Below are 57671 nucleotides of genomic sequence, written 5' to 3' on the forward strand. Positions count from 1 at the left end.
CCCGTAGCGAAGTCATCGTAATATCCATGGTTTAAGTGAATTAAGTTGGCGTAAGCATGCTCTGTCTTCAATCGAAAACCCGCCTCTTCTATCTGCTTACAAAGCGTGATCAAGTCATGAGTGCGAGGTGGGTTTATTCCCGCGGCAGCTAGACAGGCTTTCATCGATAACTCAAGTGCTTGCCCCATGAGTTGGTACCAAGGCATTATTGTGCGGTGGTGTGCCGTCTCGCATTGATGGAGTATTTGCGCAGACTCAAGGTAATCGCCCGCATTCAGGTAGTAGAGTTCCGCCAGTTGACGTAGCGGAACATCAGCCGCCTCATGACGATAGGGGCGATATATCTTTTTGATCTGCGCTATAACTTCGTCTATGTCTTTCAACGACTGCTCCGCTTTCTGCGATGCTCGCCTCACCTAGAGCCCCGTGGGTTCCTTTGTGCGGACCAGCGGATGCGGCACCCAGTCGAAGATCCGCACAGCGAATCCTACGAAACTGTTCGTTTGTGCAAGACGATAGAGTGAATTTATCCTGCCAGCATTGCTGCCATGTTGCAAGCAAAAACCCCGGGAGACGCCTTCAACGCAAACCGGCCGCCGGGTTCCGGGGGGAACACGGCGGCCGGTAGGAGGAAGGAGGTGGAAGCCCTTGATGAACTTAAGGGCAACTCATGCTCAGGTCAGATCCGGCAGGGTGCCTTCGCCGCAGTAGTCGGGGTTGCCGAAGCGGTCGATGTGGTGGCCGAAGGCGTGGGCGAAGGACATGAGCAGGCGGTTGTGGTTGACGCGGTCGTAGTGGACGGCGCGGCCCATGCGGTAGTTGAGGCCGCCGCCGACGAGGACGAAGGGGATGTCGTTGCGGGTGTGGGAGTTGCCGGCGCCAAGCTCGTTGGTCCAGACGATGGTGGTGTTGTCGAGCATGGTCCCCTCGCCGCCGGGCTCGGGGGTCTCGTCGAGGCGCTTGGCGAGGTAGGCGATCTGCTCGGCGAACCAGTGGTTGATCTTGGTGAGCTTGTCCTGGGCCTCGTCGTTGCTGTTCGGCTCGTGGGAGAGCTCGTGGTGACCCTCCTCGACGCCGACCCAGCGCATCTTGGCCTGGCCGACCGAGTTGGTGTACTGCAAGGTGGCCACGCGGTTGAAGTCGGCGGCGAAGCTGTTGACCAAAAGGTCGATCTGGGCCTTCGAGATCTCGGGCATCTGGTCGTTCTCGGCCTCGTCGAGGCCGGGGTCGAGCTCGGGGACGGCGTGGCCGACGTCCTCGATGGGCTTGCTGGTGGAGAGTTGAAGCTCCATGGCGCGGACGAACTCGGCGTGCTCGTCGAGCAGGCGGCGGTCTTCCGCGCTGACGTGCGAGCGGACCTTCTTCAGGTCGTCTTGCAGGTCGTCGAGGATGCTCTTGAGGCTCTCCTGGTCCTTCAGGCGACCGTAGAGCTTGTTGAACATCTGGTAGGGGTCGTCGATCGGGGTGAGGGGCTTGTTCGGCCCGGCGTAGGACATGCGGGTCCAGGTGTCGGCCCGCTCGGGGACCATCACGCCGAACTCAAGCGAGCCGAAGCGGGTGCGGGTGGCCTCGTTCGCCTGCAGGAAGTTAGCGATCTCCTGGTCGATCGACACTCCGCTGGCCCAGCCGGCGGGGGTGTCGGAACCGCCCTGGATGTTGCCCGGGAACAGCTCGGCCCCGGTCAAGAGGCAGCCGATGCCGCGCATGTGGCCGTCGCCGTCTCCCTTGATCTTGTTGCAAACCCCCTTGAGCAGGAGGGTGCGATCGCGGAACGGTTCGAGCGGTTCGAGGCTCGGCTTGAAGGAGGTCAGCGGCCCTGGCTCGTCGGCCCAGAAGTTCTTCTGGACGACGCCGTTGGGGCTGAAGACGACGACCAGGCGTTGCTTCCGCCCCCCCTGGTTCGCGAAGCCGAGGCTCGGCAGGTTCAGGATGAACGGCAAGGCGGCGCCGCCGATGCCAAGCTTGCGGACAAAGTCGCGTCGGGTGGTGGTCCGGGCCATGTTGGCACGCTCCCTCTCTTCGGATTCGCCGGGCGGGGCGGCAGGGGAACCAAACGCCGGTCGCCGGGCTCGGTGATCGTGGTTCGGGAAGACGGTTTCGGGGCTCGTCGGTCGCCCCGGAACGCTGGGTCAATCGTCGCCCCGGCCGAACCCTTCTATTGGAACGGACCGGGGCAAGCAGGTCAAGAGGACGGTTAAACAAAACTCCAATCGAGCGGCCCGGCATGAAGGGGTCATTCAGGAAGAACATCCGAGGGTTTCGGGTGGCCGCGGTTGCTGTGCAACCGGGGCGGCGGAGCCGCAAGAGGACTGAGGGTCAGCCGAGCGTCTCGGTCGGGCCTCGTGTCGCTGCACGACCCCGGTTGGCGAGCAACCGGGGCCACCCGAAAACCTCACTCGAAACGCGGAGGTTGTTCCTGAATGCCTCCTCAGGCCGGAATCATTCACCTGTCGAGGCCAGTTCGGCGCTCTGGCGGGGGGTCAGGGCCGACTCGGCGACGATGTCGACGAGCAAGGTTTGGATGTTGTAGTCGTGCGTCACGAAGGCGTCTCGGAGATCCGGGAGCGTCTCGGGACCGAAGGCGCGGATCGGCTGCTTGATCTGGTGCTGAAAGAGGCGTTCGACGAAGGCATCGGCCACCTCGTCACTGGCGGCGAGGAATGCGGCCAGCTCGCGGACCCCCTCGAAGGTGGCAGTGTCGCCGGTGCGGGTCTGGTAGAGGCCGGTGGCATCGATCGGCTTGCCGTTGTCTTGTTCCCGGAATCGGCCGACGGCGTCGTAATGCTCCAGCGCGAAGCCGAGCGGGTTGATCAACGCGTGGCACGACATGCAAGATTCGGGGCTGGTTTGCAAGGCCGTCCGTTCGCGGGTCGTCAGGTCGGGGTGCAGGTCGGGGGCGAGGGGGGCGAACGCCTCCTGAGGCGGCCGGAGCCGGACCCCCAGGACGTTCCGCGCGAGGAAGACCCCGCGGAAGATCGGCGACGACTCGCTGGTGTAGGCGAAGTTGGCCATCAGGTAGGGATGCGAGAGCAGGCCGGCCCGCTGGCCGATCCCTTCGGCGACGGGAGCGAAGGGGGAGTCCTCGGGCAGATCGGCGCCGTAGAAGGCGGCGAGACGGCCGTTGAGCATCAGCGGCTCGTCGAGCAAGAGGCGGCGGAAGTCGGCCGCGTCGCTGTTCCAGATCACGTCTTCGAGGAACAGTTCGAGCGAGGTCCGCAGGTCGGAGATGACCTCGGGGGTGAATTCGGCGAACAGCTCCGGGTCCTTGGCCAGGTCGGGAATGTCGTCGATCTTCAGCCACTTGCGGAAGAAGTCGAGGACCTTGGCGCGGGCCCGGGGGTCGTCGAGCATGCGTCGGGCCTGCTCGGCGACCTGGTCTCGGGTTTCGAGGCGGCCCTCGGCGGCGGCCTTCATCAAGGCGTCGTCGGGGAGGCTATCCCAGAGGGCATAGGAGATGCGGGAGGCGACGGCGTAGGGGTCAAGCTCCGGGTCGATCTCGTGGTAGAGGAACCGGGGGGACTTCAGCGCCAGCAGAACGACGCGCTTGATGGCCGTTTCGGTGTTCGGCGAGGTGTCGAACTGGCGATCGACGTACAGGTCGCGCTGTTCGGGGTCGAGCGGGCGGCGGAAGGCGCGTTCGACGAAGCTCGCGGCGAAGTCGCGCAGTTTGATTTCGCGTTCCGGGTCGTCGTCCTTCACCTTGGCCAGATCGTTGAGATGCTCAACGACGTAGGCGGCCGTTTCGATGGCCGCGTCGGTCGAGGCCTGGGACCAGGCGGCGGAAATGGTCGTGCCGCGCTCGTAGCCGACGCTGCGGTCGTCGGGCGGAAACGGGGTGGTGACGACAAAGACCTGAGGGGCCCACTGGGGCGAGAGATACCGGCTCGGGATGACTTCCTCGGCCCGTCGAGGAGGAACCCACGACAGGCGGATCGTGGCCGGAATCTCCGGCTCGTCGTCGTCCTTGCGAACTCCCTGATACGCTTTCGAGAACTCCAGGCGAATCCGGTACGGTCGGCCGGCGAGTAGGGGGATCGACGCCCGGCGCTCGCGGTCGTCGCCCGACTGCACCCAGCCGTCGATCAACGGGGTCCGCTCGTCGTTGACAAAGAGCCGGACGGCGTGCTCGGTCCAGACGACGAACTCATACGTGCCCGACTCCGGAGGCATGAGCGACCCTTGCCAGCGGGCGGAGAACTGGTTGCGCTTGTCGAACTTCTCGGTGTCGCCGTCGGGCACGCCGATGCCGAAGTCGAAGTTCAGCTCGGGGTCGATCCGCTCAATCTGCTTGCGATCACGGCGGAACCCGCGGTCGCTGTAATACTCGCCTTGCAGGCCGCGCTCGTCGGGCCACTGGCCTCGGCCTCGAAAGCTGGCGATCAGGTCGGAGACCGTATTGCGGTACTGATCGACGGTCAGGCGGGCCAGCTCGATCCGGGCCGGGGCGTTGCGGGCCTGGGCGATCTCGGAGTAGAAGGCGTCGTAAACGTAGCGGGCGACGGCCTCGGCATCCTCTCCCGTCACCTCGTCCTCGAAGCCGGGGGGCATCTTCTCGTCGATGTAGGTCGTCAGACCTTCGAGCGTCTTATCGCCGTGCAAGGGGTGAGGGTAGTCCAGCTGAGAGCCTTCGCCGTTCTCGCCGTGGCACTCGGCGCACGACTGCTGATAGACCTTCAGGCCGAGGGCCTGGATCGGGTCATCCTTGTCCTGGGCCGCGGTGGCTGCTCCCATCGGCAATCCCAGCAGTCCAACCATCACCAGCATCCCAAGCGCGAGGGACCGGCGGCGCGGTCGGGTCTCAAACAGCATCTTCATCGGAACTCACCCTCCGGAGCAGGAGGCTTCGGTGTCGATCGCGGGGCGACACACACCAAGCGGAACGGCGGGAACGAACTCGGTCGGCAACCCCCATCGAAACAACGGCGTGGGGACCAACCCAATCGAAAAGAACCAAGGCGGAAGGAGACGAACGAGGTCGACAAGGAAGGAGATGCCTGCAACTCCCAGGAGGAATGATCGTGCCGTGGCACGCACAACGCCACAACATCGGCGGGAATTCGGCACCATGAATGTAATCGATCGGGGAGGCGGGGATCAAGAGTGCAAATTCCGGGCCGATCGAAAAAACAGCTATTTGGTGCCGAGTCCTCGGCAGGAAAACGGTGACCTTTGACTCCGGTATTGGGGTGATGGGAAGGGGGAAGGCCCTCGGGTTCGAGCGCTGGGAGTACCAGGGTCGAGGGTTGATCGACGCTCGCATCGTGTTAGGGTCGGTCCTCCGGGGCGAAGTCTCCAGGGGTTTCGCCGGGCGGATCTGCCGCGATCTCGAAGGTCTGTTCGACGGATCTGATGAGGTGTGATGATCTGTTGTGATGCATCAATCGAGTGAGGTTCGATGAACGATCGATTGCGAGAGACGCTGAACCGGTTGGGGCTCTTTCATTTGGCCTTGCCGCTCTGTATTGCCGTGTCGTTGATCGGCATCATCTGGCCCGAGACGTTTGCGGGCACAGTGTCTGACGTGACCCAGACCTTTTTTGAGAGTGTCGACTGGTTTTTCATGGGGTCGGTGACGGGGTTCCTGATTTTGGCCGCCTGGCTGGCCCTGGGGCGTTATGGGTCGATCAAGCTGGGAGGGCCGGACGACACACCGGAATTCTCGACCGGGTCGTGGCTGGCCATGCTGTTCGCGGCCGGGATGGGGGTCGGCTTGTTGTTCTGGGGGGTGGCTGAGCCGATGACGCACTTCGCCTCGCCCCCGATCGGCGAGGCGTATTCGGCCGAGTCGGCGCGGCAGGCGATAATCCTGACGATGCTGCACTGGGGGTTCCACGCCTGGGCCGTTTACAGTGTCGGGGCCTTGGTGCTGGCCTATTTCCACTACCGGCTCGGGACGAACTTTCTGGCCGGGGCACCGATCCGGGCGGCCTTTCAAGGGCGATGGGTCGAGCCGGTCGCCACGCTGGCCGATCTGTTCGCGGTGCTGGCCGTTGCGCTCGGGGTGGCCGGATCGCTGGCGATGGGGGTCTTTCAGCTTCAAACAGGGCTGAACCTTGTGCTGGGGACGCCGGCCGAGGCCCTCTGGTTCGCCATGCTCCTGCTTGGCTTGCTGTTCGCGGCCTTCATGACCTCGGCGGCGACCTCGCTCGACAAGGGAATCAAGATTCTCAGTAACACGAACATGTTGCTGGCGATTCTCCTGATGATCTTCGTCTTGCTGGCCGGGCCGACGCCGTTTCTCTTGCGGATCATGTTCACCGGCATGGGGGATTATCTGTCGGCCTTGCCCGCCATCTCCTTCCGGCTCTATCCGCACCAGAACCTGAGCGCCTGGGTCGGCTCGTGGACGTTGACGTACTTCATCTGGTGGATCGCCTGGGCGCCGTTCGTGGGAATCTTCATTGCGAGGATCAGCAAAGGGCGGACGATCCAGGAGTTCGTCGCCGGGGTCTTGCTCGCGCCGACGGCCTTTTCGCTCATCTGGTTCTCGGTCTTCGGCGGCATGGGGATGTTCGAGGAGCTGCAAGGGGCCGGCGGCATCGGGTCGATTGTCAAGGAAGACGTGACGACCGCCCTGTTTGCCCTGCTCGACCGCCTGCCGGTTTCGGGATTCCTGACGGCGGTCGCCTTGCTCCTGCTCTTTATCTTCATTGTGACTAGTGTGGACAGCGCAACGTATGTGCTGGGGATGCTCAGTAGCCAGGGGGCGATGGACCCTCCTCGGTTCCGGAAGTTTGCCTGGGGGATCACGCTGGCGGCGCTCGGGGCGGCACTGGTGATGACCCGGAACATCGAGGTCGTCCGGGCCGGGGCGATCAGCTTCGCCCTTCCCCTGACCCTGATCCTGCTGCTTCAGGCCGCCGCTCTGGTGCGGATGATGCGCTCGAACTCTTTGATGGCACCCGCCGTGGCCCCGCGACCGACGAAGGAGGTGAGCTGATGCGATGGCGCCGAACGCCCTTTGGAAGCCTCCTGGCGGTTGCGGCCGCGATCAGCGCCGGTTGCGGCAATTCTGACGACTCGGTGACGATCCTTTGCAAGGATTTCGCCGAGCAGGCGATTCTGGCCGAGATGGCCGCCGAACTGCTTCGAGAGGCAGAGGTACCCGTCTCTCAGGTGCAGGCTGTGCCCGACAGCTACCAGGCGCAGGCCTTTCTCCGCGAGGGAACGGTCGACCTGATGGTCGATTACTCCGGTACAGCCCTGAACTTTCTGGGAGAGCTGAACGTCTCGGGAGACTCGACGATCGCCCAGGCTCGCAAGCAATACGCGCCGATCGGCATTGACTGGCTCGATCCGCTCGGGTTCGACAACGGTTACGCCCTGCTGGTGCCCTCGGTCCGAGCCGCCGCGATGGGATTGCGGAGCATCGACGATCTGGCCGACCGCTCCCGGTTTCCGGAAGGTGTGCGCGTGACGTGCCCTCCGGAGTATCTTCGCCGGCCGGGGGACGGTCTCGGCGCGCTGAGCGAGGCTTATGGGTTTCAACTGGCCGCGCCTCCCCTGGTGCTCGACAACGTGCTCGATCGGATGCGGGCGCTGGAAACCCGGCAGGTCGATGTGGCGATCGGGTTCTCGACCGATGGCGTGATTCGATCGCTCGGCCTTCGGATGCTCGACGATTCTCGGAATTTCTTCCCGTCGTACGAGGCCGCGTTCGTCGCCCGTCACGAGACGATTGAGCGCCGGCCGGAGATCAAGGAGGCCCTCGGCCGCCTGTCGGGCCTGCTCGACGAGGCGACCATGCGACGCCTGAACGCCGAGGTCGAGATCAAAGGGCGCCGACCGGCCAGTGTCGCCCGAGAGTTCCTGCTCGAACAGCAACTGATCGCCGATTCGTCGCGGTTCGGGCAAATTCCGGCGCGGCCCCGATTGACGCTGGCGCTGGCCGATCGGGACGAGTTCTACGAGCTTCAGGCCCGCGCGATGGTCGCCATCCGAGAGACCTTCCCTGATCGCTCGGTGGGCGAGGATCGGGTCGAGGAACCGGTCGACGCCGTGGCCCGCGGTCAGGCCCGGCTGGCCTTGCTGGGGGCCGAGCGCTTCTTCACTTTGCCCGATGATGCCAACGGTGAGGATGCCCCGCCCGATCGGGAAACGCGGATCGAGGCCGCCGCCGTGGTCGGAACGCGCCTCGTCCACGTCGTCCGGCGGCGATCGGAGCAAGGGGACGCCCCGGCCGATCCCCTCTCGGGGCGCGTCGGGGTTCCTCCGATCGGCAGCGGCGCGGCCCTGGTGGCGCAAAGTCTGCTCGACGACGGCCAGGAGCCCGACGCTTCGGGCGATCCGGCCACCTTGCTCGACGCGGTGCGCAACGGTCAGCTCGACGTGGCGATCCTCGTGCTGCCGGTCGGCGACCTGGAACTGCCCGAGGGAGCCGGAGAGGAGCTGGAGCTGCAATCGCTCGCCAACTGGCTTTCGCCGTCGCGGGCCTTGCGGGCGCCGTTTTTGCGCCCGGCTCGGATCGCGGCCGGAAGTTACGAGGGACAGCCCGAGCCGGTCGAAACGCTGGGCGTGCAGGTCTTGCTGGCCGGACCCAGCCGCCGGGCCGTCGCCTTGACCGCCAACAGCGGGCCGGCCGCCGCGCTGACCGTGACCGGCTTGCCGCTCGAACCCGACCAGGTGCAAGCCCTGGCCACCGCAACCGGAGTGCCCGAGGCCCCCGACCCGACGCTCCCCTCAGCCTGGAGCCGTCAGCCCCCCGCTCCCGACCCGACCCTCTCGATCGCCTCGGCGATCCTGAGCACCGTGCTCAATATTCTGGCCATTGCGTTCCTGATCTGGGTCATCCGGATCGCCACCCAGGTCACGCCCTCGCCCTCGACGGTTCCGGTGCCCCCGCCAGCGTGATCCACCTCGTCTTGATCGGCACGCCGGCGTCTCATCGCTCCCCGAGCCGAACGACGCGACGCTCGCCCCAGGCGATCCGGGGGCGCCCTGATCAGAAGCGGAAGCCGAGCCCGACGTTGACGAAGTAGCCGGGGTTTTCCTGCAATTGCATGCCGATGATGGTGCCGATTTCCAGGTCCGGCGTGATCAGGTAATGGAGCCCCGTGTCGAGGAAGTTGCTCGAGATGTTCTGCTCCTTGTTGGCCGAGTAGAGGCCGAAGAATTCGAGGTGAGTGAAGAAGCGATTCTCGGCGAAGGGGAACTTGATTACGGCCGAGGGGATCCACATCTCGTAGCCGTCCCCATCCTCGCCGTCGGGGGCGAAGCGGACCGCCCAGTCGAAGGTCCAGTCGTTGGGAAGCTCCCACCCGGAGATCAGGCCGGCGCGGATCTGGGTCGCCGTCGTCGGTCCCCCGGTCGGCGTATGGCCCTGGAGCAAGAGGGCGCTCCTCGGCCGTAGGCCCTCCTGCGCCGTCAATTGGATCTTGGTACCGTAGTAAATCTGGGACTCGGCGTTCACCCCGAAGCGCGCGGCGATGTTCCCCTCCTCGAACTCCTCGGGACCGCCGGTTTCGTAGTTCCAGCCGACGCGCAGCTCGATCCGACGGGTGATCCCGAAGCGGAAGAGTGACTCGGGGAAGCTATGCTTGACCCCTTCATTGGGGAAATTCAAATAGGAGTACGCCAGCTCCATGATGCCGACGCCCCGACCGGTGACCAGGGGAGCCCCCGTCAGGGAGTTGCGGTCGGTTTCGATGAAATCAAGGTTCTCCTCCTCGATCGACTCGGGATCGCCCCCCTCGCCGGGCTCCGGGCCGAGGTCGAAGAAGCGGAACAGCGATTCGGGCCAGGAGGGTTCGATCCTGGGCGCGAACTCCTGGGCCAGCGACGGCCTCGCGAGGATCACGAGCAGGGCGGCGACGAGCGAGAGGCGGGCCGGCGGAATCATCCGGAAGCCCGCGGGCCGACGCTCGGTTCTGCTCCACCGGGGAGCTGGTGCCATCGCCGGGCTCCTCCACATTAGGTTAGGGGGGAGATCCGTGGGGGACGCACGACTTCGCGTCTCGGCCTCTCCTCAGGAGATGCGAATTCGGCCGGGCTTGCCGATTCTGACGGATTTCATCGGCTGTCCTCCCGGTCAGCTTGAGTCATACCCACGATGAGCGATGCGATCGTCCGGTCCTCGACGACGACCCCAGCCAACCCGACCCACGCGAATCTCCGCGGCCGTGCGTCACGGACGATCGGTCGATGATGGCCCGGCGTCGATGGGGACCGGACGGTAGGCGGTGACGGTCCCCTCGGTCAGCTCACTCGGGTCGATCACCCAGCGCTGGACGACCTGGCGGCGATCGTCGCTCGCTCGGGTTCGGCCGGCATTTTGATGCAGGAGGGCGATGCGGAGGGTTCCGGAGCGTCGTTGCACGGCCGAGACGATCGCCACATGACGTTCCATTTTGGCCGTCGTGGTGCGCACGGCTCCGCTTCGGACCCGTTCCTGGTGCACGAAGACCGCATCCCGGAAGACCAGCACGTCGCCCTCCTGAAGCTGTTCCGACGGCTGGACGGTTCGCCCCCACGGCTGGTCCCAATCGCTGGAGCCGAGCTTCGCGCCGGCCTCCTGAAGCGCCTCGGAGACCAGGCCGGAGCAGGTTCCATCGCCGACGCGCTCCCCCACCTTGGCCTCGGCCGCGGCGACGATCCGAGCGGCCAGGTCCGGCGAATCCTGCTCGGAGCAGACCAGCACGATCAAGAGGAGACAGCCAGCCATCGACAACCTCGTTGCATCAAGAGATCCGGCAGATCATGGTTCGTTGCGGCGTTGGCCCGAGTCGATCCCGCCGCCTTTTGGCGAGCGAACGCCTCAGGACGCTCGGTCGGCCTGAGGTTTTTGCTTCGGGGGGTGGGCCTCGTCGACCGATTTCTGCGGGCGGAGGTCGTGGGTGAGGATGTTGTCTTGCTCGTCGCCGACGACATCCTGAGCGACGTGCAACGCCTGGTCGATCGGGTCGGCCTGGGAATCGTTCGAGACGTTCGAGGATTGGGCGACTGCGGTGTCGAGTTCCAGATTCGACCGGGCGCGATCGGGCGAAACGGTGGCGGCTCGGGGGTGGGGCAGGGGCTCCACGACGGGCTGGCCTTCGGCCGAGGTCAAGGTGACGTCAATCCGATCGGAGAGGCTGAGGCTGACGGAGGTCGGCGTCGGCGTGATGCCGGCCTGTTGCAAGGCGACCTTGGCCTTCAAGCGGGCATCACTCAGGAGCTTGTCGCCGTCGACCCCCCGGACGGGTAACCAGAAGGTCGACCGAAGGCGAACCCCGTTGGGTTCGAGGGCCTCGACGAGGGTCCTCGGGCGCGGATCGTCAAGAATGCCGCCGTGCTCGATCAGGCTGGAGGCGATCGCCCGCTGAGCCTCGACCGCCGAGGCATCGTAGCCGATCACAACGTCGAAGCTCTGTCGCACGGCATTGGAGGCGGTTCGGTTGATGATCACGTTTTTGAAGACCGTTGCGTTGGGGATGCGGACCTGATGCCCCTCGAAGGTCACGAGGATGGTGGCTCGGGTCGTGAGCGCCCGGACGACTCCCGCATGCCCCGCCACCTCGACAAAATCTCCCACACGAAACGGTTGCCGCACGCCGAGCAAGAGCGAGGCAATGAAGTTCTCGGCGAAATCACGAAACGCAAAGCTCAGGGCCAGGGCCACGGCTCCCGCCAGGCCGACGACCGAGAGAACCGCCCGAGCGACCCCCATCACCTCGAGCGCCGCGTAAAACCCGATCAGAACAATGCCGAGGGCCAGGACCGAGCCAATGACCGATCGCAGCAGCACACTCTCAAACAACGGTGCCAGCAAGCGATCTGATGACCCCGAGAACAGTTTTGCCACCAGAACCGACCCGATCAGCACGACAAGGGCGGCCAGGAACGCTAGCCAGGTTTGAGCCACCAGATTCCCGAACCGGTTCAGCCGCTTGGCCAGCAGTTGACCAGCCGTGAGCACCTGTGCATCGGTTTTCGTCTGATTGAGGACGAGCGTTACCCCCTCGACCCGCCGGACAAAATCGCGGACGCGGTCTTGAACCGAGGCGTCTTCCACATGCCCGGTGAGCGTGACGACCCCTTGATCGACGCTGACCTCGACGCTTCTGACCCCCGGATACCGCGGCAAGAGCCCCCGGAGCTTTTCCTCGATCTGATCGTCGGTCACCACCTGCTCAATGGCGATCGGCCCCTCGGCCTCGGCCACGGTCCCCTCGGTCTCCTCGGGGGTGCTGGGGGGCGACTCAGCCTCCTGGCCGAGGATGGGGGCCACGATTTCCTCCTGGGCGGAAGCGGAGGGAATCGGCAGTTCGAGAGTGAGCATCGCCGCCAGGACGATCCCCCCCCAAGGGAAGATCAGGGCAGTTCGGAGGTGAGCGAAGGTGGCCAAGATCGCGCCTTCCTTTGGGCCGTCGAGGGTCGGACGGGATGTGGTGGTCGCCGTTGCTTGCGAGGGGGGGAGTTTCCCCCTTAGGATATTGAAGATCATCGTAGCAGATTCGACGGATCCCGACAGCCGAAGCCGGTCCTTCCCCATGCTCCCCGACGTCTTCGCACGACCTCCCGCCGTCTCGCCCGAAGCCCTCCACGCGAGGGCTTCCGCGTGAGCTTTGCCAACGCCGCGATGCTGCTGGGAATGCTCGGCGTGGCGATCCCGGTTCTCATTCATTTGTGGAACCGTCGACGGGTGCCGACGATCGACTGGGGGGCGATGCAATTCCTCGACCTCAGCCCCCGATCTCGAACGAGAATGCGTCTGGCCGAGTGGCTCTTGCTCGCCACCCGAATGCTCATTCTGGCCCTGGTTGCGCTGGCCGCGGCCCGGCCGATCTGGTCGAGCGGCCTCGGGCCGACGATCGGCGGCGAGGCGCCGAAGGATGTAGTCATTGTTGTCGATGCGTCGAGCGGTATGGCCCGGCAAGGCGGCGGCTCGTCTCCCCTGGCCGAGGCGAAGGCTTGGGCCGATTTGCTCGTCGATCAGCTCGGCCCGAGCGACGCGGTGGCGGTTGTTCGCGCCGGCGATCGGGCCAGGGCGGTACTCGACCCGCCAAGCGTCGATCGCTCGCGCATCGAGGCCGCGCTCGATGCCTTGCCTTCCCCCGGCGGCTCGGCCGATCTGCCGGCCGCGCTTGGTGAGGCGTTTCGCATTCTCGAACAATCGGGCCGCCACCCGACGTCGGAGGTTGTGATCCTTACCGACGGCGACCGTAACCCCTGGCAACTCGACGAGCCGGGGCGCTGGCAGCTTCTCCGAGCCCTGCACAATCGCCTGCCGAATCCCCCCTCGATCACGGTCGAATCTATTGAGGTGCCGGTCGATCCCGACGCCGCGGACGGTGAGGTGATGGACGCGGCCGCCTCGCGTCGTCTGATCGCGCCGGGCGGAACGATCCGGGTGAGCGCGACTGTGCGGAATCTTGGGCCGGGCCCCCTGGAGCGATCGGCCGAGCTGGTGGTTGATGGGGCCGCGGTTCCGGGATCGACGCGGGCGGTTGGTCCATTGGCGGCGGGAGGGTCGGTGGTGGTCGAGTTCCGAACGGTCTTGAGCACGATCGGCTCGCACGCAATCGGCGTTCGACTGGCCGCCGGAGGAACCGAGGACCCGTTGCCCCTCAATGACGCCTCGGCCGTGGTGGTCGAGGTGGCCGAGGCGCTTCCCGTGACGCTTGTGGAGGGGAAGCCCGGCCTTCGGCCCATGACCGGCTCGACCGATTTTCTCCGGGTCGCCCTCATGCCCCTGGGAGACGAGGCTCCGCAGTTTCGCGCCACCGTCCTTCGTCCTGAAGACCTGAACGCTGAGGCTCTTGAAGGTCAACGGGTGCTCGTCCTTGCGAACGTTGACGCACTTGAACCGGAAGGGTTGGCGGCCGTGGCGTCCTGGGTCGAGCAGGGGGGGGGCGTGCTGGTGGTTCCCGGCGATCGAACCGACGCGGAGTTCTGGAACCGAATGGCCTTCGGCAATGGAAACGGCTGGCTTCCGGCTCGGATCGGGTCGCTTCTCGGGCAATGGACCGCGCGATCGGCGATTGCTCGACCCTTGCCGACGAGCTTCGCCGCTCCCGTGTTCGGCGCGATCGCCCGAGACGGCGCGCCGTCTGCCCTGGGATCAGCCGCCCTGTTCGCGGCCTTCGCGCTGGAACTGGTGGAGACGGACCCTCCCGCCGAGGTCCTGGCCCGGCTCGATTCGGGTGATCCGTGGCTCGTTGAGCGTTCGATTGGCTCGGGCCGCGCCGCGATTCTTGCCGGCTCGCTCGACGCCGACGGAGGAACCTTGCCGGCCAACCCGGATTTTGTCCCGTTTGTTCATGAGCTGATGTTCCGACTGGCCGATCCTGCCCCCGACGCCTCTCCCACTCGCCCCGGCGCTCCGTTGGTTGTTCCGATCGACTCGCCCTTGGCCGAAGGGCGCACCACGATCGCCGTGCGGACCCCCTCTGGCCGCGACGCTGAGGCCCTGATCGACCGAACCGGCGACGGCGTCTTCGCTCGCCTTCCCGTCACCGACGAACCCGGCCTTTATCGCTTCGATCTGCCCGACGACCGCCGCCTCTACCGCCTGGTTACCGCCGATCAAGCCGAGGCGACCCGATTGCCCCTCTCAACCGCCGATCGAGCGACAATCGCCGAGGGCTGGCCCCTCAACTTCGCCGACGATGATCGGTCGAGACCGCTGGTGTCGAACACCCCGAACCGACCGTCAAGGCCGCTCTGGCGAGGGCTGATCCTGGCCGCCCTGGCCGGGCTTTGCCTCGAAGTCTGGCTCACCCGACGCCTGGCTCGCCGCCGAGGGCTCGCCGCCGTCGCTGGGGCAAATTGAGCGCCGATCGAGCAGAGATTGCCGCGAAGCGCATTGCGTCGGCTCCGGAGACGGGGCACAATCCGAATCGAGGGAGCGAGGCTGGCCCGGCTCGCCTTGCGTGGACCCGATCCTCAGCCTCTCAAACACTCCGCCACCCCGATCGACCGCCACGGAGAAACGACCGATGACCCGACGCGCCTGGATAGCCCTGACCCTGGCCGCCGCGTTTGCCTCAACCGCCGCCGCGCAGGACGAGACGACGAACATCCTTCTAATTGGCAAGGACCGCGACCACCCACCGAAGACGCATGAATATATGGCAGAGTGTTCGTTGCTGGCCAAGTGCCTGGAGCAGACCCCCGGTGTGGAGGCGACCGTCTCTGACGGCTGGCCGACCGATGCCGACGCCTTCGACGGTGTGAAAACCATTGTCTTTTACACCGCCAACGCCGGCGACATCTTCCTGAACCCCGCTCACCGCGAGCAGGCCGATCAACTGCTCAAGGACGGCGTCGGTCTGGTCGCCTTGCACTGGTCGACCGCCGCGAACATGGAGAACGGCCCGCGCTGGATGGAGATCATGGGGGGCTGGTTCAACCCCTCGTTTTCCGAGATTCCGGTGGTTGAGTCCTCGATCCGCCCCGTCGCCCCCGACCACCCGATTGCCCGCGGCTGGGACGAAACGCCCATGACCGATGAATATTACATCAAGCTCAGATACCTCGATGATGCCAAGCCTGTCGTCATGACCGAGGTGAACGGCACCGATTACCCCGTCGGCTGGGTCTACGAGCGTCCCGACGGCGGCCGATCGTTCGGCTACGTCTGCGGACACTTCCACGACTGCTTCCGCATCCCCGCCTTCCGCCGATCGGTCGTCAACGGCATCCTCTGGACCGCCGGTCTTGAGGTCCCCGCAACCGGAGCCCCGGTTGACGTGACCGACGAGGATCTCGTCTTGCCGCCCGATCCCCGAGTCTCAGAATAGTCATCGCCGATGGGTCGAGCCTGGGTGTGGTACGGGTTCGACCCTGGATTCGTGCCCCCTGGCGTCCCTGCTCGATCGGCGAAGACAACCAGAAGCAACAGCTCCCAGACCGGGTGGTTCGAGGGACGGGTGAGGAGAGGATGATGACCGATTTCGAAACCGTCTCCCGAGAAATCCACGGCATCATCGACCGCCGACGGGAGCTTTATACGTTTCTCGGTTCGGTCTTTGCCGCGCTCGGGATCTTCCTGCAAAACGCCTTGCAAGGAGGACTCCCTGCGAGCCTTGGCCGGGTGCAGGACCACCTGTTCGCCTTCTATGCCGTTTTGGTGCTGGTGCCGTCGCTGGTGCTTTCGCTCCGGATGGGTCGCCTGCACGGCGGGTTGACGCTCAACGGAATGCTCTACGCCCGCTTGATGCAAGGGCGCGGCTTTGCAGGCCCGACCGACCCGGAGGCCGCCGGCCGTCGAAATTTCTTCGGTGTCTCGTATTTGCAATTCTTGCTGGCCGATGTGATTGCTGGGTTTTCGGCTGCGGTGCTCGCTCTGGCCTTGAATGCTCCTCCGGTGGCTGCGGCAGCCGTGGGATTGACCACGCTGGGCGCCTGGCTGCTGATCGACGGTCGGTTCCACCGTCAGGCGGTCTCCTACGCCCGTGCCCGGATCGCCGAAGATTCCTTTGAGGAGGTCAACCGCGAACAGTGGGAGGCCCACGTCCACGCGACACTCAAGGGTTGCAATCAAGATCTCATCGGCACCGTCTCATTCGTCGGTTTGATGATGTTCTCGACCTTCGAGGTTCTCTCCTCCTTCGGCCAGATCGCCGAGGACGCAACCGTTGACATTCCGCTCGAGCTGGCGGGGGCCTTCGGGCCCGCATTATTCACAGCGCTCTTGTTGCTCACCTGTCTCATCGGCTTGCTCGTGTATGTGCGGGTACGGCTGGCCATCGGCCACAATTCGCTTCACCTTTACCCGAACGACGATCCCTTTCGTCCCTTGAAGCTGACCGACTCGCTGCTCGGCTACATCTTGCTCGCGTTCCTGTTCGCTGTTTCGCTGCACTTGTTCCTGACGGTCTCCCTTGATGCTCGGGAAGGGACTGAGGCGTGGGTGCTGGTGGCGGATTTCGTCGCGTTCGTCGTCGCGATTGTGGCCGCTCAGGTGGCTCTGGTCGTCGCCGGTCGGCGCGTGAAGCGGACCGGCACAGCGGTCCTCATCGCGGGAACACCAGGCGAGAGGGGCGACATCGCCTGAGGAGACCGTCAGAATTGGTGAGCCTGGGCGCGACGATCCGATCGCTTCTGCCTCGGCTTTTGAGGTTGATCCATACGATTCCATCGAGAGAGTGGGAGAATGCGCCGGGTCGCGAAAACGTACGACCCAGGAAGGCCGATCTTCGCGGACGTGACAAACCCGACATCGACAACGGGACCGCTGGAGCCGAGTGGTCAGACCGCATCAACGGCCGACAAGTTGATCATACTCGGCATGCGATCCGATCCAGAACCAGACGAACTCCTGATCTCGCTGGACAGCCAGTGCCCGGTAGTGCAGTCCAACCCGGGCAGACCAGAAGCGACCGACACGACGAAAGTGCAACGAGGGATGCCTTGGGTCGGCCCGAAGCAGGGCGAACGACGAATCGGCCAGTTGCTGGATCGGCTCAGGCAACTGGTGGTAGAGGGACCAGAATCTGGGGGAGGCTCGGTGATTCACAGGTCCGTACAAAGCCCTTCATCCAGGTCGCGAAGCGCTTCGTCCGCCAGCTCATCCAGACGGCCCTCACGGACATCCTCCTCGAACTCGTGGTCCCACACCTCAGCGTCAAACGCGGCGAACCACGAACGAAACTCCGCAAGTTGATCGGGCGGGAGATTCGCAACCGCCCGTTCGATCTCTTCCACGGTACTCATCGCGGCAATCCCCGATCGGTGCACTCGGCCGATGATCTGAGTCTCTCTGCGGCTCTCCCCATCATAGCCCACGCGTTCGACCGGGCACAGTCGAGTCTGTTCATGGGAATCGTGACACCCCGCTCGTTCTCGTTTGGAATGATTTTCGAGGGAGAGTCGTTGCGATTCCGACCCAATCAGGGTCAAGATGGGGGAGAGGTCGGTCGGCGGCAACGAGCCCGAAGCGCTTGGAATCGCCGATCCATCCGGGGATCTCGGTTGTGATTTCAAGGCCGGGCTCCGGGGCGGTCACGAGGCGCCGGGCTTTTGTTCGAGCATCGATCAAGCGGGATTGACCCGCCGGGAGCGATTCAAACCGGCCGGGTCGTCCCGACCTTATTGCTTGGGGAGCATCGAATCTCATGGGACCTCGATCAGGAAATCCGACCCGTCGTGATTGGATCAAGACGTCCGTGGCTGTTGCCGGAAGCGCGGTGGCGATGCCCTGGATCGTGCCCGCCTCGGCCCTGGGACGACAGGCGGGAACGAAGGCGGCCTCGGAGCGGATCACCTTCGGTGTGATCGGCTTCGGTCCGCGCTGCACGTATGTGATGAAGGCCATGCTGCCGATGGCCGACCCGCACTTCGTGGCCATTTGCGACGTGCAGAAATCCCGACGTGAGGCCGGTAAGGCACTCGTGGATGAACAATACGGCAATACCGATTGCACCACGACCCGAGAGTTCGAGGACCTGCTCGCCCGCGACGACATCGACGCGATGCTCATTGCCACCGGCGACCGCTGGCACGGCCCCGCCTCGATCCTGGCCGCGAAGGCCGGCAAGGATGTTTACAGCGAAAAGCCCTGCGCCCTGACCATCGAGATCGCCCAGAAGCTCGACGACACCTTCCGCGAGACCGGCCGCGTCTTCCAGGCCGGCACTCAGCGCCGGAGCGTCGCCAACTTCCAGGCCGCCGTCACCCTGGCGCAAAGCGGCAAGCTTGGCAAACTCAAGGAACTTCATGCGTCGGTCTATACCCCGACGCTCGACAACACCTGGCTCCCCGGCGAACCGACCCCGCCGATCGACGTGGTTGACTGGGATCGCTGGCTCGGCCCTGCTCCCTGGCGGCCCTATAACGAAAAATATGTGCAAGGCCGATGGCGCGGCCAGTGGGATTTCGACTCCGGCGCCCGCTTGCTGGACTGGGCCGCCCACACCCTCGACCTCTGCCAGCAGGCCAAGGGAGCCGACGACACGATGCCCGTCTCGTACGAGCCGGGTGAGAAGTCGATCATCGCCCGATACGCCGACGGCGTCCCCATCATCCTCGACTTCCTCGAAACCCCCTTCGGTGAGCGCGAGGGCTGGATTACCGAGCTGGGCACCTGCCCGGTGCGGTTTGTGGGCGAGGACGGCTGGGTCGAAACGGGCGACAACGGCGGGATCGTCGTCGAGCCCGAATCCCTCCGCGCCGAGCTGCCCGACGTCTCCGCCGCGCCCCAGGTCGGGCTCGATGTCGGCGCTCATGCGCAAGACTTCTTCGACGCGATTCGATCCCGAGGCACCACCAACGCCAATTCCCGGATCATGCGGCACTCTCACATCGCCTGCCACGCCGCCGCGCTCTCGTGGGTCCTTGGCCGCACCCTCACGCTGGACCCCAAGCGCGAGGAGTTCATCGACGACGCCGAGGCCAACAGCCTCCGCTCCCGACCCGAGCGACAACCGTACGTGATTTGATGCCGAGATGGTTTTGGCACGAAGCCCCGGGGCGACCGGCTCCGGGGCGATTGGTTCATCGGCTCGTGACACTCCGACACGCTCCGTTGAGGCTTGGTCCGTACGCTCATCAGGGAGTTCTTTGATGATGGTTTTGCGAACGCTGCTCGTCGTCTTCGCGTCTGCCGTTCTCGTGTCGATCGCCCCTGCGACGGCCCCGGCGCAGCAGCCCGCGGCACCGCTGGCACTGGGTGAGGCCGCTCCCGAGTTCCGCCTGCCGGGCGTGGACGGGAAAACCTATACGCTCAATGACTTCGAGGATGCCGAGGTTCTCGTCGTCTATTTCACCTGCAACCATTGCCCCACCGCCCAGGCGTACGAAGACCGCGTTGCCCGATTTGTCGAGACGTACAAGGACAAAGGAGTGGCGCTGGTCGCCATCTCACCGAACGACCCGAAGGCCGTTCGCCTCGACGAGCTGGGCTACAGCGATCTGAATGACTCGTTCGAGGAAATGAAAATCCGGGCGAGCGATCACAAGTTCAACTACCCCTACCTCTACGACGGCGACACGCAAGAGGTGTCCCGCGCGTTCGGTGTCCTGGCGACACCTCATGTCTACATCTTCGACCATGATCGCAGGCTCCGCTATCAAGGCCGCTTCGACGACGCCGAGGTGAAGGAAGTGACCTCGCACGACGCGATCAACGCCGTCGACGCTCTGCTTGCCGGCAAGGAGGTTCCCGTTCCCACGACCCGTGTCTTTGGCTGCTCGACCAAGTGGTCCGACAAGCGCGAGGATGCCCGCAAATCGCTCGAACGCTGGAACGCCGAGCCGGTCGAACTTCAGACCATCGACCTCGACGGCGTGGCCAAGCTGGCAAAGAACGACTCGGATGACCTCCTGCTCGTCAACCTCTGGGCCACCTGGTGCGGTCCTTGCGTGGCCGAGTTACCTGAGTTCGTCGAGATGAACCGGATGTACCGCGGTCGTGACTTCAAACTGATCACCATCAGTCTTGACGACCTCGACGCCCAATCCAAGGCGCTCGAAGTCTTGACCCAACACCACGTTTCCGCGACCAACTACCTGCTCGACGCCGAGAACCGCGATGCCTTCGCCGAGGCTCTCGACCCCCAGTGGCCCGGCCCCGTGCCGTACACTCTGCTCATCGCCCCCGGCGGCAAGGTCCTCTACCGCCACACGGGCGAGATCGACCCGCTGGAGGTCAAGCGGGCGATCGTCGATTTCCTGGGCCGGACCTACTGATCGGTCTGGTCGCCGGTGACTGCCTCGCGTAAGGGGGCGGGGCAGTGGTCCCAGGTGGCCTGATAGGTCGCTTCGAGCGGCGCGGGGATGTAGGTGCCGGGGGTGAGGAACAGGGGCATCTCCGGCAGCGGGTCCCCCACCCCGACCGGATCGACGTAGGCGACCTTGGTCTCCCCGGCGGCATAGGAGACGACCGTCAGGTTTTTGCCCGGGGGCGGTTCGAACGGCTCCTCCAGGAAGGCGTCCCAGATGGCCGGGTGGATGCCGTGCGGGTCGCGGTCGCTCGGCGGGAACAGGTCGACGACCAGCAGGTGGATCCCCCCTCGCACCAGCTCAACCGCCTTTTCGGTGAACGACCGCAGGGCTGCCCGGCTGCTCTTGTTGCCTGGTGAGACAATCTCGATGACGGCCACGACCTCGCCCAGCGGGTGGTGGATCGCGATCCGGTTGGCCTTCGCGGCGTAGGCGTCCTCATCCGCCTGCCGCACCGCCCACGCCCTCGGCGGCCGTTCCGCCACGGCCAGACCCCCGGGGGCCGGTCGAGAAACGCTGTGCTGGAGCGTCAGCACGTCCGGCACCAGGCCGATCGCCCGCTGTTCCGCCAGGGCCGAGTAGCCTACGGGCAACACTCCGGCGTTCAGGGTGTTCGCCAGCTCGATCACCCAGCTTTGATGGAAGTGGTGGAACAGCCCGGTATAAACTCGCGTCCAGTCGTGAATCGGCATGGTCGTCATCCCTATTCGCGCGGGCGTCTCGCAGCCCCGGACTCCCACGCCGATTCATTCTACGGCGCTTCGGTTGGCTCGTCGTCCCCTCCGACGCCGTCCGGTGACGCGGCGAAGAGCTCATCCTGCAGATCCAGGAGCGTCTCGGCCGGCCCAGGGCCGAAGCGCTCGCGCAGGCTCGCCGCCTCGTCGCCTCGGCCGATGGCCTCGTTCAGCCGGGCGATGTTCGGGTGATCGATCAGAACCAGGGCCTGGCGGTCGATCTCGAAGCGGGCGATGACCTGCTTCACGTCCATGTCTGGCTTGATTGTCTTCAGGGCGACGCAGCGGCTCGACGTTCGCTTCCAGCTGACCATCGCCGCGGAGTCGTCAGCCGAGCAAGGCCCGAATCGGTCTGCCGTCGGTCAGCAGGTGAGGACGGTCGAGCGGATCGTGGAGGATCGTGTCATGAGGAATCCCCATCAATTCATAAATCGTTGCGGTGATGTCTTGCGGCGTGACGGGATCGAGGGCGGGATAGGCGGCAAACGAATCGCTCGCGCCGAAGATGGCTCCGGCGGGCAGGCCGCCACCGGCAAACAGCGCGGTGTAGCAGTGCGGCCAGTGATCGCGGCCGTTGGCGTCGGCCCCGGCGTCGGAGGTGATCTGACCCACGCGAGGGGTCCGGCCGAACTCTCCCATGGCGACGACAAGTGTTTCATCCAGCAATTGCCGATCGTGCAAATCTTCGATCAAGGCCGAGAAGGCGCGATCGAACATCGGCAAGATTGACTGCTTGAGCAGCGGGAAATGCTGGCGGTGCGTGTCCCAGGTCTGATCGTACCGCGCTCCGGTGCAAAGGGTCACGGTGCGCACCCCGGCCTCGATCAATCGTCGAGAGAGCAGGGCGCACTGACCCAGGTGCGGTAGGCCGCCGAACTGCCTCGCCTCCTTTTCGCGGGGGTTGTCGGGGTCGAGGCCGTAGCGTTCGCGGACCGATTCGGGCTCTTCCGACAGATCAAACGCCCGGCGCGCGGCTCGGCTGGAAACCAGTTCATACGCTTTCCGATAATGGGTGTCCATGCCTTCGACCACCGGCCAGGCATGGTCGATCGAGCGATCGACGGCATCGAGCAGCGATCGCCGAGCCTCCAGGCGATCGAGCGGCACCTCGGCCGGCAAGGTGAGGCCCGGAACCTGATAGCCGGGTAGGCTGGGATCGCCCGAGACGAACGGCTGGCACTCCGCCCCCAAAAATCCGGCATCCTGACCGGGCAGGAACTGGCCGAGATTGCTCATCCAGTCGGGCACATGCACGAAGTCGGGCAGGGGGCGTCCCGTGGGCCGAAGCTTCGCCAGGACCGCGCCAAAGGGGGGAAAGTTCTCCGGCCTCGGGCCGACAATCAGGCTCCCTCCCGCAAGGGGAGGCTTGCCCGTGAGGGCGAAATAGGCCCCAGCGTTGTGGTCGACAATCGAGTGATGAACCGATCGAACAAGCGTCAAATGATGAGCAATCTTGCTGGTTCTCGGCAAATGCTCGCAGACCTGCAGCCCCGGTAACGAGGTGTCGATGGGCCGGAATTCGCCCCGAACGTTCTCCGGGGCCTCGGGCTTCATGTCCCAGAGGTCCTGATGCGCCGGGCCGCCTTCGAGGAAGAACAGGATCAGCGATTTCGCCTTCGCCTTGCTGGGATCGGCCGCCCGGATCAAGGTCGGCAACGTCAATCCCACGAGCGACCCCGCACCGATGCGGAGCACCTCGCGACGGGTCGGACCGTGGCACAGGCGACGGGTTCGCGAGGTGAGCCGCAGCATCGTCCCCTCCGTTGGGTCGAGGGTCGAGGGTCGAGGGTCGGAACGAGGGGCAGGGGCCGGCGTTCGGCCCCCTGGTTCAAGAAATTCTCACGTTACGGTTCATCGACCAGGGTTGCAAGGAAGGATCGGCCGCTGCTCCCAACATCGAGACTCATGGCGAGGGCGGGGGGGCCTTCGCCTCGGAGGAGGGCACGATTCGCTCGCTCGACATCCAGCGGCGGGCCTTGTCGCGGTGCTCCGTCGTAATGAAGGCGGAGATGGCGGTCAGGGCTCCGGTCAGCACCGTCACGTCGTCCATCAGGCCGACGACCGGAATGGCGTCGACGATTGCGTCAATCGGCAGCACGAAGTACGCCAGGGCCGCGGCGGCCACCCCCTTGACCCACTTCGGCGTGCTCGGGTCGAGCATGCAGAAGTAGGCGGCGGCAACATCCTCGGCCATCGGCAGCTTCGAGAGAAACGTGCGAGCCTTGTCCACAAAGCCTTCGCGGACGTACTGCTCGTTCTTCTCCTGGTCGTTGCCGACGTAGACCTCCGGCTCGATCGGCTCGGCCGGGGGAGTGACCCCCGATTCGGCCTCCGCCTTGCGAAACCATCGGGAGAGACGTTCATTCATAAGACGGACTCGACAAGGGGAAGCCAGCACCAGGATGAACCGGACGGAGGAGAAGGAAGAAACACCTCTCTTACAGGTGCCAGGACGCAGAGCAAGGCCCCGAAGGTGTGCTACTGCCGCGGCCTTCCCTCTCCCCTCCACGCTCCGCGACTCTGCGCGAGGCCCCTCGGTCCGATCCGAATCGGCACCCTCGGCAGAGTCGCCACGCAAATCAACGAGGCTCAGGCCCGTTCGCTGCGGACGAAGTCGAGGGCCCGCTGCGCCCGGCTCAACAGGTCGTCCACCTGCTCGGTCGATTCCAGGCCGACGACGATCATATCCACGACGCCCAGCCCGAAGACGAACCGCAGCGAGGCATCGCGCCGTTCCGGTTCCTTGAACTGGCCATTGCCGCAAATCTTCATGCCGATCACCCCCTTGCCCGCGTTGTGCATGATGCGGAGCTGATCGGTCACCTCGCTCGGGTCGGCGCTGTCCATCGCCACCGCTTCCGGATTGACGCGGGCCAGATCGACCTCAACCCACGGATGCTGCGCGGCGACCCGCAGCGGGTCCATTCCGTGACAGCTCACGCCGTGGGCGCGCACCAGGCCGGCCTCCTTGGCCTCGCTGATGTATTCCATCGCCCCGGCTTTCTTGTCGGTCCAGTCGGCTGTCTGCATGCAGTGAAGCAGCAGCGTATCGACATAATCGACATTCAGCTCCATGCGGAAGCGTTCCAGGTGGCTCTTGGCCTCTCGATAGTCGTTGGCGTGGGTCTTGGTCTGAATGACGTACTGGTCGCGCGGGATGCCCTTGAGCGCCTCGCGCAAATAGTGGTGGCTGCCGTACTGGTCGGCCACGTCGAAGAACCGGATGCCCGAGTCAAACGCATGCCGGATCACGCGCGAGCATTCCTTCACGCCCAGCTTCGTCTGGTTGCTCGACTGGTTCACGCCGTTGCTGCCGGTTCCCATGCCGATCAGGGAAACCTTGATGCCGGTCTGGCCCAGGGTGACGGTGTCGGTCGGACCGTCGGGCACGCGGTTCAGGGGACGGGCCGCGCCCGAAGCGTGGCCGGTGTTCGCCAGCGCGACGGCGGCCCCGGCTGCGGCGGTCCCGGCGAGAAACCCTCGGCGGTGGATCGGCGACATCATGGCCCTGGCCTCCGGAATCAACGAATCGAGACGAATGAGTGAACGTGTTGGGAACGGCTTCCGCAACCCTCTCCCCGATCGACGGGCACGACTCCCGACCCGACCGGCTCGAACACTCCCGACCGCGATGTCCACCCGTGTTTGGGTGAATCCATTTCGCCTGTCGGAGGTTCCGATCGTGTATTCTATCGACCCGATCGGCCGGTTCGCCAGAGTCGATGCGTGATCCTTTGCCCGTCGAGCCGTGGCCGATGGGCCTGTTCTCCGGATACAGTGGACAGCACGCCCCGGCCCGATCGCCGCGCAACCCCTCAATGCCCCTTCCAACGCAGCGCTTTTGTTTTGAGAGTGACGAAATGTTTACAGGATTGGTCGAAGTCCTCGGTCGGATCGAACGCGTGGTTGAGGAAGCCAACGGCCGACGGTTTGTCATCTGCTGGCCCGGCCTTGCCCCCGACGAGCCGATGAGCCTGGGCGAGAGCGTCGCCGTGAACGGCTGCTGCCTGACGGTGGTCAAGCACGATGGCGAGCACTTCGAGGTTCAGGCGGGGCCGGAAACCCTCGCGCGGACCAACCTGGGCCGCTCTCACGACGGCGACCCGGTCAACCTGGAGCGCTCGCTCCGCGTCGGCGACCGCCTCGGCGGGCACTTCGTGCAGGGGCACGTTGATACGACGGCCGAACTCGTCGAACGGCGCCCCGAAGGGGAGTGGGACTTCCTCCGCTTCCGCCTTGGCCCGAACTGGACCCCCTTGATGGTCGAAAAAGGCTCCATCGCCGTCGATGGTGTCAGCCTCACGCTCGTCACCGTCGGCGACGATGACTTTTCCGTCATGCTCATCCCCCACACCCTGGCCGTGACGACTCTGGGCACCCTTTCGCTCGGCGATCGAGTGAACATCGAAACGGATATGCTGGCAAAGCATGTGAGGAAATTATTGGGGAAGGAATGAAGGAAGATCGCGCGCAGAGACGCGGAGAAGAAGAGCGGTCAGAGAGAGCGGAGAGACACGAAGGGGGAAGTGGAATGAGAGAGAATGAGATTTCGGGCATGATTGTGGATGCGGCGTTCAAGATTCACACGGGGTTAGGGCCAGGGTTGCTGGAGTCGGTTGATGAGGCGACGATGATGTATGAACTGAAACGCAGAGGTCTGGCCGTCGAGACGCAGCAAGGGATTCCGGTCGTGTCTGAAGACGTGAAACTCGATCTCGGCTTCCGCGCCGATCTGATCGTCGATCGAATGGCGCTCGTCGAACTGAAATCGATTGAGCAGGTTGCTCCCATTCATCGCATGCAGCTGCTCACGGACCTCCGCCTCACCGGCCTCCGTCTCGGTCTCCTTCTCAATTTCCATGTCGGCTTGATTAAAGACGGCATCACCCGCGTCGTCAACGGCCTCCACTAATCGCTCTCTTCTCCCTCTTTTCTCCTCTTCTCCCCGTCTCTGCGTCTCTGCGCGAGGTCCCTCCCCATGTCCACCCCCCGCCAAACCCTCACCTACCTCCGCCACCTCTTCGGTCACCGCGGCATCGCTCCCAACCGGAGATACGGACAAAATTTCCTCATCGACCTGAATACGCATGACCTGATTGCCCGATCCGCCGAGCTTGCCCCCGAAGATGTTATCCTTGAGGTTGGCCCCGGAGCCGGAGCCCTGACCACCCTGATGGCCCCCAAGGTTTCCGCCGTGGTCACGGTCGAGATCGACCCGGCGATGGCTCAGCTCACGCGAGAGGCCGTTTCAGGCTTGCCCAACGTCCGCGTCTTGCAACTGGACGCCCTCTCGAAAAAATCCGAGATCAATCCCGAGGTCCTCGACAACCTGCAGGCCGGCCTGGCCGTCGCGCCCGATCGCCGCCTGAAGCTCGTGGCGAACCTGCCCTACAACGTGGCAACGCCCATCATCAGCAACTTGCTGGTTCATCCCGATCTTTGCCCGGTCATGATGGTCGTCACCATTCAGCGCGAGTTGGCCGACCGCATGCTCGCCGAACCCAATACCGAGATGTACGGCTCCCTCTCCGTCATGGTCCAGGCCCTGGCCGATGTGGAGATCGTCCGCATCCTCTCGCCCAAGGTCTTCTGGCCGCAGCCGAGGGTCGAGTCGGCCATCATCAAGATCGTGCCGGTCGCCGAGAAACGCGAGGCCATTCCCGACCTCCCCTGGTTCCACGAGGTCGTCCGCCGCGTCTTCACCCTGCGTCGCAAGAATCTCCGAGGCGTCCTCTACAGCCTCTGGAAACCCCAGTGGACCAGCAAGGCCGAGGTCGACACCCTGCTCGAATCGATCGACCTGACCGGCGAGGTCCGTGCCGAAGCCATGAACGTTACTGAATTCATCGATCTTGCCGAAGCCCTCCGCGCCCGATTCGGCCGCAACCCCGCCGAACTCCCCGACCCCTCCCTCACCGATCCCCCCCCCTATGACTTCCACTCCCGCGACGACGACGCAGACGCAGATGGTGATGGTGACGGTGGCGATGGCGGCGGCGATGGCGGGGGGGGCGACGGTTGAACATCGCTCGGGAATGGCGCTTCCGAACCATCCCGCATCCTTTCGATCGAGCGAGACGGTATGATGGGGGCAATCGTTCGACCCGGGATCGAGGCACGTCCCGTGGTCCCTCATCACGGATACAAATAAGCGAATCGGGGAGGAAACGGGCGTGACGCTCGACCTCGGCAATGGTCGCCGGCTGGTCCTGGCCGTGGGTGATGACGGGTGGATCTGGCTCGCGGCCGGGGCGGTCGCGCTCGGCGTGCTCCTGGCCCTTTCCCGGTACGAACGGCGATTGGTCCCCCGGACCACCGCTTGGCTCCTGCTCGGCTTGCGCATCGCGGCGGCGCTGGCCTTGGTCGTCGCTCTGCTCGAACCGATCGCCGCGCGCTCATGGACCGAGCGCATCGAGGGCCGTTTGCTCGTTGGGGTCGATGTCTCGGCCAGCATGGACACGACCGACGCCCGCCGCCCCCCCGACGAGGCCGACCGCCTCCGCAATGCCCCCGGCCTCGCTCCTCCCGCCGCCGACGCGCCGCTCGACCCTTCTCGACTCGCCACCGCCTCCCGCATCCTCCGGGGAGACGCCCTGGCCGAGCTTGATCGGTCGTTCGTCGTCGAGACCTTCCGCTTCGCGCGCTCGACCGTTCCCGTCGAACTCGACCCCCTGGCCGAATCGCTCGATCGCGCCAATCCCCTGGTCGATGACCCCGACGACCGCCTTGCGACCGACTGGGGAACCGTACTCGAACGCGCTTTGGTCGATGACACGTCAACACCCGTCCTCGGTGTTGTCCTTTTGACCGATGGCCTCCGTAATTCTCCTCCCGAGGAATCGCGCGCCCGATCCGACGACCTCGCCGATCGCCTCGCCCGCGACGGAATTCCCGTCTTTCCCGTCCTGATCGGCTCGACCATCCCCCCCCGAGACACCGCGATCACCGCGATCCGAGCCCCCGAATCCACCTTCTCAGGCGACTCGGTTTCCATCGACGTTGAGGTCAAAGCCGATGGATTCGAGCCAGGAGTGGAAATCCCTGTCACCCTCGACGTGCCCGGCGTCGGCACCTTGCGCGAGGTTGTTCCCGCAGGCCCCGACGGCTCGCGCCCTGTCGCCTCGTTCCGCGTCACGCTCGAAGAACCGGGGTCATGGGAACTCGTTGCCACCGTCGAGCCCCCCGAACCCCCCGACGAACGCCCCGCAAACGACCAGCGTTCCGCCACCATCCTCGTTAGCGATCAACCCGCCCGCGTTCTGCTCGTCGATGCCGAGGCCCGCTGGGAATTCCGCTACCTCCGCGCCGCCCTCGATCGCGACCGTCGCGTTGAGCTTTCGACCGTCCTTCTTGCCCCTCCCCCTCCTTCGGATGCCTCCGTCCCCACCTTTGCCCAAACCTTGCCCCTTGCTCCCCCCGAAGGCTCCGACGATCCCGACCCGCTCACCGATTTTGATGTGATTCTCCTGGGTGATCTTCCTCCTGAGCTGACACCGGCAGATCTCTGGAATCGCTTGCATGCCTATGTGTCCGATCACGGCGGCACCCTCGTCCTCACCGCCGGTCCCCGCTCCTGGCCGTCGGCCTGGCAAGACAACGACCTGGCCCGTTCGCTCGTGCCTGTCCTCGATCCGAGCCTCCTCCCCATCGACCCCGCCGCCATCGACCCCGACCGAGCCACCTTGCCCCCCGGTGTCTCCGTCGTGCCCGCCGACGAGGCCGCTGCCTCCCCAACCGACTGGCCCATGCTCCAGTTCGCCGCCGACCCCATCGCAAGCCGCGCCGTCTGGGAAGGGCTCGCCCCCCTGACCTGGGCCCTCGCCGGCCAGGCCAAGCCGGGAGCCATCCCCTTGCTCGTGCCCGACTCCGCCGGGGGAATCCCATCGACGGTTGCCGTGGCCGCTGCGCATTCCTACGGCCTGGGCAAGGTCTTTTGGATCGGCACCGACGGCACCTGGCGCTGGCGGCTCCGGGTCGGCGACGCCTACCACCACCGCTTCTGGGGCCAGGTGATTCGCTGGGCCGCCGCGGCCACTCCCCCCAGCGGCAACCGCCTCGTCCGCTTCGGCCCCGACCGCCCCACCGTCCCTTCCGGCGCCCCGTTCCCCCTCTTCGCCCGCTTCTCCAGCGACGTTCCCGGCCTCGGCCCCGACCTCATCGCCGCCGTCCGCATCCTCGACGCAACCGACCCCGATCCCTCCCCCTCCGACTCCCCGCTCGCCCTCGTCCCGCTGCACCCCTCTCCCGACCGCCCCGGCACCTTCGAGGCCCTCGCCCCCGCCTTGCCCCCCGGCCGCTACCGCGCCCTGCTCGACGCCCCCTCCCTCTCCCCTTTCTTCACCTCCTCCGGCCTTGCTGCCCCCGAGACCACCTTCACCGTCTCCCCTGAGCCCACCACCGAATTGATCGACCTCGCCTCCGATCCCTCCCTCCTCTCCTCCCTCGCCTCCACCACCGGCGGCCAACTCGTCCCCGACGTCTCCGCCGGCCAGCTCCCCTCCCTCCTCCGCTCCCAGACCCTCGACCGCACCCTCACCGCCGAGACCCCCCTCTGGGACACCCCCCTCGGCCTGATCGCTTTCTTCTCCCTCCTCACCGCCGAGTGGCTCGTCCGCAAGCGCGCAGGATTGCATTGAGTTGTGCTGATATGTATTTAAGAGTACGCCTCGCCCGCGGGTGGCCCCGATTGCTCGCCAACCGGGGTCGCGCAGCGACAAGTGGTCACTCTGAGGCGCTCTACAGCCTCTTGCGGCTCCGCCGCCCCGTGGCCTTCCTCACGATATGGGGAAGGCCAAGCCGCATGCACTCCCAAACCAACATGGATCTCCAACGTGCATTTTGGCCCATGTGCTTACGCGAAACAGCACACGGAATCCTGTGATTCAGTCGTGCATTGACAGGCATTCATGGCCCGCGATACGATGCATCATTCCTGGCCTCTTGATGGCGTTCGGAAGTGCGATCACGTCCCACTCGTCACGTTTTTGCAATTGAGTAGACGCAGATTTGTGGATCGGTTTCGCCCGTGGGGCGATGGGCCTGCCTCGTTCTCCTCTTCGATGCGGAGGATTCTCGACGATGAGACAGACGTGTCTGGTGGTGTGTTGCTGGCTTGGTGCCTTGTCGCTGTCGGCGTCGGCACAGGACAGTCCCTCCCGTGAACTTTATCGCGCTCCCGTCTTCAACGGTGGCGATCCGATCGTCCGAGAAATTTCCGAGGATGGGCTCTACGTGGCCCACACGGCCAGGGAGGTCATCCGCAACAACAAAGGCGATGTCCAGCTCTACGGACAAACACTCGACGATGGAATTCCCGGCACCACCTGGGGCGCGGCGACGATGCAGGTGGTTCAGCGAACCCGCGACGGCTCGTTCGCACTGGTTGTGAGCCAGTTGCTGAACAACCGACAAAATGAAAGTCCCTTCAACAAGGAGCTGCCGGCGTTCGAATCCCTCCTCTACGACGCCCCCCCCGAGGTCGTGATCCGTTTCCCGGCCGAAGTCCGCGGGACCATTCCCGCGATCACCACCTCGTTCTTCGGGGCGCCTCACACCTTGCGACTGATGGCCGGGGACCGTTCCAAGCACCGGCTCGCCGACATCAATCTGCAAGCTCCCAAGGCCCCCGAGCAATCCCTTCCGATCCGAAATACCCTGGATCGCTGGACCAGTTCCCTCGACCGCATTGTTTTCGGCAACGGCACGTCATACCTCGATGGGAGTCTCCGCCTGGTGAACCTCACCGGCCGAGGACCGGAATCGGTCCCGCTCGACTTCATCAACAAGGTCCCAAGCCGCTTCTCCAAAGGGCCGGGGCGGATCTCTCCGGGGCTGGACGATCAGTCCTTGCTGGTCCATTATCAGGAAGGCCTGATCCTTTGGAGCCTGTCAGGGCAACAACGCGCGACCTTTCCCTACGATCCCTCGGTAATCCCGCCCAACCGAGCCTACTCCGTGGCCATGCTCTCGGGCGATCGCGCGCTCCTGATGGAACGAGACGGCGACCTGTTCCTCATCGACCTCAACGCCGGAGCCCTCCTCGCCCGCCATCACGTCGATGCCATCTTGACCGAGCCCGGCATCCAGTACGTGGCCGGTTCCGGTACGTACGTCTGCATGAGGACCGCAAACAAGCAGGAATACCGCGCCATGTGCCTTAAGATCGATGGCGACACGATCCAGGGGCCCTGGTGGGTTCCCGATCCCGAAACCGGCCGGCCGCTCACCCCCGTCACGAACCTCAACGCTGCCCGCCGCGCCCCCACCCTCGCCGTCGAAACCGCCGGTCAATTGACCAGCAGGATGACCCCCGAAGAACGCCGGCGCGCGCTTCCCCGCATCCTCCTTGTCGATCTCGATCACCTCACCCGCGCCGCCCCCGCCGACGCCGAGGACAACGCCGTTCCCTTCCTGCGTGGCCGATCGTCCCAGTAAGGCACATCGCATCTGCGAGAACGCCTCAATCACGCCGTATGCCCCGGACAACGCCCGCGTGGTCCGGGGCGCGGAGCGCCCCGAGGCGTTCCGGTGAGGTCTGGCTTGACTGCCAGGCGAGGCCTCCGCTTCGACCAGTTGCGGCGTTGCTTTCCGGAGAACGGGAGCGTCGTTCGGGCCGCCTGCATTCTCAAATGCCCGACTCCTCATCCTTCTCAACCAGCCAGCGAGGATGCTCGGCCCGGTTGATTTGCCTCGTCGGCCGGTTTGTGTGACTGCCGGGCCGGATTTCCACGATGATATGAAGGGGCAGGGGAGTCGCTCGATCGGGCCTCCCCACGCGCCGAGGGGCCCCATGCCTTTGCTCTCCGGGGCACCCCTCAACTCGGCCGGGTGTCTTTGGCAATCGGGTCGGAGCAAGACCATCGGGAGATGCCGGGGCACCCCCTGAGCCATCGCGCGAAACGAACCCACGCACGGGTTCCGAGCCGCGCCTCGCGGCGATCGGCAGGCGATGCGAGGTGCTCAGGATTCTCCTTTCGATCTCGAACAGGGGAATTCCCGAAACGAACGAGAGGCGATCGACGCAACCCTTTGTGAGTAAACCAAAATCGGGCGCCCCTGCCCAGCGCACCAAGGCGCACCGGGCCGGTGCATCGAGGCGCACCGGGCCAGTGAGATGGCTGAGGAGGAAGGGAGAATCAGGAGGCGGGCTTCGGCTCGTCCTGGTTGGCTTCGAGCTGGGCCTGAGAGGGGGTGGCGCTGGGGACACCCCCCTCGGGGACCTCGCCGCCGGCGGCCCAGACGAGGGCGTTGAGGACGACCGTGCGGAAGTTGTCGTCCCCCCAGTTCCAGTGGACGTGGCCGCCGGTGAAGCCGAAGCCGCGGCCGCCGTCGGGACGCTCGTAGGCCCAGGCGACGTGCTGGGGCTCTCCGGCGGCCACCGCGCGGCGGACGTCGGGGTTGCCGCTGCGGTCGCCGTCGGGGCGGGAGAGGGAGGACTCGGGCGGCACGGCGGTGAGGATCGGCGTCACCCCCTCCATCTTGGGACGGAACCGCATGTGGTAATACCACTCGTCGTTGATGCCGAAGGGCTCGACGCCCCGGGTGATCGGGTGGTCGGGCAGCTCGGCGAAGGTCGGGGTCCAGTGCGGGTTGACCGACCAGTGCAGCTCGAAGTAGCCGCCGATCCAGTCCAGGAAGTCGTCCCCTCCGGGAGACCCGGCGGGCACCTCGACGGCAAAGTGCAGGCAGGCCAGGCCGACTCCCTTCTTCATGAGATCGTCGAGGAAGTCGCGGTGGGGCAGGGCGGGGTGGCCCCCCGCGCCATCGGAGTAAATCACGATGGCGTCGGCCCCGTCGAAGACGGCGTTGTCTTCGGGCCAGCCGTCGGTGACCACCTTCGCGGTGTAGCCGGGCATGCCCGCTTCGAGGGCCTCGGCCAGCAAGAGACACCCCGCGCGGTGTTCATGGGCCCCGTAACCGTGGCTCTGCTTGCCGGCGACGAAGACAACCGTCTTCGTCTGCTCGTCGTCGGCGAGGGTGTTCGGAACGACCGGCGATGCCAGCAGGGCGGTCAGCGTGGCGATCAGGCAACTGAGGGAGCGTGTCATGATCGGGAGAGCCTCGCAAGCGATCCAAAGGAACGGACGACCCTCGGCCTCCCCGGTTGCCGATCGGAACTCGGTTCAAGGGGGGCCTCCTTCGGGCTTACGATACCGCGGTCGGCCGAGCCGTGCCACGAGATCATCACGACCCGGCAGAAAGGAGCCACGGGAGACGCGGCAATCAGCCCGTCATCACGTATACTGAGTGACATGAGCCCCGAATTGATCCCCCTCATCCGCTGCCGATCGTGTCGAGCCGCCCTGGAGCCGAATCCGGACCCGGCGGGAGCGGCAACCTTGCGCTGCGTCGGTTGTGGCGCCTCGTATCCGATCGTCTCCGGCGTGCCCAGGCTCGCCGAGAATCCCTATGTCGCCAGCTTCGGCCGCCAGTGGAACCGCTACGACGTGGTCCGCGACGAGGAAGACGAGGCCGTCTTCCGGGTGAAGACCGGGGTCGATCCGCAGAGCCTCGCCGGCAAACTCGTGCTCGACGCCGGGTGCGGCGGCGGCCGATACGCCCGCTTGCTCGCCCGGATGGGGGCGACCGTGCTCGGCGTCGATCTGAGCGACGCGGTGGACCAGGCCGCAAAGGCCACCGCCGAGTTCCCCAACGCCGCAATCGTTCAGGCCGACCTGCTCGACCTGCCGCTGGCCGAATCAGCCTTCGACCTCGTCTTCTCCATCGGCGTTTTGCACCACAGCCCCGACCCGCGCCGGGCCTTTGCCGAGATCGCCCGCCGCGTCAAGCCCGGCGGCCGCCTGGCCGTCTGGCTCTACCGCAAGAACACCCCGCCGCAGGAGTGGATCAACAGCGCCCTCCGCGTCGTCACCTCCCGGATGCCCGCCCGGGTCCTTGAGCCGATCAGCGCGGGGCTCGGCGTTCTTGGCAGCATCCCGATTTTGAAACAAACACTCAATAAGGCTTTCAATTTCTCAAATCATCCTGATTGGACCCTCCGCGTCTGCGACAATTTCGACTGGTACGCCCCGACCTACCAGTCGCATCACACCGTGGCCGAGCTTCGTTCCTGGTTCGTGGCCGAAGGCTTCGGCGACCTGGTCGAGCTACGCCCCTTGAAGGCGGGACGCGTGTATGATTGGGCCTATGATCATGATCTCATCATTGGCAGCGGTGTGAACGTGGCCGGCACCCGGCTCGGCGGCTGAGGGCCGCTTCGCGAGGGGTGCCGGTGCCGGGATCGGCTCAGTCGCCCGGATGGTAGCCGGTCAGGGTGGTTTCGATCCGATAAAGGCTCACGCCTGCGGTGATATAGAGGGTCGAGCGGTCGGGGCCGCCGAACTCGACGTTCGTGGGGTTGGCGGGGGTGGGGATGAAGTCGATGGGGGTGCCGTCGGGCTTGTAGATGTAAACGCCCCCGAGTCGACCGGCCCCGGCGGTGGCGACGATCAGGCCGTCGGTGGTGATGGTCATGCCGTCGATGCCGCGCCCCAGGCCGAAGTCCTTGATCTTGCGGGGGTTCGAGACGTCGCCGGTCTCGGGGTCGAGGTCCAGGCGGATCAAGGCCCGACGCTCGGGACCGTTGTCGGAGACGTAGAGATAGCGGTCATCGGGGCTGACAACGACGCCGTTGGGCTTGCTGGCGGTTGTCTCCAGGCGGGTGACGGTGCCGTCCGGGTCGATCCGGAAGACGGCTTCGAAGTCCAGTTCGCGGGGCTCGTCTCCGACGTATCGGGGGTCAGACACATAGACACGCCCCTTGCTGTCAACGGCCACGTCGTTGGGGCTGTTGAACCGCTTCCCCTCGTAGCCGTCGGCCAGGGTGCGGATGGTGCCGTCGGCCTCGGTGATCGAGACGCGGCGGTTGCCCCCCGTGTTCGCCCCCTCGGCGACGACGAGGCGGCCATCAGGGGTGAAGATCAGGCCGTTCGACCGGCCGCTCGGGTCGCGGAAGGCGGTCGTTTCTCCCGTCTCGGGGTCGAACCGCATCATCCGGTTGCCGATGTCCGAGAACAGGATCGACCCGTCGGCGGCCATCGCCCCCCCCTCGGTGAACTCCCCCTCCGACCAGAGGGTTTCCAGGGTCGCCCCCGGCTTCACCACTCCCGAGGGAACAGCCACTGTGGCGGTCGGCATCAAGAGAACGGCAAGTGTCGCGGCAAGCATGGCAGGTGCTCCTCGGAGCATGAAGAGAGAAATCTCGGAGAGAAGACAAGTTCAGCCACGGATGGAACACGGATGAAACACAGATCAGAGAACACGTGAGTTTTGAGAGGTCGTGAACCGTGTCTCTGTTCACGATTCGGAGCAGGAGCATCGGGAAAATGGCTGGGACACGCTGTTGCGAACCCTTCTCCCCACACTTCTTTCTCTCCTCCCATCCGTGTTTCATCCGTGTTTCATCCGTGGCTCAAAACCTCCCAAGTCACTGGCCCGTGTCATCGTCGCCGCGGAGGCTTTGAACAACCGAGGCTTGCCATTCGGCCAGGGCCTCGCTCATCGCGGCGACGCGGTCGGGGTGGTCGTCGGCCAGATCATCGGATTCGGTCGGGTCGGTGTCGAGGTCGTAGAGGGAGAAGGTGATCGAGCCGTCTTGCTGGGGAATCCGGTGGAGCTTCCACGGGCCGTCGATCCAGGCGGCGTGCCCGGGGAGTTCCTCACCCGATTCGAAGGTGGCGATCAGGCGCTCGGCCGGTTCGGTGGGAAGCGGGGGGAGTTCCTCGGGCAGCGGCTCGCCCGCCTGCTGGGCGGCAAGGTGGGCGGCCATGATCTTGGCGCTCGGGGTGCCTCGGCCGGGGCTGGGGGCGACCCAGAAGCCCATCGGTTTGTGACGAGCCTCCATCTCCCCGGCGATCAACGGGGCCAGGCTCACCCCGTCGAGCGGCCGATCGGGCTCAGGGTAGGAGACGCCGGCCAGCTCGATCACGGTGGGCAGGATGTCGACCGTCCCACCTGGCAAATCGCTGATGCGTCCCTCGGGGATCGCCTCGGGCCATTCCAGGATCGTCGGCACGCGGAGGCCCCCTTCCCAGAGCTGGCCCTTGCGGCCTCGCAGTCCGCCGGTCGAGCCGGGACCGTTGTTCTGGGGGCCGTTGTCGCTGGTGTACCAGACGAGGGTTTGATCGGCGATCCCGCGCTCGCGGAGGCTGGCCCGCAGGCGGCCCATGGCGGCGTCGATGCCGGTGATCTCGCCGTAGTAGTTCTTGAGCCGGTTGGTCAGTTCGAGGTCGTCGTACGGCTCCCTCGTCTCGGGGGTCGCCTCGTGCGGCGTGTGCGGCGAGCCGAACCAGACGACCGCCAGGAAGGGGCGATCGGCGGCGGTTGCCTTGTCGATGAAGTCGAGCGCGGCCTCGACCGTCACCATCGAGCTCTCCCCTTCGAGCGGGACCGCCGTCCCTTCCCGGCTGAGGATCGGGTCATTCTCGAAGAAGTTCGGGGCCGACAGCCACGTCTCGAACCCGCTCGACCCGGGGTTGTTCGCCCCGTCGGGCCGGACCGAGCCGAGGTGCCACTTGCCGAAGTGCCCGGTGGCGTAGCCGGCGTCTTGCAGCAACTCGGCCACGGTGATCTCCTCGGGCCGAAGCTCGAATCCCCAGGAAAAGCAGCCGAATCGGACCGGATGCCGACCCGTCAAGACGCTCCCCCGCGTCGGCGAGCAGACCGGCGCGGCCGTGTTGAACCGATCGAGCCGCAGGCCGACGGCGGCCATCGCATCCAGGTTCGGCGTGTGCGGGATCGGGTCGCCGTTGTAGCCGACGTCGCCGAACCCCTGATCATCCGCCATGCAGAGGATGATGTTCGGCCGCCTGGGCAGCTCGGCCGCCGGGGCAACGGTCGCGACACTCAGGAGCAAGAACAAGAGCAGGGGGGGGACTCGCAATCGGATCATCGGTGCCTCTCCTCGGCCGTCCGGTCGTCTCGTTCGATGGATTCGTGCCCCACTTTCCCGGACCCTGGCCCCGAAGGCAAGCCTCCCGCCGTCTCGGCCTAGGGTGGAGACGGGAGCAGTTCCGACCCCGTCGATCGTCCCGCAACGAGGGCCGCGCCCGTCATGCCTCGTCGCCGCCAGGGTGAGTCGAGTCGTACCGCTTCCCGTCGAAATGGGTGGGATCCGGGTGCCCCGGGTCCCGCGCCGCGGACCCCGGGGCACTCGCCGAAAACCGTGAACCCACCGATGAAGACTGGACGCGGCACGACGCGAGGGACCTTGCAATCGTCCTGCTCGGGAGGAGGGCGTCGTCTTGAGCTTCGTGCCCGCATCGGGAGATTTTTCCGATCCGATCCCAAAAACTCCGGACGCGCCGGGCGTCGAGCGGCCAGTACGATGGTGACAGGGCAAACCGTAAGGGGGGGCGGAGTCGATGAGTCGGAGGATCACCGGCAGGGCGCTGGAGGACCTGGGCAAGGTCTTCACGGTTGGGGCGATCGGCCGCCTGAGCGACGGCGAGTTGCTCGCCCGGTTCCTCGACCGCGACGGCAAAGGCGCCGAGGAGGCGTTCGCCGCCCTGGTCGAGCGGCACGGGCCGACCGTCCTGACGGTCTGCCGGCGGATGCTCGGCGATACGCACGAGGCCGACGACGCCTTCCAGGCGACCTTCCTGGTACTGGCCAGGAGGGCGGCGTCGGTTTCCGGGCGCGATCGGGTGGGGAACTGGCTCTACGGCGTGGCGCTCCGGGTGTCTCAGGAAGCCCGGCGTCGGGCCGATCGGCGGCGGCGTCGCGAGCGTCTGCTCGGGGACGAGGCTGGCTCGATCCCGTCGAGCTTCGCTGTTGCTCCCGACCCATCGGTCGAGGAACTCCGCCGGCTCATCGTCGAGGAGTTGGCCCGGCTTCCCGACCGCTACCGTGGCCCCTTGCTCCTCTGCGACCTCGAAGGCCGCTCCCGCCGCGAGGCCGCCGACCGTCTCGGCCTCCCCGAAGGCACCCTCTCTAGCCGCCTTGCCCGCGGCCGCGATCTCCTCCGAGGCCGCCTCGTCCGTCGCGGCCTCGCCCCCTCAACCTCGATCGCGGCGATGGGCCGACCGGCGTCGGCGTTCGTGCCCGCCTCGTTGGTGCGGCGGTCGGTCGAGGCGGCCTGGCTTGCAACCACTCGCGGTCTTGCCGCCGGGACGGTCCCGGTGGCGGTTTCCGGACTGGCAGGAGAGGTGCTCAGGACCATGTTTGTCTTCAAGCTGACGGCAGGACTGGCAGCGGTAGGCCTTGCCGCCACGGTGGCGTTTGGCGCAGCGTGGGCCATCGGCCCGCGAGAGCGTGGGCCGGTGGTCGAGGAGTTGGCGGTCGATGCGCTGACGGTCGAACCGCCCTCGATCGCGAAGAACGAGCCAACCGAGGGCGAGTCGGGGGACGGACCGATCGCCCGGGGGGTGGTGGTTGATGAGGAAGGTCGGCCGGTCGAGGGGGCGGAGGTGACCCTGGTCATTCCCGGTCGGTCATACGTGATCGGAAAGACGGATACCGAGGGGCGGTTCGCGATGAACGCTCAGCGCCCGAACCTGGGAGAGCGGCCAGTGGTGGCCTCGATCGACGGTGGGAGAAGGCTTGGGTACGCGGTCTACGACTGGCAAAAGGCCCGGGATGGGGAGGAGGAGCTCTTGCGGGTCGTCCTCAAGCCCAGTCGAGAGGTCATTCTCCGGGCCGAGGACGGGGAGGGCCAGCCGGTCGAGGGGGCGACGGTCGAGGTGATCGCGGACCTGACCTCGATCGTCCAGGCCCAGACCGACGAGCAGGGGCAGGCCGTCGTGCGGTTGCCGGCCGAGGCGCCGATCACCTGGGCCTTCGGGTTGAAGTCGGGCATCGGGTTCGACTACGCCGAACTGAGCCCGAGGGAAAACCAGGGGATTCCGGCCACGGAACTGCCGGATGAGGTCGTGCTGGCCCTCGACGGCGCCCGGACGGTGCAGGTGAAGGCGGTCGATCGGCGCGGCGAGCCGCTGGAGGGGATCCGCGTCTACACCTGGGTGATCGCGAAGCCGGGTAAGCGGGACAGCATCAACCTGGGCGGGGCCAGAAGCGTCTTCAAGGTCACGGGGGCAGACGGGATCGCCTCCTATGACTGGATCCCGGCCGAAACGACTCAGCCGATCTCGGTCATGAACGGCGCCGAGGATTACCATGCTCCCGACCGGGCCTTGATCGCGCCGGAGCTGCCGTCGGGCGAGACGGTCGTCGCGGAATTCGTGCGGAAGGGGGCGATTCGGGGGCGGGTGACGCACGCCGACGGATCGCCAGCCGGTGGGATCACGATCCTCGCGTCCGGCATGGGTTCCGGGTTCGACAACAGTTCGCGGCTCGAAACCCGGACGGAGGAAGATGGGACCTACGAACTCGCGGCAGAGGCGACGCAATGCTACATGATCGGCGTGGTGGACGAGATCTGGGCGGCGCCGAGCCGAGCAGGGATCATCGTGGAGGAAGGGGAGGAGGTCGAGGGCATCGACTTCACCCTCAGCGGGGGGGCGATCATCCGGGGGACGGTGACGCTCGGCCCGGACGATTGGCCGGTGCCGGATGCGAATGTGTACCTCCGCGAGGATGGCGGGATGATGCCGGAAGGTCTGAAAAGAGAGGGTGATATCTTCCTCCGTGAAGTTAGCCTCGGCCGATGGGCGAGGACCGATGAACGGGGGGCCTTCCGGGCCCGGGTCGGCCCGGGGACCTATTCCGTGGGGGGCCTGGCACGGACCGACATGCGCACGGTGGAGGCGGTCGAGGGGGGCGACTATGAGGTCGATTTCCGGATGCCGAGGCCCGAGCGCGGGCCGCTGGCCGGCCGGGTCGCGCTGGCGTCCGACCCGTCGCAAGGGGTCGAGGGGGCCATCATCGACGCGACTCCGACCGAACCGCAAGGGCTTCGCATGATGACCGTCACCAGCGGACCCGACGGCCACTTCAAGGCCGATCGCCCGCTCGATCGCCTGGAGATCATCGCCCGGAGCGCGGACGGGACGCTCGGCGGCATCATCACGAGCCCGGCCAACGAGAAGGAGGTGACGATCCTGATCGGCCCGCTGGCCTCGGCGACCGGGATCGCACTGGACGAGCAGGGCGAGCCGATCGCGGACCAGGATCTGGACTTCGTGAGGGTCGTTCGGCCGGAGGGGTACACGGGCAGCGCCCACAGGGCCATCCCCGGCCCGAAGGTGACGACCGACGCCGAGGGACGCTTCACGATGGGAGGGATGGTGATCGGCTGCCCGTACAGACTCTCCTTAAAGCGGGGCAACGGTTACCATCCGCTGATCGAGTTCACGCCGACCGAGCCGGGCCTGACGGATTTGGGCACGCTCAGGCTGGAGGAATCACGGACTCGCGTTCGGGAATAGGTCATCTCCTCGTTCCAAACCCATACGTGCCGGGGTGGCCGGGGTCGTGGCGACCCCGGGCGAGGGAGGACGGCTTTCAGCGACGGCAGGCCTTCGGTAGGATGGTCGAGGAGGGGAACACTCCGACCCAATTTCGTCGAATCGAAACAGGCCAATGACGAACCTGACCCCGGAACTTCTGCGAGCCATTCGCGAGGCGGGCGACGAGCCGGTGCGGCTGGAAGACCCCGACTCTCGCGACCGATACGTGCTGATCCCGGCCGATCAGTATGACCGTCTGCTGGCTCTGGCCGACGCTCGCGAGCGTTCCGCCTGGCTCGACCGATCCGAGGAGGCGGCCAAAGCCTGGATGCGCGAGAATCCTTACTGAGATGAGTCCAGGCGAGATTTACTGGGCCGTGTTCGAGGATGTCCCGGCCCACCCGGTCGTCATCGTCTCCCGAGAGGAGCTGAACCGGGGCGAGTCGGTCGTCGCGGTGATCGTCACCTCCGCCCACTTCGAACGTCGGGCTAAATTGCCGAACTGTGTGCCGATCTCAGCCGGATCGTTCGGGCTGGGCAAGGATTGCGTCATCCAGGCCGAGTCGATCTTCTCGATCCGCAAGTCCCACCTCGACCTCGAAGCCGGGCCGCTTGGAACCCTCGACGATCTGACCTTCCGTGACGTGATCCGGGCGATCGGCCATGTCCTCCGCTCCGACTGCGAGCCCGAGTGACGAGTCGGCCGGCTCCGGTTCAAGGCCGAGCCGAGGAGTGGGATCGGCAATGGTTCTGCGAACCCGATCGGCCCGGCTCATCGGCCCAAACGAGGGGAGCGATGAGCCGAGCGAAGGCAGGGGGAGAGGATCAGTCCTTCACGCGGGAGAGGACGAAGGAGTGGGTGCCGGCGGGCTTGCCGTCCATGTAGCCGGTCCACTCGCCGGTGATGGAGTCGGCGTCGTGCAGGAGGATGCGGCCTTCGTGCATGTGCATGTCGGTGGTGGGGTCGAAGTTGGTGCCGCCGTCGAAGGCGAAGACGAGGGCCTCGGGGGAGGAGGCTTCCTGGTCGAGCAACAGCCGGGGCTGGTTGCCGGCGGCGCAGTAGTGGGTGGCGCGGAGCTGGTCGCCGTCGAGGTGGTAGACGCTCATCATCTCGAAGCTGGTGCCGGGGCCGTAGGTCTCGACGATGGCGCTGTCGTTGGCGGTCAGGCGATAGGTGATGACGAAGACGTTCTCGCCCTCGCGCTGCTCCCAGGTGCCGACGAGCGACTTGAGCCGCTCGAACGCGGCCGGGGCATCCAATTTGCTGGGCTCATCGGCCACGGCCAAGCCAGAGGCGGAGGCGAGCACGAGGATCGCAGAGGCAATCGGCAAAAATCGTCGGACAACCATGGGCAATTGCTCCCAAAGGGGCCAAAGGCACGAGGGGAAGAACGAGCGTCCCGAAACCATCCTGGGGGCCGATCGGTTCCACCTCGGCCGAGGACGCTGCGTACATTTGTATCCTATCGGACGAGCGAGTGGGAAAAAATCATCCAAAACGACCTCAACCCGTGGATCGGGAAGGGGTGACCGATCCGTCGAAACCGACTCGCGAATGCCTTGCATGGCAGGATGAATTCCGGATCGCTCGGACGTAGACTTGATTTTCACGGGACGGTCAACCACGGCCCCCCTGAGTGAGTGCAACGGAAGGACACCAACGGATGAGCTGGCTCGCGATTCACTGGAACGACGATCAGCAGGAGGCGGCAACGACCGTGCTGCAACGCGCCGAGGGGTTGCTCGCGAAGTTCCCGGTGAAGGCGGCCGCGGACGTGGCCGACGAGCTGGAGCGGATCGGGTTCGAGACGGTCGAGCGCGTGGAGGAATTACGAGCCCTGATCGAAGGCCCCGACTCCGATCCGCCCGTGGCGCTCCTGCTGTTCGAGGACCGGGCGATCGGCGGGGGGGGAGAGGTCGATGCCCTGATTCAGGACTGCCTGGCCCGGAACATCGCCCTGGCCCTGAACCCGGCCACGGCCGAGGCGGTGTTCGAGGCGCTGCGGGCCAAACGGCGGGCCGTGGTGATCTTCAACCCCGTGTGCGGTTCCGGGAACGCGGAGAAAGAACACGCGCGGATTCTCGAACTGCTCGAACCGTCGATGATGCTCGACGTGAAGGAGACGACGCCCGAGGTCGAGGCCGGCTCGCTGGCCCGAGAGGCGCTGAAGGCGGGGGTCGATCTGGTGATCGCCGCCGGAGGAGACGGGACCGTCTCCGAGGTGGCCGAGGTGCTGACCGGAACCGACGTCCCCCTGGCGATCATTCCGCGAGGGACCGCCAATGCCCTGGCGGTCGCCTTGTTCGGGCCGCAACTGTATCTGGACCCGATCGGCAGAAGCTGCGAGGCGATCCTCGACGGCGTGACGCGGACGATCGATACCGTGAAATGCGGCGATCATCAAATGCTCTTGCTCGCGGGAATCGGGGTTGAGTCGGGGATGGTCGAGCGGGCCGAGCGCGACCTGAAGGCACGCTTCGGAGTGCTGGCGTATCTGGTCGGCGGTTGGGAAGAAATCAAGGCGCAAAACGAATTTGACGTGGAGCTGGAGTGCGACGGCAAACGGCATCGGTTCCGGAGCGGGAGCGTGGTGGTGGCCAACGCGGCCCCTCCCAGCTCGGTCTTCGCCCAGGGCAGCGGCACACCGATCTATGACGACGGATTGCTCGACGTCACCACGCTTGTGGATGTGAAAACCCCCTGGGAAGCCGTGCAAACGATCATGCAACTGTTCCAGGCCGGCCTGACGCAGCAGGCTCCCGAGGAGCGGGTCATCACCATGCGGGCCGCCAGGGTCCGGGTCGAAACGAATCCGCCGCAGACGGTCGCCATTGACGGTGAACTGGTCGGCCAGACGCCGGTCGAGTTCGAGGTGGTGCCGGCCTCGCTTAAAGTCATTGTGCCGAAGCACGACGATCGGCGGCAGGCGGAGTGATCGAGCGAATCGCCGAGGTCCGCTGGTCGGTTGCCCGAGCCGCGGGGCATTGCGATGATCGGAAGACAGGGCGGATCGTCCCGATCGAGGCGACGATTTTTCGAGATTCAAGAATGAGGCACACGATGATCACGCGAATCACGATCGGAAGCGCGATGGCTGCCCTGGTGGTGGGAGGGCTCGCGAGCCTGGCGGCGCTCGGCGGGGGGCAGATCGGCCTCGCGCAGGAGGCTCCCAACCTCCGGCTCTCTCAGGAACGCTCGCCCCGTGGCGAGGCCGCCCGGCAAATCGCTGAACTGTTGCGCAACGGCGTGGACGTTGACCCGCAAACGATCATCGACACGATGCCTTCGCTGGAAGAACTGGCCAATCGTCGATCAGAGATCGCCGAGGAGTTGATGGAATTCTCCCTGGTGAAATTCCTGGAGCCTCCCTCCCCCACAGCCCAGCGGGGCACCTTTCACGCGGCGATTGAAGATTACATGATGTGGTCCGGTCATCGACTCGACGCGACGCTCGATCTGGCCGATTCGGACAATGACCGCCGCACGGCGATTGCCCGGGAAGTGGCGAAAATTCGTCGCGTCGAGGAGATTTACCGCGAACTGACCGAGACGCAAGGGGTCGGAGTCACGCCCCAAAATTTGCTCGCGCTCGAATTCAATCGCCTGCAACTGGAAACACGGCTCGCTCACGAACTGCTTGCCTCGGGACACTGAGCGGCACCACGAGCGGCCTTCCGTCCGGGCCGAGGGCTCCCTCGGCTCGTAACGGCTCAGAAGGAGGACGGCACAACGCGGCGGCCTTCAACCTCGGTGTCGGGAATCCCTTCCGGCCGAGCGTCGCGCTCGCCGAGCTGGGGAGCTTCAAAGGGAATCGTCTCGTAAGGAATCTGGGAAAGCAGATGTGAAAGACAGTTGATCCGCGCGGCCTTCTTGTCGTCGGAAGGGACGATCCACCAGGGGGCGGCGGGGTGATCGGTCCGGCGGAGCATCTCCTCGTACGCCTGGGTATAACGCCACCAGCGCTGATACGATGCGATGTCCATGGGACTGAGCTTCCACTGGCGGACGGGGTCGCCGATGCGCCGCTTGAAGCGTTTGCGTTGCTCGTCCTGGCTGACAGTGAGGAAGTATTTCAGCAGGATGATGCCGTCTCTCACGAGGTATTGCTCGAACATCGGCACCTCGTGCAGAAATCGCTCGATCTGTTCGTCGGTGGCGAAGCCCATCACCCGCTCGACCCCAGCGCGGTTGTACCAGCTTCGGTCGAAGATGACGACCTCGCCTCCCGAGGGAAGATGCTGCATGTAACGCTGGGCAAAGACCTGGGTTTTCTCCCGATCCGACGGCGCCGGTAAGGCCACCACGCGGAAGACCCGAGGACTGACGCGCTCGACGATCCTGCGAATCGTTCCCCCTTTGCCGGCGGCGTCTCGGCCTTCGAACACGAGGATGATCCGCGCGCCGGTCGATTTCACCCAGCGTTGCAAATGGGAAAGTTCGACCTGAAGCCGCTCCAGCTCCCGATCATAGCGGGCGTTGCGCTCGGCCTTCGACTCGGCAGCGTGGTCGGGGCGGTCCTTCTTCGGTTTCCCCTTGGGCACGGTTGGCTCCCGGATCATGTTCTCTGATGGCGCGAACTGTTTCCGAGAATCCGCGTCAGACCCTCCATTGATTCAGGTCTACGAGGTGAACGCAAGAGCGCGGCCATTCGAAATGGATGTGCGCCCCTCCATCAAAAAAAAAACGGCCAGCGCCTTGCAGAAGGCGCTGACCGTTATGGTTGCAATCAACTGAAAATGCGATGATCACATTGCTCAGTTATTGTCGTTGTTCTTGGTGGTGTTCGACGAGTTGCCCGGCTGGGTGTTGCCCGGGGCAGACTCTCGGGGGCTGGTGCCGGAGCCGAGAATCGTGGTTGGCTCGACCGAGATGGCCGTGGTCGAGAGGAACGAACTGTCGAGATCAGCTCGGGTACTGACCTGACCAGACGTGTTGGCCTTGGCGGTCAGAATCCATCGCAGTTCTTCGCCCGGAGCAATCGTGTCGACCGCGCCGAAGCTGACCTTCCGGCCGTCGGCGTTGGCGTCGGTCGGGCCTTCCGCGTCGACGTATTCCAGCCCCTCGGGCAGGGTGACGACGATCTCAACATCGTCATCGTGGCCGGTGCCCTGGTTGACGACGGTCACGACGTACTCGACGTTCTCGCCCTGCGGAACCTGGTCGTTGCGGTCGACCAGCGCGAGCAAGAGGGCCGGCAACGTGAGGATCTCCGCCTCGGCGACGGTCTGGGCGGCGGCTCGCTGACGAATCTCCTCCGGCTGATCGTCGGCGGCGCAGAGCGACGAAGCGACGGCGACGTGACGGAGCATCAAGGCTTCGGCGTCACCGCTTTGCTCATCGGCACCGCGATCGCCATAGCCCTGCGGGACCTGCGAGAGGTTCACGCTGAAGCTGACGGCGGTTTCCTCGCCCGGTTCGAGGCGGCCGATGTCCCATCGCAGGGTGTCGTCGTCCTGTTCGGGAGCAACGCTGTTCAGGCTGGTCCGGCTGGTGCGGACAAGCCGGGTGCGGTCGTCGATCTCAACCTCAAGGGTCGTGTCGATGGCCGGCCCGTCTCCCTGGTTGCGGACGGTGACGCGGTAGGTGCTCGGCTGGTCCGTATACTGGACCTCGGGGCCTTCAATGCTGGCAGTCAGGTCGGCCGCGACGATTCGGGTCGACGGACGCTTCGACTGGGCTTCCAGGTCGTCGGACGTCTTGGCAACCGCCCGGCTGCTGAACTGGCCAAGCTGGGTGGCGCGAATGTCGGCGGTGAACTCCTTGGTTTCACCGGCCCGCAGGTCCCCCACGTCGTGCCGGATGGTGCGCTCGCCGCTGGCAAGGGTCAGGCCCTCGGGCAGCTCGTCGGTCACAACCACGTCGCTCACGTCGGCCGAACCGGGATTGCTCACCGTGTAGCGGAAACGCAAGGGCTGACAGATATCTGCAACCTCAGGAACCGCCTTGGTCACTTCAAGGTCCGGCTTGACGAACCGGGTGACGAGGCAAACCGTCGGCGTGTACGAAACGCGGAAGCAGACGCCGGCCGTGCCTTCCGACTCGGCAATGGCTCGAACGCGCACCGTCTGCGTTTCTCCCGGCTTCAGCTCGCCGATGCGGACGGCGCCGTCGTTGCCCCGCCGGGCTCGCTGGCCCTGCTGGTTCTGGCCCTGCTGCCGCTGGCGCTGCTGAGCCTGCTCGCCCTGGCGCTGCCGGGCTTGCCGGGCCTCGCCCTGCTGGTTCTGGCCCTGTCCCTGCTGTTGCGTCTGGGCCCCTTCAATTGAAACGTCGCCCGTTTCATCGTGGTTAATGCGAACGTCTTCAAGCGTCAGGTTGTCGGTCAGGTTGCGGACGGTCAGCTGATATTCGAAGGGCTGGCCGACCCGGACCTCGCCGGGGGCCTGAGCCCGAATCATCAAGAGGCTGCTCGACTGCTCACCCGTTGGGAAGTAAAGGTCAACATTGCTCGATGCTTGACCCTCCTGCGATCGCTCTTGCGCCTGCGAGTACGCGGTCGGGCCAAATGCGGTCGCCGCGAGCAGAGCGGCCAGGCAGGATGTCAAATGTCGGGTTTGGAATGTCATTCAGATGGTCTCCTTGGTGAAACTTCGATCGAGGATGCAGGATTGGCCTGATCCGGGTACGGTCGCCCCGGGCCGAGTCGAACCGGCTCGGGGCGCAGAATCCCCAGAACCGGTCGACCCAAAACGGCCGATCGGCTGGGGGAAGATCAAACGTGGGGCAAACCCCGGGACCGAAGCCCCGAGCGTTTGCCGCCGCCTCAAGGTCAGGAGCCGGTGCCCGGCGCCTCGGGCTCGGCCGAGACGGGAATGTCGGGCGTGTCCTGGTCGGCGTTGGTGTCGGGAGCGGTCGCCCCCGCCCCCGCGTCCCGATCAACATCGGGAATGGTCGTTTGCCCCGGTTCGGCCGGATTGATTCCCGGCCCGCCGCCCAGGGGAACAGGCTCTTCCGCTGCTTGGTCGCCACAACCGGCGAGGACACCACTCATACTCAGGCACAGGGCCAGGCTGAGGGTTGACAGGCCCCCGGCTCGAATGGGACGAGGCATGGTTTCAGGTACTCCTTTCCCAGAGGTAATCCCGGCCCGGTGGTGAGCGCCGCCTTCGGTTTCCAAAGGATGGCACGACTCACCGGATCACCGGGGTGATCGCTCATTCGTTGCTGCGAACACGATGCCGAACGGTCCCTTTTTCTCGATCAAAACCGACTTTTTCGCGAATCCAGCGGCTGAACCCCCCTCCACCTGTGCCGCGGCTTCCGTGGCTGGTCATCCTCCGACCAGTCTGGGCTCGAACGAGACACGACACCTTCCCCTCGTCCTGAACACACAAATTGATGTTGAACTTCTGTGAATCGTGAGCAAGGCGACATGGACTGGTCGGATTGACGCAAGCGCATAGGGATATGTGCCGATCGAGGCTAAAGGTTTGGCGCCGTCCGGGCTCTGGTCGGCTCCTGGAGAAGCGGCTACGATCGGCGTCGAGGCCCGAACCACCCCGGCGTCAATGGCGACCCGAGCCTGGGAGCGGGCCGGGGTGAATCAAAGGGATGTCATGGTCATGCACGATCAGATCGTCTGCCTCAGCATCGCCGGGAGCGACCCGAGCGGAGGGGCGGGCATCCAGGCCGATTTGAAGACCTTCGCCGCGCTGGGGGTTTACGGCGCCGCGGCCATCACGGCCCTCACCGCCCAGAACACCACCGGCGTGCAAGGGGTCGATCTCATCGACCCGGCCTTCGTAGCCCAGCAGGCCGAGTCGGTCTTTGACGATCTGCCGGTCGTGGCCGTCAAGACCGGGATGCTCGGCACGGTGGCCATCATCGACGCCGTCGCCGATGTGATCGAAATGGCCCGCGATCGGTTCCCCGAGCTTCGGGTGGTGGTCGATCCGGTCATGGTCGCGCGGGGGGGCGATCCCTTGCTCGACCCTCAGGCGGTCATGCGACTGCGCGATCGGCTCATTCCGCTGGCGAACCTGGTGACCCCCAACCGGCACGAGGCGAGCCTCCTGACCGGCTCCGGGCCGATCGAAACGGCCGACGACCTGCGGCGGGTCGCCAGGGCGCTGTTCGAACTGGTCGAGCACCGGCCGGTGCTGGTCAAGGGGGGCCAGGCGATCACCGGAGCCCTCGACCTTTTGATCGACGCCAATGGATCGGAGTTCCCCCTGACCATCGCCGGAGCGCCGATCCAGACCCGATCGACGCACGGATCGGGCTGCACCCTGGCGGCGGCCATCACCGCTCTCCTGGCCCGGGGTCACACCCTTCGAGACGCCTGCACGGCGGCCAAGCAATTTGTGTTCGGGGCGATCGAGCACGCGCCGGGGCTGGGCCGAGGATTCGGGCCGCTCAACCACCTCTGGCTGCGTCGGATCGAGGAGCAGGCCGCCGCTCGGGATTCGCGTCAGGGGCATTGAATGGCCTCGGGCCGAGGGATCGGCGGGAGCGTTGGGGTGTTCCGATCCTCGCGGGAAGGGAAGTCCCACTGGTCGGGCAGGGAATGCGGCGTTAAACTCGGCACGATGCCGCAATGCGATCGCGGAGCCAATCGGAATCCCAGTCCAGACAGAAGGAGTCAGACGTGCGCCGTTCTTTGACGGTCCTGTTGTCGATGGGCCTGCTACTGCTCGGCCCGGTCGCGGTCCGATCGGTCCTGGCCCAGGATGAGGAGCCGGCCGCGCCCTCGCCCGCGTCGGAGGCCCCGGAAACCCCGGAATCCCAGGACCCTGCCGCCGCCCCACCGGCCGAGGCCGACGCCGCCCCCGCGCCGACGAGTCCCGACGGATTGCCTCCCGAGGTCGCCGCGAAGCGCGACGCGGCCTTGAAGGCGGTCGCCGAGCTGATCGTCGCCGCCGAGCAGGCCGGCCTGGTCCAGACCAATCTCGACCCGCCGCCGATCCTCGACATCCTCGTCCTCGGCAAGGCGACCGACAAGACCGACCTCGAAGCCGCCCAGGGCCAAACCGAGACGCAGGTCGGCCTGGTCAACCCCGAGGCCTTCGCCGCCTACTTCACCGGCTACGCCGAGCCCCCCGAAGGCCTGACCGCCCAGGCGAATATCCGCATTCGCCAGCCGAGTGAAGGGCTGACCGATTTCTTCAAGCAGCGGGCCGACGCGCTCCGCCCGTACCTCGACGCCGCTCGCAGCGCCGCTTCGGCCCCGGCCGAGCCCACCGAGGAACCCGCTCCGGTCGAACCGGCCCCCGCCGAGCCGACCCCCGCTCCGGCCGAGGAACCGAAGCCCGAAGAGCCCAAGCCCGAGGAACCGAAGCCCGAAGAGCCCAAGCCCGAGGAACCGGCCCCGGCCGAAGCGCCCAAGCCTGAAGAACCGGCTCCGGCCGACGAGCCGAAGCCCGACGAGCCGAAGCCTGAAGAACCAGCTCCGGCCGAAGAACCGAAGGCCGAGCAACCCAAGCCTGAGGAACCCAAGCCTGAGGAACCGGCTCCGGCCGACGAGCCGGCTCCGGCCGACGAGCCGAAGGTCGAGGAACCGGCCCCGGCCGAGGAGCCGAAGGCTGACGAGCCGAACTGATCGCATCGCCTCACCCTCGAAACCCGCCTGGCTGGGGTCGCGGCCCGCGAGTTCAGCCGGCGAGGTTTCGAGTTCATCTCCCAAGGGCCCTCCCAAGCCAGGAGGTGCAGTAGACTTCGGACGTCGATCGCCGCGTGCTGGGAGCGAGCGAACCGAGGCGACGCAGGGCTCGATGGCGAGTTCGGTCGCAGGCTGCTTGACTCCTTTGCCCGCGGATCTTTGGAGTTCGAGCCGAGGGCACCATGGCGTATGGTTCTTGACGGGCCAAGTTGGCTGCGCCGGGGCATCGCGGGTGGTGTTTGCATTGATTGCACGCATCCGGTCGCCTAAGATTTCTGAAGAGACGTCCGGATTGGACCCTCCCTTCTCCTTATCTCTCTGAGAGTCCTTCTCATGCGAACGCTCGTGCGCCCGTCTCGATTGCGTCGCGGCTTTACCCTGATTGAGCTGCTGGTGGTCATTGCGATCATCGGCGTGCTGGTGGCCTTGATCATGCCGGCGGTGCAGTCGGCGCGAGAGGCGGCCAACCGGACCCAGTGCAAAAACAACCTGAAGCAGATCGGCCTGGCGGCCCAGGGCTATCACGACGCGTTCGGCAGCTTCCCCTCCGGCTGGTTCTGCGACGAGGCGAACGACCCGAACTGCGTGCCGAGAGGCGCCAGTCCGTACATGTGGAACGGGCTGGTCGGCTTGTTCTCGTTCCTCGAAGCCGGGAACCTGTACGACGACATCAACTTCGACGTCTCGCCCTATGCCTTCGACAACCGGACGGCGATCCGCAACTCGCTGTCGGTCTTCGTCTGCCCGTCGCACCGGCAGGCCTTGCCGATCGACGTGACCCAGATCGACCCCGATGGCCAGACCGCCACCTTGCAGATCGGCCCGTCCGACTATCGCGGCAACATGGCCGCCGGCATGACCGACTGCAACGACGTTTCCAACCCGGATTGCTTTCACTACGAGAACGGCCTGACCTTCCGCAACTCTCGGATCAACATCTCCGGGATCAGCGACGGCACCTCGTCGACCATGCTCATCGGCGAGAGCCTCATCGGCACCTGGCCCGACGCCACCAACTGCTGCGTTCGGACCACTGCCGACCGCCGCTTCAACAAGCCGAACAGCGTCTCCGGCCGTCGCATCCCGTACTGGGAAAGCCAGCATCCCGGCGTCGTCAACTTCTGCAAGGCCGACGGCAGCGTCAGCTCGCTCCGCGAAACGGTTCGGCCCGACGTGCTCATCGCCCTGATGACCCGAGCCGGCGGCGAAACCCTCTCGGCCGAGGATTACGAATAATCGCGAGGCCGTCGGGCAACCTCGACGGCGTCTTGAACCCGGCGCGACGAAGGTCTGGACGGGGGCCGGCTCGACGGCGACGATAAGCCGATTGCCCCCTTGCCTTGGGGGGCGTCGTCTTCGTGTCTTCCGGGAGCCCTTGCCATGAGATTGCTCAGTGCCGCCGCGCTGTTGCTGGTCCTGCTCGCCTCGTCCCCCTTCGTGGGGGTGGCCCAAAGTCAGCCCCAGAACCCGGCCTACGTCCAGATCGAGGACGAGCCGGGATTGCCTCGGGTCTTGCTGCTCGGCGACTCGATCTCGATCGGCTACACGCTCGACGTCCGCGAGGCGCTTGACGGGGTGGCGAATGTCCACCGACCCGGCGAGAACTGCGGCCCGACGATCCGAGGGCTTGAGCGGCTCGATGCCTGGCTCGGTGAGAAGCCCTGGGACGTGATCCACGTCAACTTCGGCCTGCATGATTTGAAGTTCATTGACGACGACGGCAAGAACTCCACTCCGGATCGAGGCCATCATCAGGTGGCGATCGACGACTACCGCAAGAATCTCGACACGATCTTCTCCCGCCTGAAGGAGACCGGCGCGACGGTCATCTTCGCCACGACCACCCCCGTTCCTCCTGGCGAGCCGATGCGACGGGTCGGCGACGACCAGACGTACAACGCGGTCGCCCGCGAGGTCGCCGAGCAGCATGGCATCGCCGTCAACGACCTGCACGCCTTCATCGCCCCGAAGTTCGAGAGCGTCGCCATCCGGCCCGGCAATGTCCACTTCACCGACGAAGGCTCCGACCTGCTCGGCAACCGCGTGGCCGACGTGATCGAGGAGGCGCTCAAGGCGCGCCGCTGAGCCGGATTCGACGCCCGATCGGTCGGCAATCAATCGGCCAGAGCCCGGCCGATCGTCGCTCATCCCAGACACGGCGAGGCGGTTGCGGATCGCCTCGCCACCGTCTCCGCATCGAACGCACGTCTCGCGGGAGTGACCCTCATGACGACGCAACGAACCCTGACGATCGTCTCGATGGTGGGTCTGGCTGCCCTGGTGGCGGGACAGGCCGCCTCGTGGCATCTCCGCCCCTTCGAACGCCGAGCCGAGGCCCGAACCGTGACCGCTCAGGACCTGCCGACCGCCGAAACCCTGCCGAACGACGACGGCGAGGCCCGTATCCTCGACGCCATCGCCCAGGCCCGCGAAGGCCAGCGCTTCGCCAACGTCTCGGACGCCGACGGCCGATTGCTCCGGCAACTGACCGAGGCCATCAACGCCCAGCATGTCGTCGAGCTGGGCACCTCGACCGGCGAGTCGGGCCTCTGGTTTTCCCTCGCCCTGCGCAAGACCGGAGGCCGCCTGCACACCTTCGACATCGACCCCGACCGCCTGGCCGTGGCCCGCGAAAACTTCCGCAAGGCAGGCGTGGCGGATCTGATCACCATTCACGAGGGAGATGCCCACGTCGAGGCCCCGAAGCTGACCGAACCGATCGACCTGCTGTTCCTCGACGCCGAGAAGGAAGGCTATGACGCCTACCTCCGCGAGTTGCTCCCTCGGGTTCGTCCTGGCGGCCTGATCCTCGCCCACAACATGCGACGCCCGACCCCCAACCCCCGCTACCTGGAGGCGATCACCTCCGATCCGACCCTCGACACCTCCTTCCTCCTCATGGACGGCGCCGGCATGGGCCTGACCCTGAAGAAGCGGTAACCCCCCCTCGCTCGACGACTCCCGCCGCCCGGCCGACCCGTGTCACCGCCCCATGATCTCACCCTAAAACACCCGATTTGCCAGGTCACCTGAAACGCCCGAATTTTCGCCAAAGGGCGCAACGTGGTCCGAGGTTGGTTCCTGGAGGGGTCGGACTGGCGAAACAGGTCGGGTTGTTCCGAAGAACAGGAAGGAGCGGCCTGGACGAGCCGGGCGGGCCCGGATCAGTGTGACGCGGGAGAAGGAGTGCCCAGGGGATGGGGAGGTCCGACCGGAGGGAGATCGGGCGGACGGCCCGGATGGCGGTCGGGGCGGTCGTGCTGCTGATCGGTGCGGGGTCGGGGTGCGGATCGATCCGGGTGACCGACACGCCGAGATCGGCGACCGAGCAGCTCTTGCTGACCCAGGCCTGGGACGAGGCGATCGGGTCGATCGATTTCTCGCAGTTCGCGGCCACGCCGGTCAAGCTCGATGACGCCTTGCTCGCCGGGCCGGACAAGAACTGGATGGTCTACCGGCTCCGCGAGTCGATGGCCCGGCAGGGGGTGATTCTGGTCGATGACAAGGAGAAGGCCGAGGTGGTCATCGAGGCGGCGGCGGGGGTCTACGGCACGAATTCGAACTCGGTGATCCTCGGCATTCCCGCCAATAACATGATGGGAGCCTTGCCCTTTGTGCCGCCGATGGCGATGGGAGAGGCGGCCCTGGCGACCCGGACCGATCAGTACGGCGTGACCCGCCTGGCCCTCTTTGCCCGAGACACCGCCACCGGGCATTTCGTCTGGGAGTCGGGCACAATCGACGCCGATTCCTACCTCCGCAATGCCACCATCGGGGGGATCGCCCTCCGCTCCGGTTCGATCGAGCTGCCCTCCGACCGCCATCGCCGGCGCATGCTCCACCGATTGACCGGCAGGGGCGAACCGCCGCCCCAACCGGGAGGCCACGTCCACCACTGAGTGACCCGAGACCAGGGACTATGAATCACCTCTGATGATATGATTTTATGTTGCGGTTGTTCATGTTCTGGCCCCTGGTTGGAGAGGCTTCGGGGTTCAGGGCTGGTTTGGATCGCCATGTTCGACCAGGTCGAGCGCGGCCTCCATCAGGATCTCGCCGGTCATCTCGCCGAGGGAGACGCGGGAGACGTAGTTGTAGCGCGGGAAGCTGTTGAAATCGACCCGGGCGAGGATATAGCCGAAGGCGTCGTTGGTTAGACCGAACAACAGGTTATGATCTCCTCGCATTTTGCGTTTGAGATAAAAGCCGACGTTAGGCATGGCCTCGCCGGGGATGGTGAGGATCTGGGCGTTGCCGAGGTTCACCAGGTTGATCCGGGTCGTGATGGTGCGGTCTGCTTCGTTACGGGGGTAGTTCAGGGGGGAGTAGAGAACAACGTTCCAGAGGTCGTCAGACTCGACCGGGAAGGTGACGTCCTCGGCGAGGCATTCGAGGACGGGGTCGGCTTGCTCGGGGGCGTCGGCGAGGATGCGGAGGGCCTCATCGGCCATCAGGTGACCGATCCGAATGCACTCGTCCCAGGTCTGGATGTCGGGCCATCGGCCGGAGAGGGGGTCGCCCTTGGCGTCCATGTCGCGGTTGTCGGCCGTGACCATCCCCCCCTGGGCGCTATTCATGAACAGGGCAAGGCCGCCGACGGTCGCCTCGACCCGGTCGCAGAAGGGGCCGATCAGGTCGGGGCTGAGGATGCCCAGGCCATTGCCGAGGACCTCGGGGTGGACGGCGTAATTGACCAGCGTGGCGATGGCGGCGCCGTCGGGATCAACGGCCTGGAGAACGCTCATGCGACGATCGTACAGGGCCGGGGCGTAGGAATTGAAGGCGATCCGCTCGGCCGCCTCGCCGGTGGCGACCCGGAGGCGGGCGGGCCGAAGCTGATCGATGGCGGCGTTGACGGCCTCGGCGGCCTGGTTGCAGACGAAGTCGAGGTAATCAAGGTTGGCGGTGTGCCCCCCTTGGCCGTCGGGGAAGGCGTAGCAATCGGGGGCGCTATGGGTGTGGGTCACACCGATCAGGAGGTTCTCGGGCGGGATGCGATCGACCTTTGCCCGGACCCGGTCGCAGAGGACCGAGGGGAAGCCGAGCAGGTCGAGGGAGACGATCGCCACCAACTCCTCTCCCTTGCGGAAGACGAGGGCTCGGGCGGTGAGCTCGCCGCGTTGCTCGGTGGCCGGCTCGGGAAGGCCCATGCCTCCGGAGACGGGGAGCAAGGGATCGGGGGTGATGACCCGCATGGCGGCCCCGGCCTGAAGCTCGGGCTCGGCGGCGCGGGCTTCGGGCTCGGTGGCCACGAGCAAGGCCAGCGCGAGGCCGGCCAGGGGGATCGATCGGCTGAGCAGGAGCGGGGTGAACCTCGGGAGAAGCGTCGTCATGGTCGGGAGATCTCCGGGAAGACGAGCGAGGTGATGGGCCGAGTGGGCCGCGAGAACAGGACCCGAGAACCGAGAGACGCGGCTGGGTCGCGATGGTAACGCCTGGCGATCATGCAGCCAATGACCCACCCGGCCGAGGTGTTCGGGAGCGGGGGCAACGGGGCCGTGCCAGAGGGGGGGGCTTGTCGAGCGGGGGCCGAGCCTTTCACAATGAGGGGCATGAGCACGAGCGAGACGACCTCTGCGAGCGGTGATTCGTGGGCGAGCCCGGACGAGCGGCCGATGGCGGGCGTGGCGGGCCTGGAGCGAGAGCCTCGGGGCCTGGTCCTGGTGGCCGACGGCATCGGCGGCCTGGACCTGTGCGCGGGAAGCCTGGAACGGTTGGTCCCCCGGTGCCGGCTGCCGCTGGAGGTCCGTACGGTCCGGTGGGGGCATGGGGTCGGGCGGTGGCTGGCGGACCTGACCCGATCGGCCAACGTGGCGCATCATGCCAGGGGGATGGCCGAGCAGGTCCGGGAGTTCCTCGGCCGGCATCCCGACGGCCCGGTCTTCCTGGTGGGGAAGTCGGGGGGGGCCGGGGTGGTCCTGCAGGCGCTTGAGGGGCTGCCGGAGGGGAGCGTCGAGCGGGTGGTCCTGCTGGCTCCGGCCGTCTCGCCGGGGTATGACCTGACCAGGGCCTTGCGGAGCGTTCGGCGGGAGCTGGTGGTGTTTATCTCCCCCCTGGATTTCGCCTTGCTCGGGGCCGGGACGTGGGCGTTTGGGACGATCGACCGGGTGCGAGGGGTGGGGGCGGGGCTGGTCGGGTTCCGGAGGCCGGGCGCGGAGGAGTCGGCTGGTCGGATCAACTTATATGAGCGGGTTCATCACATCCGATGGCGGCCGGCGATGGCGAGGGTGGGCTATCTGGGGGGGCATCTGGCGGTGGACATGCCGCCGTTTTTGAAGCGTTACGTGGTGCCGATGCTCACGGCCGGCCCGGTGGATCTGGAGGGGATCGTCGCGGGCCGGGGTGTTTCCGAGGGGTAAGGGCCTGGCGTTACCAGCCGCCGAAGCGCCAGCTGCCGGGGGCGATCGAGTTCATGATCGAGAAACCGGTGGGGGCAAGGGCGTTGAAGGTTTGCGAGGGGGGGCAGAAGGGGCCGGTGTAAAGGGGCCCGGCGGGAATGCCGGAGACGGTGTACGGATACCCGCCATACATCCCCGGCCAGCCGTAGCCGTAGGCGGGGAAGCCGACCGGCCCGGCCAGGCCGAGGCCCGGCACGACGCCGACGTTGCCGAAGGAGCTGACGGCTCCCAGGCCGCCGACGTTTCCGACGCCGCCGAACCCTCCGCCGAAGCCGCCTCCAAAACCGCCGCCGGCCACGCCTCCGGCGGTGAAGGTGAAGGGCTGGACCCCTCGGAGGGCCTGGAACGAGGCGTTGATGCCGCCGATCCGGACGTAGCGGCGATCGGCCGAGACGACCGGCGTGGCGTTCAGGAACACGCCGTCGGCAAACGGGGTGAGGACCGGCTGGAAGCCGATCGCCCCCTGGCCCTTCGCCTCAGGAGCGGGAGCGGTCAGCAGCAGGGCCGTCAGGAGTCCGGTTGCGCCAAGGGTTGCGAGGGAGCGTCTCATGGGTGTTCCGCCTTGAGGAAGCCACAACGAAGCAGGGTGCTGGTCCTATCCTATGCCGCAAGGACGCAGGTTGGATACCAGTGCATTCGAAGATGAGGCCGAGAAATCGACACAAATTGCTCCGACCGCCTCAGAGGACCGGGAGACGGCGTAACGTGGGAAAACGTCGTGGCTTGGGACGAGATCGCGGGTTGGGAAAGACCATGAACGGGCGGACGCTGGGCGAGCCTCGTGAACGAGGGGGAGGGGGGAGGCGGGAGTGAGGGGGGAATCAGGAGCGTTGAGGGCCGTGATCGCCTCGGTTCGGGGTCGGATGGGGGGGGAGGCCGGCGGATCGGGGGTCGGTCGAGCCGGTCGGGGACGCCGGCCGAGACGGCTCGGTGCGCCGGGAGTCGGTGAAGGGGGCATCG

The 57671-nt window shown here is 65.8% G+C and carries 47 protein-coding genes and 1 pseudogene (1 of these 48 running past the window's edge); 25 read left to right on the forward strand and 23 right to left on the reverse strand.

The window, feature by feature from the left end:
- From GA615_RS25275 to GA615_RS25285, 3 genes are all read right to left on the reverse strand, one after another.
- Positions 1–383 (reverse strand): HEPN domain-containing protein (locus tag GA615_RS25275; RefSeq protein ID WP_161602560.1); only part of this gene is annotated, 383 nt, incomplete at its 3' end.
- Between the two features lie 291 nt (positions 384–674).
- Positions 675–2000, reverse strand: a complete 1326-nt coding sequence (locus GA615_RS25280) for a DUF1552 domain-containing protein (protein ID WP_152054132.1) — start codon at positions 1998–2000, stop codon at positions 675–677.
- 439 nt (positions 2001–2439) lie between these two features.
- On the reverse strand, positions 2440–4815 hold the full coding sequence (locus tag GA615_RS25285) for a DUF1592 domain-containing protein (RefSeq protein ID WP_152054133.1): 2376 nt from the start codon (positions 4813–4815) through the stop codon (positions 2440–2442).
- A 580-nt stretch (positions 4816–5395) separates the two neighbouring features.
- Between GA615_RS25285 and GA615_RS25290 the strand changes: the two genes are divergently transcribed.
- Together GA615_RS25290 and GA615_RS25295 are read left to right on the forward strand one after the other, a co-directional pair.
- Positions 5396–6940, forward strand: a complete 1545-nt coding sequence (locus GA615_RS25290; protein WP_152054134.1) for a BCCT family transporter — start codon at positions 5396–5398, stop codon at positions 6938–6940.
- Positions 6940–8850 (forward strand): glycine betaine ABC transporter substrate-binding protein, encoded by a 1911-nt coding sequence (locus GA615_RS25295; RefSeq protein WP_152054135.1) that lies wholly within the window; start codon positions 6940–6942, stop codon positions 8848–8850. The genes GA615_RS25290 and GA615_RS25295 overlap by 1 nt, the downstream gene beginning before the upstream one ends.
- A 91-nt stretch (positions 8851–8941) precedes the next feature.
- On the opposite strand, the gene GA615_RS25300 is transcribed toward GA615_RS25295, so the two are convergent.
- From GA615_RS25300 to GA615_RS25310, 3 genes are all read right to left on the reverse strand, one after another.
- Positions 8942–9892: a transporter gene (locus GA615_RS25300; RefSeq protein WP_161602561.1), complete on the reverse strand. Its 951-nt coding sequence runs from the start codon at positions 9890–9892 to the stop codon at positions 8942–8944.
- 231 nt (positions 9893–10123) lie between these two features.
- The gene (locus GA615_RS25305; RefSeq protein ID WP_152054137.1) at positions 10124–10660 is read right to left on the reverse strand and encodes a hypothetical protein; all 537 of its coding nucleotides are present in this window, start codon (positions 10658–10660) and stop codon (positions 10124–10126) included.
- A 93-nt stretch (positions 10661–10753) separates the two neighbouring features.
- Positions 10754–12322, reverse strand: a complete 1569-nt coding sequence (locus tag GA615_RS25310; RefSeq protein ID WP_152054138.1) for a mechanosensitive ion channel family protein — start codon at positions 12320–12322, stop codon at positions 10754–10756.
- 213 nt (positions 12323–12535) lie between these two features.
- Between GA615_RS25310 and GA615_RS25315 the strand changes: the two genes are divergently transcribed.
- The 3 genes from GA615_RS25315 to GA615_RS25325 all read left to right on the forward strand — a co-directional run bounded on the left by GA615_RS25315 (position 12536) and on the right by GA615_RS25325 (position 16975).
- Positions 12536–14749 (forward strand): BatA domain-containing protein, encoded by a 2214-nt coding sequence (locus GA615_RS25315; protein ID WP_152054139.1) that lies wholly within the window; start codon positions 12536–12538, stop codon positions 14747–14749.
- Between the two features lie 166 nt (positions 14750–14915).
- Positions 14916–15719 (forward strand): ThuA domain-containing protein, encoded by an 804-nt coding sequence (locus GA615_RS25320; RefSeq protein WP_152054140.1) that lies wholly within the window; start codon positions 14916–14918, stop codon positions 15717–15719.
- 140 nt (positions 15720–15859) lie between these two features.
- Positions 15860–16975, forward strand: coding sequence for a hypothetical protein (locus tag GA615_RS25325; protein ID WP_152054141.1), 1116 nt, complete (start codon positions 15860–15862; stop codon positions 16973–16975).
- A gap of 204 nt (positions 16976–17179) precedes the next feature.
- On the opposite strand, the gene GA615_RS25330 is transcribed toward GA615_RS25325, so the two are convergent.
- Positions 17180–17437 carry a ParE family toxin-like protein gene (locus GA615_RS25330; protein ID WP_152054142.1) on the reverse strand — a complete coding sequence of 86 codons (258 nt, stop codon included), beginning with the start codon at positions 17435–17437 and terminating at the stop codon, positions 17180–17182.
- Positions 17434–17634, reverse strand: a complete 201-nt coding sequence (locus GA615_RS25335; RefSeq protein ID WP_152054143.1) for a hypothetical protein — start codon at positions 17632–17634, stop codon at positions 17434–17436. Before GA615_RS25335 ends, GA615_RS25330 begins: the two co-directional genes overlap by 4 nt.
- Before the next feature lie 401 nt (positions 17635–18035).
- Here GA615_RS25335 and GA615_RS25340 point away from each other — a divergent pair, with 401 nt between their 5' ends.
- Both GA615_RS25340 and GA615_RS25345 read left to right on the forward strand, forming a co-directional pair.
- Positions 18036–19358 (forward strand): Gfo/Idh/MocA family protein, encoded by a 1323-nt coding sequence (locus GA615_RS25340; protein WP_152054144.1) that lies wholly within the window; start codon positions 18036–18038, stop codon positions 19356–19358.
- A 124-nt stretch (positions 19359–19482) separates the two neighbouring features.
- Positions 19483–20607 carry a redoxin domain-containing protein gene (locus GA615_RS25345; RefSeq protein WP_235905675.1) on the forward strand — a complete coding sequence of 375 codons (1125 nt, stop codon included), beginning with the start codon at positions 19483–19485 and terminating at the stop codon, positions 20605–20607.
- On the opposite strand, the gene GA615_RS25350 is transcribed toward GA615_RS25345, so the two are convergent.
- The 5 genes from GA615_RS25350 to GA615_RS25370 all read right to left on the reverse strand — a co-directional run bounded on the left by GA615_RS25350 (position 20601) and on the right by GA615_RS25370 (position 24878).
- Positions 20601–21332, reverse strand: coding sequence for a DUF4058 family protein (locus GA615_RS25350; RefSeq protein ID WP_161602562.1), 732 nt, complete (start codon positions 21330–21332; stop codon positions 20601–20603). The two genes, GA615_RS25345 and GA615_RS25350, sit on opposite strands and share 7 nt — an antisense overlap.
- Before the next feature lie 59 nt (positions 21333–21391).
- Positions 21392–21688, reverse strand: a complete 297-nt coding sequence (locus GA615_RS25355; RefSeq protein ID WP_152054146.1) for a hypothetical protein — start codon at positions 21686–21688, stop codon at positions 21392–21394.
- A 13-nt stretch (positions 21689–21701) separates the two neighbouring features.
- Entirely contained in the window at positions 21702–23126 is a 1425-nt protein-coding gene (locus GA615_RS25360; protein ID WP_152054147.1) for a DUF1501 domain-containing protein, read from the reverse strand.
- Between the two features lie 151 nt (positions 23127–23277).
- Positions 23278–23742: a YkvA family protein gene (locus tag GA615_RS25365; RefSeq protein WP_152054148.1), complete on the reverse strand. Its 465-nt coding sequence runs from the start codon at positions 23740–23742 to the stop codon at positions 23278–23280.
- A 221-nt stretch (positions 23743–23963) separates the two neighbouring features.
- Complete coding sequence (locus GA615_RS25370) at positions 23964–24878, reverse strand: aldo/keto reductase (RefSeq protein ID WP_235905676.1); 915 nt, start codon at positions 24876–24878, stop codon at positions 23964–23966.
- A 356-nt stretch (positions 24879–25234) separates the two neighbouring features.
- Here GA615_RS25370 and GA615_RS25375 point away from each other — a divergent pair, with 356 nt between their 5' ends.
- From GA615_RS25375 to GA615_RS25400, 5 genes are all read left to right on the forward strand, one after another.
- On the forward strand, positions 25235–25831 hold the full coding sequence (locus GA615_RS25375) for a riboflavin synthase (RefSeq protein WP_152054149.1): 597 nt from the start codon (positions 25235–25237) through the stop codon (positions 25829–25831).
- Between the two features lie 74 nt (positions 25832–25905).
- Entirely contained in the window at positions 25906–26286 is a 381-nt protein-coding gene (locus GA615_RS25380) for a GxxExxY protein (protein ID WP_152054176.1), read from the forward strand.
- Between the two features lie 66 nt (positions 26287–26352).
- Positions 26353–27396: a 16S rRNA (adenine(1518)-N(6)/adenine(1519)-N(6))-dimethyltransferase RsmA gene (gene rsmA / locus GA615_RS25385; protein WP_152054150.1), complete on the forward strand. Its 1044-nt coding sequence runs from the start codon at positions 26353–26355 to the stop codon at positions 27394–27396.
- 151 nt (positions 27397–27547) lie between these two features.
- The gene (locus GA615_RS25395) at positions 27548–30010 is read left to right on the forward strand and encodes a hypothetical protein (RefSeq protein WP_152054151.1); all 2463 of its coding nucleotides are present in this window, start codon (positions 27548–27550) and stop codon (positions 30008–30010) included.
- Positions 30011–30452: 442 nt separating this feature from the next.
- Positions 30453–31808, forward strand: a complete 1356-nt coding sequence (locus GA615_RS25400) for a hypothetical protein (RefSeq protein ID WP_152054152.1) — start codon at positions 30453–30455, stop codon at positions 31806–31808.
- Between the two features lie 701 nt (positions 31809–32509).
- Here the strand turns inward: GA615_RS25400 and GA615_RS25405 are convergent.
- A complete protein-coding gene (locus GA615_RS25405) occupies positions 32510–33421 on the reverse strand; it encodes a ThuA domain-containing protein (RefSeq protein ID WP_152054153.1) in 912 nt (303 codons plus the stop codon).
- 204 nt (positions 33422–33625) lie between these two features.
- On the opposite strand from GA615_RS25405, the gene GA615_RS25410 reads away from it, so the two are divergent.
- Positions 33626–34582, forward strand: coding sequence for a methyltransferase domain-containing protein (locus GA615_RS25410; protein WP_152054154.1), 957 nt, complete (start codon positions 33626–33628; stop codon positions 34580–34582).
- Between the two features lie 37 nt (positions 34583–34619).
- On the opposite strand, the gene GA615_RS25415 is transcribed toward GA615_RS25410, so the two are convergent.
- Both GA615_RS25415 and GA615_RS25420 read right to left on the reverse strand, forming a co-directional pair.
- Positions 34620–35540 (reverse strand): SMP-30/gluconolactonase/LRE family protein, encoded by a 921-nt coding sequence (locus tag GA615_RS25415; protein WP_152054155.1) that lies wholly within the window; start codon positions 35538–35540, stop codon positions 34620–34622.
- A gap of 259 nt (positions 35541–35799) precedes the next feature.
- Positions 35800–37263 (reverse strand): sulfatase family protein, encoded by a 1464-nt coding sequence (locus tag GA615_RS25420; RefSeq protein WP_152054156.1) that lies wholly within the window; start codon positions 37261–37263, stop codon positions 35800–35802.
- A gap of 472 nt (positions 37264–37735) precedes the next feature.
- Between GA615_RS25420 and GA615_RS25425 the strand changes: the two genes are divergently transcribed.
- The 3 genes from GA615_RS25425 (at position 37736) to GA615_RS25435 (ending at position 41412) form a co-directional block, all read left to right on the forward strand.
- Positions 37736–40696: a sigma-70 family RNA polymerase sigma factor gene (locus GA615_RS25425; protein ID WP_152054157.1), complete on the forward strand. Its 2961-nt coding sequence runs from the start codon at positions 37736–37738 to the stop codon at positions 40694–40696.
- Between the two features lie 154 nt (positions 40697–40850).
- Positions 40851–41066, forward strand: coding sequence for a hypothetical protein (locus GA615_RS25430; RefSeq protein ID WP_152054158.1), 216 nt, complete (start codon positions 40851–40853; stop codon positions 41064–41066).
- Between the two features lies 1 nt (position 41067).
- Positions 41068–41412 (forward strand): type II toxin-antitoxin system PemK/MazF family toxin, encoded by a 345-nt coding sequence (locus tag GA615_RS25435; protein WP_161602563.1) that lies wholly within the window; start codon positions 41068–41070, stop codon positions 41410–41412.
- 130 nt (positions 41413–41542) lie between these two features.
- On the opposite strand, the gene GA615_RS25440 is transcribed toward GA615_RS25435, so the two are convergent.
- On the reverse strand, positions 41543–42067 hold the full coding sequence (locus tag GA615_RS25440) for a hypothetical protein (RefSeq protein ID WP_152054160.1): 525 nt from the start codon (positions 42065–42067) through the stop codon (positions 41543–41545).
- Positions 42068–42381: 314 nt separating this feature from the next.
- Between GA615_RS25440 and GA615_RS25445 the strand changes: the two genes are divergently transcribed.
- Both GA615_RS25445 and GA615_RS25450 read left to right on the forward strand, forming a co-directional pair.
- On the forward strand, positions 42382–43653 hold the full coding sequence (locus GA615_RS25445) for a YegS/Rv2252/BmrU family lipid kinase (protein WP_152054161.1): 1272 nt from the start codon (positions 42382–42384) through the stop codon (positions 43651–43653).
- Between the two features lie 125 nt (positions 43654–43778).
- On the forward strand, positions 43779–44372 hold the full coding sequence (locus tag GA615_RS25450; RefSeq protein ID WP_152054162.1) for a hypothetical protein: 594 nt from the start codon (positions 43779–43781) through the stop codon (positions 44370–44372).
- A gap of 56 nt (positions 44373–44428) precedes the next feature.
- On the opposite strand, the gene ppk2 is transcribed toward GA615_RS25450, so the two are convergent.
- The 3 genes from ppk2 to GA615_RS25465 form a co-directional block, all read right to left on the reverse strand.
- The gene (ppk2, locus tag GA615_RS25455) at positions 44429–45277 is read right to left on the reverse strand and encodes a polyphosphate kinase 2 (protein WP_152054163.1); all 849 of its coding nucleotides are present in this window, start codon (positions 45275–45277) and stop codon (positions 44429–44431) included.
- A 195-nt stretch (positions 45278–45472) separates the two neighbouring features.
- Complete coding sequence (locus GA615_RS25460; RefSeq protein ID WP_152054164.1) at positions 45473–47281, reverse strand: CARDB domain-containing protein; 1809 nt, start codon at positions 47279–47281, stop codon at positions 45473–45475.
- A gap of 203 nt (positions 47282–47484) precedes the next feature.
- Positions 47485–47766, reverse strand: coding sequence for a hypothetical protein (locus GA615_RS25465; RefSeq protein ID WP_152054165.1), 282 nt, complete (start codon positions 47764–47766; stop codon positions 47485–47487).
- Positions 47767–48145: 379 nt separating this feature from the next.
- Here GA615_RS25465 and thiD point away from each other — a divergent pair, with 379 nt between their 5' ends.
- The 6 genes from thiD to GA615_RS25495 all read left to right on the forward strand — a co-directional run bounded on the left by thiD (position 48146) and on the right by GA615_RS25495 (position 54212).
- Complete coding sequence (thiD, locus tag GA615_RS25470; protein WP_201750315.1) at positions 48146–49138, forward strand: bifunctional hydroxymethylpyrimidine kinase/phosphomethylpyrimidine kinase; 993 nt, start codon at positions 48146–48148, stop codon at positions 49136–49138.
- Between the two features lie 164 nt (positions 49139–49302).
- A complete protein-coding gene (locus GA615_RS25475) occupies positions 49303–50253 on the forward strand; it encodes a hypothetical protein (protein WP_152054167.1) in 951 nt (316 codons plus the stop codon).
- 393 nt (positions 50254–50646) lie between these two features.
- Entirely contained in the window at positions 50647–51549 is a 903-nt protein-coding gene (locus tag GA615_RS25480) for a DUF1559 domain-containing protein (RefSeq protein WP_152054168.1), read from the forward strand.
- 144 nt (positions 51550–51693) lie between these two features.
- Positions 51694–52398 (forward strand): SGNH/GDSL hydrolase family protein, encoded by a 705-nt coding sequence (locus tag GA615_RS25485; RefSeq protein WP_152054169.1) that lies wholly within the window; start codon positions 51694–51696, stop codon positions 52396–52398.
- A 141-nt stretch (positions 52399–52539) separates the two neighbouring features.
- Entirely contained in the window at positions 52540–53253 is a 714-nt protein-coding gene (locus GA615_RS25490) for an O-methyltransferase (protein ID WP_152054170.1), read from the forward strand.
- A gap of 257 nt (positions 53254–53510) precedes the next feature.
- Entirely contained in the window at positions 53511–54212 is a 702-nt protein-coding gene (locus GA615_RS25495; RefSeq protein WP_152054171.1) for a DUF6655 family protein, read from the forward strand.
- Positions 54213–54308: 96 nt separating this feature from the next.
- Here the strand turns inward: GA615_RS25495 and GA615_RS25500 are convergent, their stop codons facing one another.
- Positions 54309–55646 carry a hypothetical protein gene (locus tag GA615_RS25500; protein WP_201750316.1) on the reverse strand — a complete coding sequence of 446 codons (1338 nt, stop codon included), beginning with the start codon at positions 55644–55646 and terminating at the stop codon, positions 54309–54311.
- A gap of 219 nt (positions 55647–55865) precedes the next feature.
- Here GA615_RS25500 and GA615_RS25505 point away from each other — a divergent pair, with 219 nt between their 5' ends.
- Entirely contained in the window at positions 55866–56672 is an 807-nt protein-coding gene (locus GA615_RS25505; RefSeq protein ID WP_161602564.1) for a serine aminopeptidase domain-containing protein, read from the forward strand.
- Positions 56673–56682: 10 nt separating this feature from the next.
- Here the strand turns inward: GA615_RS25505 and GA615_RS25510 are convergent, their stop codons facing one another.
- Positions 56683–57261, reverse strand: coding sequence for a hypothetical protein (locus GA615_RS25510; RefSeq protein ID WP_152054173.1), 579 nt, complete (start codon positions 57259–57261; stop codon positions 56683–56685).
- A gap of 271 nt (positions 57262–57532) precedes the next feature.
- Positions 57533–57671 (reverse strand): annotated as a pseudogene (locus tag GA615_RS28325) (hypothetical protein); its annotated part runs 165 nt beyond the window's last position; the annotation flags it as partial.

This window comes from Tautonia marina, from assembly GCF_009177065.1.
Lineage (GTDB): Bacteria > Planctomycetota > Planctomycetia > Isosphaerales > Isosphaeraceae > Tautonia > Tautonia marina.

What these genes read in the sequence shown, in the direction of transcription:
- GA615_RS25280 (WP_152054132.1), bottom strand. Translation starts at nt 2,000, where the DNA reads ATGGCCCGGACCACCACCCGACGCGACTTTGTCCGCAAGCTTGGCATC.
- GA615_RS25285 (WP_152054133.1), bottom strand. Translation starts at nt 4,815, where the DNA reads ATGAAGATGCTGTTTGAGACCCGACCGCGCCGCCGGTCCCTCGCGCTT.
- GA615_RS25290 (WP_152054134.1), top strand. Translation starts at nt 5,396, where the DNA reads ATGAACGATCGATTGCGAGAGACGCTGAACCGGTTGGGGCTCTTTCAT.
- GA615_RS25295 (WP_152054135.1), top strand. Translation starts at nt 6,940, where the DNA reads ATGCGATGGCGCCGAACGCCCTTTGGAAGCCTCCTGGCGGTTGCGGCC.
- GA615_RS25300 (WP_161602561.1), bottom strand. Translation starts at nt 9,892, where the DNA reads ATGGCACCAGCTCCCCGGTGGAGCAGAACCGAGCGTCGGCCCGCGGGC.
- GA615_RS25305 (WP_152054137.1), bottom strand. Translation starts at nt 10,660, where the DNA reads ATGGCTGGCTGTCTCCTCTTGATCGTGCTGGTCTGCTCCGAGCAGGAT.
- GA615_RS25320 (WP_152054140.1), top strand. Translation starts at nt 14,916, where the DNA reads ATGACCCGACGCGCCTGGATAGCCCTGACCCTGGCCGCCGCGTTTGCC.
- GA615_RS25325 (WP_152054141.1), top strand. Translation starts at nt 15,860, where the DNA reads ATGATGACCGATTTCGAAACCGTCTCCCGAGAAATCCACGGCATCATC.
- GA615_RS25335 (WP_152054143.1), bottom strand. Translation starts at nt 17,634, where the DNA reads ATGAGTACCGTGGAAGAGATCGAACGGGCGGTTGCGAATCTCCCGCCC.
- GA615_RS25340 (WP_152054144.1), top strand. Translation starts at nt 18,036, where the DNA reads ATGGGACCTCGATCAGGAAATCCGACCCGTCGTGATTGGATCAAGACG.
- GA615_RS25345 (WP_235905675.1), top strand. Translation starts at nt 19,483, where the DNA reads ATGATGGTTTTGCGAACGCTGCTCGTCGTCTTCGCGTCTGCCGTTCTC.
- GA615_RS25350 (WP_161602562.1), bottom strand. Translation starts at nt 21,332, where the DNA reads ATGCCGATTCACGACTGGACGCGAGTTTATACCGGGCTGTTCCACCAC.
- GA615_RS25355 (WP_152054146.1), bottom strand. Translation starts at nt 21,688, where the DNA reads ATGGTCAGCTGGAAGCGAACGTCGAGCCGCTGCGTCGCCCTGAAGACA.
- GA615_RS25360 (WP_152054147.1), bottom strand. Translation starts at nt 23,126, where the DNA reads ATGCTGCGGCTCACCTCGCGAACCCGTCGCCTGTGCCACGGTCCGACC.
- GA615_RS25365 (WP_152054148.1), bottom strand. Translation starts at nt 23,742, where the DNA reads ATGAATGAACGTCTCTCCCGATGGTTTCGCAAGGCGGAGGCCGAATCG.
- GA615_RS25370 (WP_235905676.1), bottom strand. Translation starts at nt 24,878, where the DNA reads ATGATGTCGCCGATCCACCGCCGAGGGTTTCTCGCCGGGACCGCCGCA.
- GA615_RS25375 (WP_152054149.1), top strand. Translation starts at nt 25,235, where the DNA reads ATGTTTACAGGATTGGTCGAAGTCCTCGGTCGGATCGAACGCGTGGTT.
- GA615_RS25380 (WP_152054176.1), top strand. Translation starts at nt 25,906, where the DNA reads ATGAGAGAGAATGAGATTTCGGGCATGATTGTGGATGCGGCGTTCAAG.
- rsmA (WP_152054150.1), top strand. Translation starts at nt 26,353, where the DNA reads ATGTCCACCCCCCGCCAAACCCTCACCTACCTCCGCCACCTCTTCGGT.
- GA615_RS25400 (WP_152054152.1), top strand. Translation starts at nt 30,453, where the DNA reads ATGAGACAGACGTGTCTGGTGGTGTGTTGCTGGCTTGGTGCCTTGTCG.
- GA615_RS25405 (WP_152054153.1), bottom strand. Translation starts at nt 33,421, where the DNA reads ATGACACGCTCCCTCAGTTGCCTGATCGCCACGCTGACCGCCCTGCTG.
- GA615_RS25410 (WP_152054154.1), top strand. Translation starts at nt 33,626, where the DNA reads ATGAGCCCCGAATTGATCCCCCTCATCCGCTGCCGATCGTGTCGAGCC.
- GA615_RS25415 (WP_152054155.1), bottom strand. Translation starts at nt 35,540, where the DNA reads ATGCTTGCCGCGACACTTGCCGTTCTCTTGATGCCGACCGCCACAGTG.
- GA615_RS25420 (WP_152054156.1), bottom strand. Translation starts at nt 37,263, where the DNA reads ATGATCCGATTGCGAGTCCCCCCCCTGCTCTTGTTCTTGCTCCTGAGT.
- GA615_RS25425 (WP_152054157.1), top strand. Translation starts at nt 37,736, where the DNA reads ATGAGTCGGAGGATCACCGGCAGGGCGCTGGAGGACCTGGGCAAGGTC.
- GA615_RS25430 (WP_152054158.1), top strand. Translation starts at nt 40,851, where the DNA reads ATGACGAACCTGACCCCGGAACTTCTGCGAGCCATTCGCGAGGCGGGC.
- GA615_RS25435 (WP_161602563.1), top strand. Translation starts at nt 41,068, where the DNA reads ATGAGTCCAGGCGAGATTTACTGGGCCGTGTTCGAGGATGTCCCGGCC.
- GA615_RS25440 (WP_152054160.1), bottom strand. Translation starts at nt 42,067, where the DNA reads ATGGTTGTCCGACGATTTTTGCCGATTGCCTCTGCGATCCTCGTGCTC.
- GA615_RS25445 (WP_152054161.1), top strand. Translation starts at nt 42,382, where the DNA reads ATGAGCTGGCTCGCGATTCACTGGAACGACGATCAGCAGGAGGCGGCA.
- GA615_RS25450 (WP_152054162.1), top strand. Translation starts at nt 43,779, where the DNA reads ATGATCACGCGAATCACGATCGGAAGCGCGATGGCTGCCCTGGTGGTG.
- ppk2 (WP_152054163.1), bottom strand. Translation starts at nt 45,277, where the DNA reads ATGATCCGGGAGCCAACCGTGCCCAAGGGGAAACCGAAGAAGGACCGC.
- GA615_RS25460 (WP_152054164.1), bottom strand. Translation starts at nt 47,281, where the DNA reads ATGACATTCCAAACCCGACATTTGACATCCTGCCTGGCCGCTCTGCTC.
- GA615_RS25465 (WP_152054165.1), bottom strand. Translation starts at nt 47,766, where the DNA reads ATGCCTCGTCCCATTCGAGCCGGGGGCCTGTCAACCCTCAGCCTGGCC.
- GA615_RS25480 (WP_152054168.1), top strand. Translation starts at nt 50,647, where the DNA reads ATGCGAACGCTCGTGCGCCCGTCTCGATTGCGTCGCGGCTTTACCCTG.
- GA615_RS25485 (WP_152054169.1), top strand. Translation starts at nt 51,694, where the DNA reads ATGAGATTGCTCAGTGCCGCCGCGCTGTTGCTGGTCCTGCTCGCCTCG.
- GA615_RS25490 (WP_152054170.1), top strand. Translation starts at nt 52,540, where the DNA reads ATGACGACGCAACGAACCCTGACGATCGTCTCGATGGTGGGTCTGGCT.
- GA615_RS25495 (WP_152054171.1), top strand. Translation starts at nt 53,511, where the DNA reads ATGGGGAGGTCCGACCGGAGGGAGATCGGGCGGACGGCCCGGATGGCG.
- GA615_RS25500 (WP_201750316.1), bottom strand. Translation starts at nt 55,646, where the DNA reads ATGACGACGCTTCTCCCGAGGTTCACCCCGCTCCTGCTCAGCCGATCG.
- GA615_RS25505 (WP_161602564.1), top strand. Translation starts at nt 55,866, where the DNA reads ATGAGCACGAGCGAGACGACCTCTGCGAGCGGTGATTCGTGGGCGAGC.
- GA615_RS25510 (WP_152054173.1), bottom strand. Translation starts at nt 57,261, where the DNA reads ATGAGACGCTCCCTCGCAACCCTTGGCGCAACCGGACTCCTGACGGCC.